A 57,671-nucleotide genomic window follows, 5' to 3' on the forward strand; every position below is an offset into this window, starting at 1 on the left:
GCTTGAGGGTGGAACCCCTCTGGCGAATGAAACCGGACTTGCTGCCGGAAACGCGATTGCGGATAACGATAAATATTATGTTGTTATGCCTGGGCCACCTAAAGAACTGATTCCAATGTTCGAGCAGGAAGTCAAACCTTGGTTGCTTCAGCATGCTCTTACAGAAGAAATGCCGATTTATTCGCGAATGTTGAAATTCGCAGGCATTGGAGAATCTGCTCTGGAGGACCGTTTGCTTGACTTGATTGACGGACAGACAGACCCTACGATTGCTCCTTACGCGAGTGAGGGAGAAGTAACCGTACGTGTGTCTACCAAGGCTCCGAGCGAAGGAGAAGCCAAGCTAAAGCTGGATGCGATGGAAGTGCAGATTCGTGAGCGTTTATCTGAACATCTCTACGCTAACGAGGATGTGCCTATAGAGTACACGATTGTTACAATGATGTCTGATATGGGGCTGACTCTGAGCGCGGCTGAAAGTTGCACAGGAGGGCTTGTGATGCAGAGTTTAACTTCGGTGCCTGGAAGTGCCTCGATGTTAAAAGGTGGCATTGTATGTTACTCTAATGAGATCAAAGAAAAGCTGTTAAATGTGCCTCACAGTTACCTGGAGGGTGAAGATGCACCAGGTGCCGTTAGCCCAGAGGTGGCAAAAGTGCTTGCAGAGCAGATCCGTATGATCGGGGATGCTGATTTTGGATTGTCGATTACCGGAGTAGCCGGTCCGGGATATTCGGAACGTAAACCACCAGGCCTCGTGTTTATCGCTTTGGCTGAGCGTGGGAAGGATACGGAGATTCATGAACTCCGGATTAACGGTAACCGGGAAACGGTTCGGATTCGCTCGGCAAAAGCCATCCTGTATCGGTTATGGCAAAAGTTAGTCGCTATTGATTGATGATTACGCAGGCAGATTGCATTTGCATAATTGAGGAAGTATAATGATTGTAGACGGAAGAACCGTAAAATGTGGCTTTACAGCCTTGTTTACGGTTCTTTTTCTGTTTTTTCATCGATTTCCATGAGGAAGAGGCGCCTCGGCCTGAACAAAAAAAACGAATGTATGTTCGAAAAAAAGCTTGGCAAACGAGTTAAAACAAGGTATCATTATATTATAAACAGTAAAGGGTGTGAGTTTATTGTCAGACCGTCGTGCCGCGCTTGATATGGCGCTCCGTCAAATAGAGAAGCAATTTGGTAAAGGTTCCATCATGAAATTGGGTGAGTCAACTCACATGAATGTGGAAATTATTCCCAGCGGATCTTTGGCTTTGGATATTGCATTAGGAACAGGCGGCTTGCCGAAAGGCCGTATTGTTGAAATATATGGACCTGAATCTTCAGGTAAAACAACTGTGGCATTGCATGCCATTGCTGAAGTCCAACGTGTAGGTGGACAAGCTGCGTTTATCGATGCTGAGCATGCGCTTGATCCGAATTATGCAAGCAAACTGGGCGTTAACATTGATGAATTGCTCTTGTCACAACCGGATACAGGTGAGCAAGGATTGGAAATCGCCGAGGCTCTTGTACGAAGTGGTGCAGTAGACATCATTGTTATTGACTCGGTAGCAGCGCTTGTACCAAAAGCGGAGATTGAAGGAGAGATGGGAGATTCTCACGTTGGTCTGCAGGCTCGTTTGATGTCTCAGGCACTCCGTAAATTGTCCGGTGCAATCAGTAAATCTAAAACGATTGCCATCTTCATCAACCAGCTTCGTGAGAAAGTTGGTGTTATGTTTGGTAACCCGGAAACGACACCAGGTGGCCGTGCATTAAAGTTCTATTCCACGGTTCGTCTAGATGTACGCCGTATTGAGAGTATCAAATCGGGAAATGACATTACAGGTAACCGTACCCGTATTAAAGTTGTTAAAAACAAAGTGGCACCTCCGTTCAAACAAGCGGAAGTTGACATTATGTATGGTGAAGGTATTTCCAAAGAGGGAAGTATCATCGATATCGGTACAGAGCTGGATATCGTCAACAAAAGCGGTGCTTGGTATTCGTATGAAGGTGAACGTTTAGGGCAAGGCCGTGAGAACGCGAAGCAGTTTATGAAAGAACATAAAGAAATTGCGGATGTGATTGAGCAGAAAATTCGTGAAGCCAGCAATTTGACAACGGCTGTTCCCGCTCCAACGAGTGAAGAGCAAGAAAAAGAAGCGGCTGAAGAACAGGAATTATTCGAAATTAATGAGTAATTTCTTCTGTGCGGGAAGACTTTGATCTTCTGTCACAGTATGAACTTTGTATTGAGCGACTGCTAATGCTTAGCTAGCTAAATAGGATTGGTTTTTCGCGTTGCTAACAGCCTCTGTCCATTCCGGACAGAGGCTGTTAGCATCTATGCCATCTGTAACCTAAATAAAGGGGAGTGTGAAGATCATAGTGAAATATCGCCAAAATGAGCAAGAATATAATGTGCATGATGATGACGAAGAATTGCAAGAAGCAGCAGAATTAAATGAGTTCTCCCAATTTCCAGATGATGAAGAACTTATCATTACTCGGGTAGAACGCACCAAGAGCAGAGAGGCGCGCTACCGGATTTCATTTGGTCACTATTCGCTTACGGTTCTGGAAGATGTGATGATTAAGTACAGGATGACACGTGGCAACATTTTTATGAAGAAAGATCTGGAGGAAATTATCGTTGCGGATGAACGCCAGAGGACGTACGTGCAGTCACTGCGTTTTTTGGAGTTTAAGCAGCGGACACGTCATGAATTACGGCAAAAGCTAAAGCAAAAGGAGTTCGCGGCACCGATTATTGAAGAGGTCCTCGATCGGCTTGAGCAAGAAAAGCTTGTCGATGATGACCTGTTTGCCAAGGAATGGACAAGACAGCGTATGGAGGGGCAGCGGAAGGGAAAACTGTGGATAAGGCAAGAATTGCGTCAAAAAGGAATTACAAATGAACTTATTGCGGAGGTACTGGATGATGTTAGTGCGGATGCAGAATTCGACACGGCATTAACAGCTGGCCGTAAGAAGTGGAAACAAGTTCGAGGAGACGTGCAGGAGAAGAAACGTAAAACGTTCCCGTACTTGATGCGACGCGGTTTTAGCATGGATCTGGTGCGCCGAGTCATGAATCGTTTAATGGAAGAGGATGGGGCAGAAGATGCCAAAGAGGATGAAGCATTGTTATGGGACTAGACGAGGAGACTAACAATACTGCATTCTCTTGACAATTTCTTTCGTCAAATACTAAAATGGACATGAGTCTGTAAGAAATGGACAACCCTTTTTCCTTCCAAAAAAGCGGTTTCGGTTTCTTCAGATTTAGTCCATTCCTGATTATGGGTTCACTGGAAACAGTGGATAGTACATGTAATCATGTACATGTGAAATGAAAATCGGCGGGGGATCGCCGTGAGTATTCGTTATTCCCAAACATATGTAAGGCATGAAAACAGAAAAGTTGACCCAAGGAGTGCCTTGGAGGAACCAACGAGGAGGTGAACAGTATGGATATTGCTATCACGATCATTCTCGTTGTGGCCGCGCTCGTTATTGGGTTCGGAGTCGGATATTTTATTCGCAAATCTCTTGCAGAGGCTAAAATCTCTAGTGCGGAACAAGCTGCCGTACAAATCGTGGAGAACGCGAAAAAAGAGGCAGAGGCACTGAAGAAAGAAACGGTGCTGGAAGCGAAGGATGAGATTCATCGCATTCGCGCCGAAGCTGAAAAGGACACTCGTGAACGTCGGAACGAAATTCAACGACAAGAGAGACGATTGTTGCAAAAAGAAGAGTCGCTGGATAAAAAATTGGAATCACTCGAACGTAAAGAAGAGCAAGTGGCTAACAAAGAGAAACGTATCGATGAAACACAGCAACAGATCGAAATGATCTACAAAAACCAGGTGACGGAGCTTGAACGAATCTCCAATCTCACGATGGAAGACGCACGCAGTATCATACTGTCCAACGTAGAACAGGAAGTTCGTCATGAGACGGCTCAAATGATCAAGGACATTGAACAGCAAGCGAAGGAAGAAGCGGACAAAAAGTCCCGCGAGATCATTACACTCGCCATCCAACGTTGTGCGGCTGACCATGTAGCGGAGACAACGGTATCCGTTGTAACGCTGCCTAATGAAGAAATGAAAGGCCGGATTATCGGTCGTGAAGGACGTAACATCCGTGCGCTTGAAACCCTTACCGGGATTGACCTCATTATCGATGATACGCCAGAAGCTGTTATTCTGTCGGGCTTTGACCCGATTCGCCGTGAGATTGCCCGGACGGCACTGGAAAAACTGGTGGCGGATGGACGGATTCACCCGGCACGTATTGAAGAAATGGTGGAGAAATCACGTAAAGAAGTGGATGAGCGTATCCGTGAATACGGTGAACAAGCTACCTTTGAAGTGGGCGTGCATGGTCTTCACCCAGATCTCATCAAAATTCTGGGCCGCCTGAAGTTCCGCACAAGTTACGGTCAGAACGTCCTGAAACATTCGATGGAAGTTGCTTATTTGGCAGGACTAATGGCTGGAGAACTTGGAGAGGACGTAACTTTGGCAAGACGTGCAGGTTTGTTGCATGACATCGGTAAAGCGCTGGATCACGAAGTGGAAGGATCACACGTTGAAATTGGCGTGGAGCTGGCGAAGAAATACAAGGAACACCCAGTGGTTATCAACAGTATCGCTTCCCATCACGGGGACTGCGAAGCAACTTCAGTTATTGCGATGCTGGTGGGTGCAGCTGATGCGCTGTCCGCAGCTCGTCCAGGTGCACGCCGCGAAACATTGGAGACTTACATCAAACGACTGGAGAAGCTGGAAGAAATTTCGGAATCATTCGAAGGTGTCGAGAAATCGTACGCCATCCAGGCTGGACGCGAAGTTCGCGTCATGGTGCAGCCTGAGAAGATCGATGATGCTGAAGCTTTCCGCCTCGCTCGTGACATCACGAAGATGATCGAGAATGAACTTGATTATCCAGGTCATATCAAAGTCACCGTGATCCGGGAAACCCGGGCGGTTGAATACGCAAAATAGAGTATTTTGGAAAAGTGGCCGCTTCAGTGGGCCACTTTTCCTGTTGATAAGCCATGTAGGAATTGAGGAGGCAACAAATCATGAAAGTTTTGTTTATTGGGGACATCGTAGGAAACGTAGGGCGCAAAGCGCTTAAGGAGAACTTACCATACCTGAAATCGAAATATAAACCCCATGTGATCATTGTCAATGGTGAGAATGCTGCAGCAGGACGCGGCATTACAGGTGCAATTGCCAATGAGTTTTTTAACTGGGGTGTGCATGGCATTACGCTTGGCAACCATACTTGGGACAATAAGGATATTTTTGATTTTATAGATGATGAACCACGTATGATCAGACCAGCGAACTTTCCACCAGGTACACCTGGACGTGGGTATACCGTAGTTAAGGGGGAAGGGAAAGAACTTGCGATCGTGAACCTGCAAGGCAGAACCTTCTTGCCTGCGATTGATTGCCCGTTTCGCGCAGCGGATGAGATTGTGGACGAGCTACGGAGAGACTATAAATGTATTCTTGTGGATATGCACGCGGAAGCAACGTCTGAGAAGATTGCGATGGGCTGGCATCTCGATGGACGCGCATCCTTCGTTGTAGGTACGCATACGCATGTACAAAGCAACGATGAACGTATTTTACCTGGAGGTACGGCATATTTGACAGATGCGGGTATGGTAGGACCGCGTGACGGCATCCTGGGCATGGAGCGTGAAGCGGTGCTACGTAAATTTTACACCCAGCTTCCAGTGAGATTTGTCGTGGATGACGGCAAATGGCATTTTCATGGCGTGATCGTGGATATTGACGAAGAAACTGGTGCGGCTACGCGGATTGAGAAAATACGTTTAATGGAAGATGAGTGGCGCATGGAATAGGGGCATTGTCCCATTTTGCCTTGAAACCCTGCTAAAAAGAAGGAATTTTTTTTCCTCCCGCGAATAACATCTAGTAAGTGGAAACAAACTTTCAACATTCCCAGGGAGGTACTTACCATGGATGTATTAAAAGTTTCAGCAAAGTCCAATCCTAACTCTGTAGCCGGCGCTCTTGCAGGAGTTCTTCGTGAACGTGGAAATGCTGAACTGCAGGCAATTGGAGCAGGAGCACTGAACCAAGCCATTAAAGCGGTAGCGATTGCCCGGGGATTTGTAGCACCAAGCGGAGTTGACCTGATTTGTATTCCAGCTTTTACAGACATTGTGATTGACGGTGAGGACCGAACGGCCATTAAGCTGATTGTGGAGCCCAGATAATACATGAGTTGAAGGTACGCATGAGCCTGTTTACGAATAAAGTAGACAGGTTTTTTTGCGTTATTTTACAAAAGAATCGAGGGAAAATGGGTAATTATACGTTATGGGGAGGATAGGCTATGTCGAGAACAGGCCAGCGTATCGCTGATTTTCATTGTGATGCGTTAAGCAAACTGCTGATGAAACCTGAACTTTCTTTTGAGAAGGCTTCCGAACTGGATGTCAACCTGGAACGCATGCAAGAAGGTGGTGTTCAGCTGCAGGCATTTGCGATTTATTTACCCGAAGTGCTGGGCAGAGGCAAGTTTGAACATGTGATGGGACAGCTGGAGTTGTACCGTAAAAAGGTAGAGCATAGCGCACAGCGCTCTGGAGGGGTCAAGACACTGCTTTGGCGTGAACAGGTAGCAAACTTGCGAACAAAAGTGGAAACCGCTCCATGGGGCCTAATCACATTGGAGGGTGTTGATGGGCTAGAAGGAAACTTGTTTTATCTGGAATTGTGTTTTCAGATGGGGGTACGCGTCGTTGGTCTTACATGGAATCATGCGAATTGGGCTGCGGACGGCATTCTGGAAAAGCGGGGGGCGGGTCTGACAGAGAAAGGCAAGGAACTGGTGCGTCTCTGTAATCAGATGGGGATGCTCTTGGATGTGTCTCATTTATCCGAAAAGGGGTTCTGGGAACTGGCCGATCTGAGCGAACGTCCTTTCATAGCCTCGCATTCTAACAGCTATAACGTATGTCCGCATATACGTAACTTGAAGGATGACCAGATTCAGGCCATAGTTGCGAGAGATGGACGTGTTGGCCTGACGTTTGTACCCTGGTTTGTCAAAGAAGCGGATGAAGTGCGAATAGAGGACTTGCTACCACACATCGAACAGATCTGTTCGCTAGGCGGGGCTCATCATCTGATGATGGGATCGGATTTTGACGGGATCTCAACCAAAATTCAGGATTTGGAGCATGCTGGATGTTATCCAAAGCTGACAGAAATACTGTTGAAGCATTATGACGAAGCACTAGTGCATGGTTGGTTATGGGGGAATGCAATACGTTATCTCGGGGAACACTTGCCAGAGGATGGACTGATGGATGCAAGTAAAAGAAAGAGGATGTAATAAATCTCACTTTTTTCAAAATAAGTGTCTCGAAATGGAAATGAATTAGCGAAAATAAGTGTATTTCATGAATTTTCATCAGTTTGTTTTCATTTCACAGTAAAAAGGAGTATAATACCACTTGGATTGTTAAGAGCCTGTCTACAGGCCATAGATAAACAAGGAGTGAATTTACGATGAGTAAAACAGTACCTGTGGGCGTATCCGCCCGTCACATTCATGTATCCCAAGAGCACGTTGACATTTTGTTCGGCAAAGGTTATGAACTGACTGAATTTAAACCTCTGTCCCAGCCCGGACAATACGCTGCCAATGAAACCGTAGCGGTCATTGGTTCCAAAGGACAGTTTGATAAAGTGCGTATCCTCGGACCTGTTCGTCCAGAAACACAATTGGAAATCTCCATGACGGATTCTTTTGCGATCGGTGTAAAAGCACCTGTGCGTGAATCTGGTAGCATCGAAGGTACACCTGGAATCACAATCAAAGGTCCAGCTGGCGAAGTAACGATTGACAAAGGTGTTATCGTTGCGGCTCGTCACATCCACTTCCATACGTCCGATGCAGCAAAATGGGGCATTGAGGACAAACAAATGTTGAAAGTTCGCTTGGGTGGGGATCGTGGTCTGGTACTTGAAAATGTACTGGCTCGTGTATCCGATTCCTTTGCACTGGATATGCACATCGATACAGATGAAGCAAATGCAGCAGGCGCTCGCAATGGCGACACTGCTGAAATCATTGACTAATGACTTTACACGGTCTATAGCGTTGAAGTACAACGTAGAGGCCGGATATAAGTAAAAATGACCTGAGTACACTGGCAGAGGCGGTTCATCTTGAACTGTGCGTCAATGTGCTCAGGTTTTTTTGTGCAAGGCAGATCAGGACGGTAGAATGGAGTGAGCAGGACCGTGTTTGCTTGTGGAACTACAGCCCAATTCATGTTATAATTTGCTGTAATGCTCTTTTGAAGCATGAGGAACCAAATGGTTGAATTTTGTGATGAAAAGAACGCTTTTTATGAATAGAGGCTGTAAGGAGTGACCGAAGGAAATGGCTAAAGACTCAAAAAAGGATTACTCCCAATATTTTGATTTCTCCGATGCCAAAGTAATTTCGCAAGATGAATTCAGCAAAAAGATTAGAATTCGCGGACGCGAGATTAATATCAAAGCGGAACCGAACCATCGCCAGGAGAAACAAAGGGGCAAGGAAGACATTCAGGTACTGTATGAGACGGCTGTTCCCGAAGAGTTGAAAACGATCGGAAAGGGCAAGCATTATATCGTATACACCTATGGATGTCAGATGAATGAACACGACTCCGAGACGATCAAAGGTTTGCTGGAGACGATGGGGTATCAAGCTACGGAAGATCGCAAAGCAGCGGATATTATTTTGCTTAACACGTGTGCGATTCGTGAAAATGCAGAAGACAAAGTATTTGGTGAACTGGGCCATCTGAAAACACTGAAGCTGGAGAACCCAGGTTTATTGCTTGGGGTATGCGGGTGTATGTCTCAAGAAGAAGGTGTCGTTAACCGGATCATGCAGAAGCATGGTTTTGTTGACATGATCTTTGGTACCCACAATGTACACCGTCTGCCGCACCTGATTCAGGAAGCGCTCTTTAGCAAAGAGATGGTTGTGGAAGTGTGGTCCAAGGAAGGCGACATCATTGAGAACCTGCCGAAGAAACGAGAAGGCATGCGCGGCTGGGTAAACATTATGTATGGTTGCGACAAGTTCTGTACATATTGCATCGTGCCGTTTACCAGGGGGAAAGAACGTAGTCGTCGTCCAGAGGACGTTATTGCAGAAGTACGAGAACTGGCTAGACAGGGATTCAAGGAAATTACACTGCTAGGTCAGAATGTGAATGCGTACGGTAAGGATTTTACGGACCTGAAATACACCTTTGGTGACTTAATGGACGATATTCGTAAAATAGATATTCCACGTGTGCGTTTTACAACGAGCCATCCGCGTGACTTTGATGATCACTTGATCGAGGTGCTTGCCAAAGGTGGTAATCTGGTGGAGCACATCCACTTACCGGTGCAATCAGGCAGCACGGAAGTACTCAAACGTATGAGTCGTAAATATACGCGGGAACACTATTTGAATCTGGCGGCGAAGATCAAAACGGCCATTCCAGACGTCGTTCTGACGACGGATTTCATTGTCGGATTCCCTGGTGAAACGGACGAGCAGTTTGAGGATACACTTTCTCTGGTTCGTGAAGTTGGTTATGATTTTGCCTATACGTACATCTACTCTCCACGCGAAGGTACACCTGCAGCAGTGATGGAAGATAATGTGCCGATGGAAGTGAAAAAAGAACGTCTGAAACGCCTGAACGAAACGGTAAATGAGTACAGCCAGCGTAGCAACGAGCAGCAACGTGGCAAGATTGTTGAGGTACTTGTCGAAGGCGAGAGTAAACGTAATTCAACTGTTCTGGCTGGACGAACACGCAGTAACAAGCTAGTGCATTTTGAAGGCTCTAAGGAGCTGATTGGTACCTTTGTACAAGTGGAAATTACCGATCCGATGACGTTTTATATTCGCGGCAACTTGCATACCGAGCCGGTAGCTGCGAATCAATAGCGGAGGGAACGGAATCGATTCTGAAGAAGTGAAGCGTTCGCCTTTATCGCCGGATTTTCCCCTTGGAGAAGGGGGCGAAAAAAATCCGCAGATAACAGCGATCAAAAGAACGATCCGTACCCGTAGCGGCCACCCGAGCCTTACTATTACAAAAACTCACCTAACAAGATGAGATTTTCAGGTTCAATATAAGATTTGGACATTGGCTTGAGGTAGCGGAGGGGTAGGAATCGATTCTGTAGAAGCGAAGCGTTCGCCTTTATCGCCGGATTTTCCCCTTGGAGAAGGGGAGCGAAAAAAATCCGGAGATAACAGCGATCAAAAGAACGATCCGAACCCTAAGCGGCCACCCGAGCCTTACTATTACAAAAACTCACCTAACAAGATGAGATTTTCAGGTTCAATATTAAGATTTGGACATTGGCTTGAGGTAGCGGAGGGGTAGGAATCGATTCTGTAGAAGCGAAGCGTTCGCCTTTATCGCCGAATTTCCCCTTGGAGAAGGGGATCGAAAAAAATCCGGAGATAACAGCGATCAAAAGAACGATCCGAACCCTAAGCGGCCACCCAAGCCTTAGTACAAACACTGATGTTTAACCACAGTCTCATCTTATATCATCTCATACGAATGGAGCGATCACAGTGGCGCAGGAAGAAGAAGTGCAGTACAACCATTACGGAATGCCAACCTACGATACGCGCAATCTGATCATACGCGACGACATTATGGGAAAGGCCAAAGAACTGGCAGATATGCTCGGAACGAGCGAAGAAGTAAGACAGTTTCAACAGGCAGAAGCCAAAATCCGAGATCATGAGCGCATTCAGCAATTGATCGCAACGATTAAGAAAAAACAAAAAGAAATCGTTGCTTTCGAAAGCTTCAACAACAGTGCCATGGTTAGCAAAATTGAACAGGAAATTGATGACTTGCAAAACGAACTGGACAGCATTCCGCTAGTAACCGAATTCCAGCAGAGTCAAAGTGACATCAATTATCTGCTTCAACTAGTCATCTCGGTGATTCGGGATACAGTATCCGAGAAAGTCAATGTCGAAGCTGGAACGGATTCACCTCCGACCAGCTGCGGTTAAATGAACGGAAGGGTGCGGACGCAGTCCGCGCCTTTTTTGACATCATAGAGAGCAATGAACTCAGAATGAAGCAACAAAAAAGACATCTAGAGTGAGTTAAACAACGTATGGAATAGAAGGAGAAATGAAACATGAGTATTTTGGACAAAATGGTGGAAGACGGCGATGGCCGATTCTGGGGATTTCTCGGGTGCCGGTACATCAAGGGCAACAAACAAGAAGTCCAAATTGCGCTGACCGCAGGAGAGAATCATACCAACTCGATGGGCATAATTCATGGTGGTGTGTTGACCTCATTGATGGATCAGGCGATGGGTATGGTCGCGACAGCTGCCATGGAGGTGGATAGTTGTGTCACGACTAACCTTAATGTACATTTTCTGGCGCCGATGAGTCAGGGCGAATTAATTGTAACGTCAACCGTGTTGCATCAAGCTGGGCGTAGCATCACGACCCAATCTGAGGTTCGCGATTCCTCAGGAACGCTGGGATGTATGGCTACAGCAACGTTCCGTGTGGCGAAATCGAGAGCCTGATGACGGAAACTGGAATCCACAGTTGACAAAAATTATTATTATGTCATAATGAGATTATCAAAATGAAAATAGTCGGTGGTGCCCATGAGCGAAAACAACAAACACGTTAACACTGAATCAGCAAACGATGAACTGGAAGCACGTAATTATAGTTCCAAAAAATATCGTACCCCCGACGGGGTTCCTGCAGATATCGTCATGTTCACCTTGACGAAGCGGGAGCGCAAAACGGTAACGAAAACCCTCCCGATTCGGGAGTTGAAGGTTATGTTAATTAAACGCAAGGGTTGGCCATTTGCCGGAAGGTGGGCATTGCCTGGTGGATTTTGCCAAGAGAATGAGTCCATTTACGGTGCGGCGAAGCGCGAACTGATGGAGGAGACCGGTGTAGACGGCGGACATCTCGAATATCTAAACGTTTATAGTCAGCCTGGACGTGATCCCAGAGGTTGGATTATCTCTCATGCCTTCTTTGCACTTGTAGAGGAATGGATGCTTGAACACAGGCAGGCAGCAGATGATGCGGAAGATGTAGGGTTGTTTACGATCCAGGAGGCACTGGAAGAACTGGAACTCGCCTTTGATCACAGAACGATCATCGAAGATGCATACAGACGAATTCAGCAACAGATGCTGGAGACAACGATTGCGAGACAGTTTCTGCCGCGTGATTTTACGTTAAGTGAATTATATCAGGTCATCCAGAGTGTTGTACCGGATTTCGAAGAGCCTAATTTTATTCGTAAAATAACATCTACACGCAGCCGTAAAGGGATTGTCGAGGAAGTGCGTGACGATGAGGGCAATCTGGTCAGCTCCAATCAGTACTCCCAGCGTCCGGCACAGCTGTATCGATTCACTGAACTAGTGCCGCGTTTATCGATCTATACGTAAAAAGCGTGTGATGCATTCAACCATATTCAAACCAAGGGAGTGTGGACGATGAAAGCATTGATTGTTATTGATTTTACACAAGATTTTGTTACGGGAGCATTGCCTGTGGGGCAGCCGGCCGTAGAGATTCAGGAAACGGTAGCGGCGATTACCAAGGCGTATCTCGATAATAAAGATGAAGTGATTATGGCAGTAGATTTACATGAAAAAAATGACCCTTATCATCCGGAAACCGTACTTTTCCCGCCTCATAACATCCGTGATACTGAGGGAAGACAGCTATATGGTCGTCTTGCCGAAGTAATGGAGAAGCATGCGAATGAAATTCGGTGGATGGATAAAACGAGATATAGCGCGTTCTGCGGAACAGACCTGGAACTGAAGCTGCGCGAACGAGGCATAACGGATATTGCGTTAATCGGGGTATGTACAGATATATGTGTATTACATACCGCTGTGGATGCCTATAACAAAGGATTCCATATTACGATCTATGAGGACGCTGTAGCCAGTTTTAACCCTGCAGGGCATGAATGGGCACTTGGGCACTTTCGTTCCAGCATGGGGGCACAGGTGGTTAAGGCAAGTGAAACGATTTTGGACTGATTCGCCACCGAACATTGCGGTGTAATCAGCTTTAAGCTCGTATTTTCAGGAATGATCTGAGAAACGAGCGGAAGTCAGAGAGGATGAGACAAATGCAGACAACAAGCCTGGCTTTACATACGGATAAATATCAGATCAACATGATGTATGCGCACTGGGTGAATGGTACACACAAACGGAAGGCGGTATTTGAAGCCTACTTCCGTAAGCTTCCTTTTGGCAACGGTTATGCCGTATTTGCCGGATTGGAGCGCATTGTGAATTATATTAGCCAGCTACGTTTCACCATGGAAGATATCAAGTTTTTATCCAAACAACCAGAGAATTATGATCCGGTCTTTTTGGAGGAATTGCTTCAGTTCTCTTTCCAGGGAACGATTCATTCCATGAAGGAGGGTGCAATTGTTTTTCCTGACGAACCGCTCATTCGGGTTGAAGGCTGTATTCTGGAAACGCAGTTGGTGGAAACGGCCATACTTAACTTCATGAATTATCAGACACTGATTGCAACGAAAGCATCTCGTATTAAGCAGGTGGCACAGCAAGATACATTGCTTGAGTTCGGAACACGCCGTGCACAAGAAGCAGATGCCGCAATTTGGGGGGCTCGTGCTTCATATGTAGCCGGTTTCCATGCGACATCCAATATGCTGGCTGGTGAACAGTTTGGCATTCCGACAGCAGGCACACACGCACATTCCTGGGTGCAGAGCTTTATGACGGAACAGGAGGCATTTGATGCGTATGCAAGAGTGCTACCGGATCAGGTGACGCTTCTCGTGGATACGTTTGATACGCTGAATAGCGGCGTGCCTCATGCGATCAAAACAGCCAAGTGGCTGGAGAGTCAAGGCAAAAAGATGAATGCTATTCGTCTGGATAGCGGCGACCTTGCCTATCTTTCGATTCAGGCCCGTCAGATGTTGGATGAAGCCGGACTGGACTATGTGAAAATCGTAGCTTCGAATGATCTCGATGAAAATACGATCTTTAACTTGAAAGCTCAAGGTGCACGGATCGACACATGGGGTGTCGGCACACAGTTGATTACAGCATCAGATCAGCCTTCTTTGGGTGGAGTCTACAAGCTGGTAGAGCGTGAGGTTAACGGCGAAATGTTGCCAACGCTTAAAATATCGGCCAATCCCGAGAAGGTGTCTACACCGGGTAAAAAAGAAGTCTTCCGCATCATTGATCCGAAGCATGGCAAAGCTATTGCGGATTATATCTGCTATCCAGATGAGGAGCAGCCGCTTCAGGGAGGACCGCTCAAGCTGTTCAACCCGCTACATCCTTATCTGAAAAAAACGGTGACCCGTTATGAAGCAGTTAACATGCTGGAGCCGATTTTTGTGAATGGACGTAAAGTGTATAACCTGCCTACGCTCGATGAAATACGCGCGTATCATAAGGAGCAGTTGAATCTTTTCTGGCCAGAGTACCAACGGAAGCTGAACCCGGAAATTTACCGCGTGAACATCAGCCCGGCTGCATGGAATATGAAGCAAAAGTTGATTGCTGAGCATGTGAAATCAACGGAAGAGTAATATCATAGCTGTATGTGAGAATCAGGAAGGCATAACCGGTAGGGATTACTGGCTTATGCCTTTTTGATATGATGAAACGATGGTAATTTTAATTAACAGGTGTGAAGTTTCATAGAAGTATGCCGGAGGAAGATGTACACTCTCTGAATAAGCAATAATTGTGAAGCGACTTTGTTATAGCCATCTCATGCATTGCATCACCTATTCCAAGGTTTATCCCAAGTAAGATCATATCATTATTTCTCGGGAAAGCGCAGGAAACGCCAAATGCCGCCACATTTCGAAAGTTACTTCGTCATAAGGGGGGGCCTTAGAAGAACAGTTGAACAGGATTGAAAATCTACACTGTTTCAAACCGATGTCAGCAGGGGATGAAAGGTAGAGGAGGGCTGGCTGATGAGATATATGTTTGGACTACTATGGGTTGCATTTATAGCTTATGCACTGTTTATGGCGCCGGGGAACTCCCCCGCGAATGATCCGATATTCAAAGAATTACTCACATTGCAGAGCAGGGAGCCATGGCTACTGACGGTGTTCTCATGGTTGGGCATTTTTCCGGCTGTGTATGCATGTATTCTACTTCGAAAATCAATGACAGCCTCGAAGAGGCAGCGGATGCCAGCATGGCCGTTTGTCTTGTTTTCTTTTGGGCTTGGAGCATTTGCATTATTGCCCTATTTTGCGTTGATTTCACCTTCCCCAACAGACGTACATGATCCGGAGTCATCTGTTAAACAGTCGAAACGAGGTGTCTCGCGAGTGGCCTCGCATAAGCTGACCCATCTGATCCTGTTGTTGCTTACACTAGGGTCGGCACTTTATGCGTTGATCGAAGGCAATTCCGAACGCTTCGTGGACGCATTTTATCAATCCTCGTTTGTACATATCATGACGATTGATTTCATAGTACTGACGTTACTGTCTACGTATGCTATCTATCGCGATGCCAGAGTGAACGGAAGAACAACAAACTGGGCGTGGGCAGGATTACTGCCGCTTGCAGGACCACTATTATATCTGCTTTTGGAACGAAAATAAGGAGATGAGACCGATGAAAGAACAATTTCAGGCTTATGTGATACGTAAGGATGATCAGAAAGGGGTTACAGCCAAACTTGAGCAGTTGAAAAAAGAAGACCTTCCTAACGGGGATGTGACCGTACAGGTACACTATTCCAGTGTGAATTATAAGGACGGATTAGCATCTCTTGAAAAAGGAGGCGTCATACGGAATTATCCCATGGTACCTGGAATCGATATGGCCGGGACGGTAGATGAATCTGTGAGTGGGCGTTTTGCACCTGGGGATCGGGTCATTAGTACGGGATTTGAACCCGGGGTCTCCCATTACGGGGGATATAGTGAATATGCTCGTCTTCGTAGTGAGTGGTTAGTGCCTCTCCCGCAAGGGCTGAGTGAAAAAGAAGCGATGGCTATTGGAACGGCAGGGTTTACTGCTGGACTCTCGATAGACGCCTTGTTACAAGCGGGGGTAACGCCGGAAATGGGGAAAATACTAGTTACCGGCGCTACGGGGGGCGTTGGCAGTATGGCGATAGCTATCCTTGCGAAGCTTGGTTTTGAAGTGACGGCAAGCACAGGTAAAAAGCAGCAAGAAGAGGAACTGCTTCGCAATTTGGGGGCTTCCGAAGTCATTTCCCGTGAAGAAGCGGATGCCCCAATCAAGGGAGCTATGGGTAAACAGCAATGGGCGGGCATCGTTGATCCAACTGCGGGGCCAGCACTGGCGGAGCGCTTGAAACAGGTACAATATGGTGGAGCTGTTGCTGTATCCGGGTTAACTGGGGGCAACGGATTTGAATCAACTGTTTTTCCATTTATTTTGCGTGGCATCCAGTTGATTGGTATTGATTCAGTGTATTGTCCCATGGAACGTCGAGAGCGCATCTGGAACAAGCTGGGCAGTGAATGGAAGCCAGACCGTGCACTTGCGCTGGGGGTCCAGGAGATTACGCTAGATCAGTTGCCGCATACATTAGAGAACATATTACTGGGCGGTGCAGTTGGGCGTACCGTTGTACGTGTCTCCTCTGAATAATGTGCTTACTTGGAATAAAATGTGTATCTCCTAGACATGCTAATCCTACCTGAGAGAGTCACAGGTACTGTGACTTATGGAAAGGAAGGATAGACATGCTGTTAAAGGAGAAAAATCCGAACCTGATGGGGCGGAATGTAAAACGATTTTTGATGTTAAGTGGCTTGGTAATCCTTAGCCTAATATCTCTCGCAGCTTGCACATCTTCATCTATTGAGCAGGAACGGAAGCTCTATACAGGGGAAGCAACAACGGAAGGGAATTTCAGAGCCAAGCAACAAGGTCACGGCTTAAACGGTACGTTAGCAAGAGAAATAACAACCGCTTTTGCTGCCAAACATATTAAGCTGATGAACAATATGTTCGAGGATGATGCTGATGGTGGCATGTCATATATGTATTTATTGAATGGTAGTGCAAGACATATCGTGAAAGTACACATTTATCGTGATGCGAAAATCCGTGCAGCAAGAATGGAAGAAATGTATGGGGAACCTAAAGAAAATGCCGTTCTGGAGAATGTAATGGGCAGAACGACGATTCGTAGCAAAGGGCATGTATCGTTGGTTTATACGGCTTCCGGCGGAGAGAAAGATCTGTATGCACAGGACGTCCTGCAAGTATTTGGAGATGTGTTGCAACAAATAAAAGAGTAGTGACTTACAAAATGTCCAAGTGGAAAAAACAAACCCGTCTGATGATTCAGACGGGTTTATATATTTCGCGCATGACATGGCGCAGTTCAGGCAAAATAATGCGTTCCATGGCAAGTTTAACGGCCCCGCGAGAGCCTGGCATTGAAAATACAGCTGTACGTCCGATAGTTCCGGCAACTGCCCGGCTGAGAATAGCTGCTGAACCAATATCTTCGGTATAACTTAAGTAACGAAAGATTTCACCAAAACCGGGCAGTTCTTTGTCCAGAAGGGAAGATACAGCCTCGTATGTAGTATCCCTTGGAGCAATACCGGTACCTCCGCTTAACAGTACGGCTTCGATATCATCCCGTACAACAGCGTCTTGCAGAATCGTCTGAATCCGTTCTGTCTCGTCAGGTGTAATGATATACTCCACAACCTGATAGCCAGCTTGGTGCAACAACTCATGCATAAGTTGACCGCTCGTATCGGTTTCTTTGGTACGTGTGTCCGAAACGGTAACAACCATACAGGCCACCGTTTGTGGTGCTTCCTGACGGTGCTGTTCAACTGAATTGGTCATTGAAATCCTCCTCAAATAAACATGTCCTCATAGCATAGACTATTCATGTTAATCAGGCAATGAAGTTTTCTTCAACAGAACAGGCGTATTGCACAACAATTGAAGGATAGTGTACACTCGCTTAATAGAGTCAGACTAAGGATAGAGATGGGCAGAGAGGTGTGTAAATAATGAGTATCATCAATGAACAAAAACCAAGTATTCCTGTATATATTTTGTCCGGTTTTTTGGGCAGCGGTAAAACGACATTGCTTGTAAAGCTCATAGAACACTGGAAACAGCAACAACTGCGCCCAGCCGTGGTGATGAATGAACTGGGTGAAGTGAATCTGGATGGTCAGATCGTAGATGAGGAAGTGCCCATGACAGAAATGTTGGGCGGATGCATCTGTTGTACTGTACGAGGAGATCTCGGGCTGCAACTGGCAGACCTCGTTCAAGAAGAGTCACCTGATGTTATTGTGATTGAGGCAACGGGCGCAGCGAATCCGATGGAAATTTTGGATGCGGTGACGGAAACATCTCTTTATATGCGTTTGGAGCTGAAAAGTTTGATCACCGTAGTGGATGCAGCTCATCTGTCAGGCCTGTATCAGGAGCAAAAAGGGAAAACCTTTAAATTAATGCAAGAACAAATTCGTTGCGCATCGGTGTTGCTTTTGAATAAAACCGACCGGGTTCAAGAGCAGCAACTGCAGGACTTGGAAGAGCTTCTGAATAAATGGAATGGCTTTGCCCCCGTGATTCCAACGGTCAAATGTGAAGTGTCTATGGAGAAATTGCTTCATAGTGGTGCCGACGTTCACATCCATCAATTCAATATAGCAGGCGATGCATCGAAAAATGCAGGAGAGACTCATGTGCATACAGATGCTTGCCGTACTCAGGGATGCAATCATGGACATGATCACACGGATCAACGTGACAGCAACCATTCAAGCGACCATGGCGAGCATTCTGTCAAGCCACATACATCACATGAACATGTTATGGTATACACACATTATTTCAGTCAACCTGTGAATAGCGAAGCATTCGAACAATTTGTGGCTAGCTTGCCGCGTGACGTATATCGGGCAAAGGGAATCCTTTCGTTTAGCGATACCGCAAGCCGCTTCTGGTTCCAGTATGCCTATCGTGAATCAGATTACATGAAGATCACACCTCAAGGAGATGTGCCGAATGTAGCTGTGTTTATCGGTGAGCATTTTGATCAAACTGCCATCCGTGAACAATTACTGGAATTGGAAGCGGTAAAACAACACTAGGATAATGGTTCAAAGTTCCTCCCTGGTGGGTATTAAGAAGCATAGCAAACTTTGCCTGGGAGGTAACTTTAAATGACACAACAACAATACCAACAATGTATCGATGCTTGCCTGGAGTGTATGAATGCTTGCAACGTATGTTACATATCGAGTCTGAAAGAATATGATTTAGCGAAGCTTCGTGACTGTATTCGTATGAACCGGGAATGTGCTGATATCTGTGCATTTGCAGCGCAAGCCATGACACGTGGAAGTGATTTCATCGGTGAAATCTGTGAATTGTGTGTCAAAGCATGTGAAGCCTGTGCAGCGGAATGTGGTAAACATGCACATGATCATTGTCAGGCCTGCGCTGAAGCTTGCCGTAGATGTGCTGAAGCTTGCCGTTTAATGTCTGCGGTTGCTTAAACTATCTAATGTAATCATTTTAAAATAACAGGGTTGCTAATCCATACCAGGATATGTATAATGATCTGAAATGATCGAAACAGCAATATCCGTGATCGGGAGAGTAGCCCAGATTCAGGCCATGACAGCGAGCCGGGACAGGTGTAAGCCGGTATGTGATGAACTGTGTGAAGCGCACCCGTGAGATGGTTATCCGAAGCCATGTATTGGCTCCATTTGGAGTTCGTTGTATATGGATTTGAGGGTAATCCGGCATGCAACCGTTATTTGCACCGAGCGGATCGGTTACACCTTCTTGCAGCATGCTGCAATACAGGTTACCGTTCACTTAGAGTGGTACCGCGGGAACTGTTAACACAGCTCTCGTCTCTTATTTGAAGAGACGAGAGCTTTTTTGCGTTTATTTTAGGCATATATTATACAGAGAAGGAGTGCTCGATGTGTTAATGAAACAGGCTGCAACTCAGATTGCCCCGTTAACCGGGCTTACACCAGAAGAAGTATTGAGATTATTGGAAGTCCCGCCGCAGGAGGAGATGGGAGATGCTGCATTTCCCTGTTTTACGTTAGCCAAGTCGCTAAGAAAGGCACCGGCCGTTATTGCTGGAGAAATTGCCGTTGCATTACAGACGGAGGGTATGGATGCTACAGCAGCAGGTCCTTATGTGAACATTCGTTTTGACCGGAATGTCTTGGCGCCCCAATTGCTCGAGGAAGTGGGTAGCGAGACATTTGGTAAACTGCATCTCGGGCAAGGAGCGCGTGTTGTCATTGATATGTCCTCACCTAACATCGCGAAACCTTTTGGCATTGGGCATTTGCGTTCCACTGTCATTGGTGCAGCATTGTATCGTTTATATAACGAAGCGGGTTATACCTCGATAAGTGTGAATCACCTAGGGGACTGGGGGACGCAGTTTGGCAAGCAAATCACGGCATATAAGCGGTGGGGAAACGAAGAGATGTTACAAGCAGATCCAATTCGTAATTCTCTTGAACTATATGTTCGTTTTCATGATGAAGCAGAGAAAGATCCTTCTCTAGAGACCGAAGCACGGGAATGGTTCCGTAAGCTGGAGCAGGGGGATGAAGAAGCGAAGCATCTATGGACTTTCTTCGTAAACGTGAGTATGCAGGAGTTTAACCGGATGTATGAACGCTTGAATGTGGATTTTGACCGTACGCTCGGTGAGAGCTTTTATAATGACAAGATGGGTGCAGTTGTGGAGGAACTTCGAGGCAAAGGACTGCTGGAGGAAAGTGACGGTGCGCTCGTTGTTCGGCTGGATGAAGAGAATATGCCACCATGTCTGATCATTAAAAAAGATGGAACGACGATCTACCCAACCCGGGATTTAGCAACAGCAATCTATCGTCATGATGTGATGCAGGCAGATAAGTTGTTGTACGTCGTTGGTGGAGAGCAGAGCCTTCACTTCCGTCAAGTATTTACGGTATTGTCCAAGATGGAGTATGACTGGGCAGATCATTGTGAGCATATTCCGTTTGGTCTGATGCGTTTCGAGGGGCGGAAGATGTCCACACGCCGGGGGAAGGTTGTTTTTTTACAGGAAGTACTGGATGAAGCTGTCGCTCGTGCCTTGCAAATTATTCAGGAAAAAAATCCGAATCTGGAGCAGGCTGAACAGGTAGCCGAAGCCGTTGGTGTAGGGGCGATTATCTTTGGTGATCTGCGCAACAATCGCATGAATAACATTGATTTTTCGCTGGAGGATGCGGTAAGTTTTGAAGGAGAGACTGGCCCTTATGTGCAATATACTCATGCCCGAATTCAAAGTGTGCTTGCCAAAGCCGCTAATGTGTCACGTGATGAACAGGAAATGGATTCGGACACGGATCAGATGAATAACCCTCCTGTAGCAATTGTCGGCGATACCTCTTGGGCGTTGCTGAAATTGCTGAGTGACTATCCGGCTTATCTGGAAAAAGCTGTGCTTCGCAACGAACCATCCGTGATTGCTAAATACACGATAGATGTTGCCCAAGCTTTTAATCGGTTTTATCATGGTGAACGGATTGCGGATGCACCGTCAGGTGTCAAGGCTTTTCGGGTGAAACTGGCCGAGCACACCGCGAAACGTCTGGCGTACAACTTGTCTTTATTGGGCGTACGCGCTCCCGAGCAGATGTGATCTAAGTTCAGATTACGAAAACAGGAGGGAATCCGAAGTTATGCGCTGGCTTTTCCGGCAACTTGAATGTTGTTTGCAGTTTCGTTACGATAGAGACATAATAAACAGCCAAGGTGCACGGATAGAAAGGAGCGCTCGCATATGCATAACACGGATTTCCAGAATGATTTCATGCTGGACAGCGAACACTCCAAGGAATTGTTTGCCTATTACGGCTTGGCCGTATATTATGGACAGGCGCTGGAACAGCAACTGGTTAATCTTATTTTGTTAACTAAATTGTCACAAGGCAAGGTGGTAACTGAGGAGGAACTAGAGGAGCTGTACGAGCGGAAGATGAGTAGTTCACTGGGGCAACTTATTCATGAAGCACGGCATCATTTTACGTTTTCCGAAGAAGAAATAAGCAGTCTGAATGAATTATGGCAGCAACGAAATCGGATTGTGCATCATTATTTCAAAGAGCGCATTCATGAAACCTTCAGTCCGGAAGGTCGGACACGTATGATTAAGGAATTGCAAGATTTTAAAGAACGTGCACAGGAACTGGAGCTCGTACTCCAGCAATATATAGGTGCCTGGATGGCAGCATTGGGACTAAAGGATGAGTCTGCGGCAGCATGGGTTGCTCTGGAACGAATGCATGCGGCGAGATTTCAGGAACGTGGGCCAGATGAGGAATCATGAGATCAGAGCAGGAGTACGCAAATCCCGTTCCTTGTCCGAGAAATAATGATGTATATGGGATATACAGTTAGAGGCTGGACTTAGAGGGCGAACTTAAAAGTGAAGAGACGGTCATATATTCTAAGGTGAAGATATTGCCGTAGAGCAATAATAAAACCCGTTCTATATAGTAGCCTTCAGGTTACTGACAGAACGGGTTTTATGTGTTTTTTTAATGCTGGCCGGATGTCCTTGTTGACGAAATATGTTCTGCTAAATGATAGCGAAAGAGAAGAAGGTTACACATTTCCTCCGGCGAGTGATGGCGAAGATGTACTAAAAGCATCAGCTGAACGAGTCGAGCCATCGGCGATGGCTTCGCCTTGAGCCCCTTGTTGCAATTGATACATCTGATAGTATCGGCCTTTCAGCTCCATCAACTCATCATGCGCACCTTGCTCTACAATTTTTCCGCGATGCAGCACGAGAATCTGATCTGCAGAGCGAATGGTTGACAGACGATGGGCGATGATGAAAGTAGTACGTCCTTTTTTGAGGACTTCCAGCGCGTTCTGGATCAAAGCTTCCGTCTCCGTATCAATGTTGGCGGTGGCTTCGTCCAGAATCAGGATCGCGGGATCGAAGGCGAGTGCGCGTGCAAAAGAAATCAACTGCCGCTGTCCGGCAGACAGTGTGCTACCTTTCTCAACTACCGGCTCGTCAAAGCCTTGCGGCAGATGCTCCAGAATACGTTCTGCACCTACATCACGCAGTGCCTGTTCAATGCGTGCCCGGGAGATCCTTTCATCACCCAGACTGACATTGGAAGCAATCGTGCCTGTGAAGAGATAGGGGTCTTGCAGTACGATCCCCATATGTTCCCGAATCCACTGCTTCGGCAATTCCTTAACGTTCTGTCCGTCAATCGTGATTTTGCCTTTTTGCGGATCATAGAACCGGAACAGCAAGTTAATGATCGAACTTTTACCGGAACCGGTGTGACCGACCAAGGCCACCGTCTGGCCTTGTGATGCTTTGAACGAGATATTGTTCAGCACATAATCTTTTTTATAAGCAAATGATACATCGTCAAAAACGACATTTCCTTTGTACCTCGGCATCGAGCCGTCTGTAACGGGTTCTCCATTTTCGTCCATCAGCTCAAATACACGGCCGGCAGAGACAAGAGAGGAGTCAAGGTTCGCAAGCTGGTTAACCATACCGATGATCGGCTGGAACAACCGCCCGAGAACATCAACAAAGGCATACAGTACACCCAGTGAAATAATACTTGTGCCTGTGATTGCACCTGCTCCGAAGTACCACAGAACTACGGCAAAGGCGATATTCCGCAACACATTCACCAGGTTATGAGAGGTAAAGGCATTCAGATTGAGCATTTTGTTCTGATGTTTCATATAGTCTTCATTCAGCTCTTCGAATTCCTGGCGAGTTTGCTTCTGGCGACGGAACACACGAATGATAGACATACCCTGAATGGACTCGTTAATGATTGCATTAATCTCACTCAGTCGCGAGCGAATGATTGTATTGTATCGGGTGGCGAATTTGCGATAGAGCACAATCCATGCAATGAGCATCGGTACAACGAATAGTGAAATCAAACCCAGACGTACATCGAGCAGGAAGAGAGCGATATAAACTCCTGTTATCGTAATAATGCCTGAGAAAAAGTTGGACAGTACCGCCACAAACAGATCTTTTACGGCTTCGGTATCATTAGTGACCCGGGAAACGACCTTACCTGCGGGCAGGTTATCAAAAAAGTTCACGGGCAACCGCTGAATGTGCGCATACACATCGTTCCGCAGCCGTTGAATGACCTTGTTGGCAGAGGATTGCAGCCAGAAGGTTTTACCAAACTCCATAATAACCGAAATGACAAGGAAGATCAGATAATACACAATTAATTGATAGATGCTTGGCATCTCGGGTTTGTAAAAGGCAAATAGTTCACCGGCAGACAGCGGCACAGCCGCGTATTGCCCAGTAACTTCACCTGCGCGAGTTATGGTTAAGGTTCCGTTCGCATAGGAACGATCGCCGTCAGGAGCATTGACCGGCTCGCCGACGAAATAAAAGCTTTTGCCGGCTTGCAGTACGCGTACCTCGGCTCCTTTGGTTTCGTCTGGTGCAAACAAACCTTCACGTTTATAATTTTTCCCTTGATAAACGGCGGCTTCTTCCGAAGCTGCCGTCTCATAAAATGGCTGCTCAATGGCGAGCAGGTGATTATCAATCATGGATTTGGCGATAAAGGGTCCGGCGAGTTCAGCCGCAACTCCAATCGTCAGCATGATTAAGGCAGCGATGAATGTGCCTTTGGCTTTCAAGGCGTAATCCAGCAACCTTTTACCTGTATTGGACTTCAAATGAGTTACCTCCTACGTGGACAGATTGGACTCGACCTGTTGCCGTTCATATTGTTCACGGTACCAGCCATTCTTGGCGAGTAGTTCCTGATGAGTGCCTTCTTCCGTAATTTTACCGTGCTCCAGCACGATGATCCGATCTGCGTGTTCGATAGCTGACAAGCGATGTGTCGAGATCAGTGTTGTTTTGCCAGCGCGTTTGTTGCGAATATTTTCAATGATTTTAGCTTCTGTGCGAGCGTCAACAGCAGACAGGGCATCGTCAAGAATAAGGATATCCGGATCAGCGATAAAAGCCCTAGCCAAAGATACCCGTTGTTTCTGTCCACCAGACAAAGCGATACCTTTTTCACCTACAAGTGTATCGAGACCGTCAGACAACGTTCCGAGATCGCCGTCAAAAGCAGCGGTACGAATCGCTTCCATAATGACATCATCAGACGCGTTTGGCTTACCAAATTGAATGTTCTGACGAACGGATTTGGAGAACAATACTTGTTCCTGTGGTACGTATCCGATCCAGCTGTGCAGATCATCCTTCGCAATATCCTCGATGGAATGTCCTGAAATGCTGAGCGTACCTGATCCAGCAGGGTATTCGTGCAGCAATTGTTTGAGCAGGGTGGATTTACCACTTCCCGTGCGTCCTACCACGCCAAGTGTCTGTCCGCGTTGAATGGTAACATTGATATGACTCAGGTTATCCACGGTAGAGGTTGGATAGCGGAATGTCACATCTTTCATGACGATCTCATCCGGCTGCGTAATATGTACAGGATGTTCTTTGTCCTGAACAGCAGGCTCTACGGATAATGTTTCGTTCACCCGATCCAGAGAAGCACTACCCCGTTGCATGAGGTTAATTAATTCACCGATGGCAAACATCGGCCAGATCATCATCCCCAGGTACATGTTGAACGATACGAGGTCTCCCAGGGTGATTTCATTGTGGAATACAAGATAAATGCCGTAGGCCAGTGCAATGACGTAACTCAGACCTACGAATAGTCGAATGGTTGGTTCAAATAAGGCATCCATCCGGGCAACCGCTAAGTTTTTGCGATATACATCTTCCGTGACATCAGCAAATCGTTTCTCGTCCAGACGTTCCTGAACGTACGCGCGTACAACACGGATGCCTGCAATGGACTCTAACACCTGATCGTTCATATCACCAAAGGCATCCTGTGCCAACGTATAACGTTGATGCACTGCTTTACCATAGATCATCATAGCGATGGCGATAAAAGGCAGGGGCAGAATTGCAGCCAAGGTCAGCTTCCAGCTGACGAGGAACCCCATGGCGAACAGTACAGTTAAGAGAAATGCTGTGGAGTCTGTTAACGTGAGCATACCGAAACCTGCGGTTGTAGCAATAGAACGAAGGTCATTGGTGGCGCGAGCCATGAGATCTCCGGTTCTGTTTTTTTCGAAAAAGGGTGGTGTCATTCGCAGCAAGTGATCCATGAAGCGGGAGCGTAGCAACCGTTCTACGAGATTGGCTCCGCCGAATAATTTGTGCATCCATATGTACGTAATCAGATAGATAATAATGACCGTCCCAAGAATAAGTGCGATGTAAAACGTTAATGAGGTGCTTGTGATAGAGCCGCGTACGATCTCGTCGATGGCGTTCCCCAGAAGGCGCGGAGGCAGCAATTCAGCAATCCCCACAAGAATGAGCAAAATGACACCAACCAGGTATCTTTTGCGTTCCAGCCTGAAGAACCAGGCCAGGTTTTTAAGTACAGAGAACAAGTGTTATCCCTTCCTTTCGATGTGCAAGAAGTGCAAAGTTTCGTTCAAAATGACAGCTAAAGCTTGGTAAGGCTCATTCAAGCGCAGTTCAATCCAATAAAAAGCCCACAAAAAAAGACACACCGCACGCAGGCGGTATGTCCTATATCTTCATACGGCAGCATGACTCCAAGAGCAGAGCCGCCGCCGTACATAAGGTATTGTGAGCGAGCTTGACAGGGGTCTGATAAACAAGAGACACCTGAAGCGCTGTCTTATGAACGGAAAAGTGATTTCGGGGATACTCCGGTATTTAATTGTGTGTGAATGTGAACCAACTTATGTGTGTTAAACACCGTAATCACCCTTTCTTGTTAATGGAAATAAATGCAATGTAGACCTCGTATGTTTGCATCTTACCACCCGTTTTTACAATCTGTCAAACATTTTTCACAAGATCGTATGCCTGTGTATGATTTGCAGGGTTTGTGTTCAAGCCGCTCTAGCGATATGATGTAACATATATATACAAAAGGAGCTGACATCATATGAGTACCATACATGTATCCGACCAAGCTGCCCGCTGGTACAAAGAAGAATTGAATTTGAATGAAGGAGACAGCATTCGCTTTTTTGCTCGTTACAGCTCTGGCGGTGGTCTTCATCCGGGATTTTCTTTGGGAATCGCCGTTGAAAAACCGAGACATCCTGCGGATCAAACGGAAGTTTCCGGCATTCAATTTTTTATGGAAGATCACGATTACTGGTATCTGAAAGGGCATCAGTTGCATGTAGATGTTGTAGAGGATGGTCAGGATATTGAATATCGTTATACCGAAGTGTAATAAAACATTAGTCCATAAATAGAACGCGAGCACCGTCTTTTTTTAAAAAGGAGGGATGAGGAGTGGATCTGCCGACACGGGATATTGGGCAATATATTGCGAAACGTGCAAATATTGTAGTCAAAGCAGCCATAATGGCTGCGAATGATCAAGGTGAGCTACTGCTCATCCAGCATGCCGAACAAGGGCATTGGCGAATACCTGTTGGAGAGATGCGCCCTGGAGAGACGATTGAAGGGGCAGCACTTCGTGAACTTTGGGAAGAAACCGGTTGGACAACGGAGTCGATGAGCTTTGAATCATTGTACTCTGGACCGGAATTGCGGCAAGTGCATGCGAACGGGGATGAGGAGTATTATGTTATCGCCTTGTTTAAGGCTCGAATTATTCTTGATCATCTTGTGGAAGCGCGAGTAAACAGCGATGCGGGATTAAAGTTTTTTGATCCGAATGCACTGCCGCCGATGAACAGTATTAGCCAAACGCTACTGGAACAGTCTGGCTTAAAGTAATACGTGCCACTAAAAGTACATGAACTCGAAAAAGACCTCGACTGCCACTATACAGTGTAAGTTGAGGTCTTTTGCATTTTTTTCGTATATGTGTTCTCGGGATTATACCTGATCCAGCGGCTCATCATCCATTGCAAAATCGAAATCATCGATATCAAACACCTGCACAGGTGATTCGGACTCAATGATACGGGCGATTAACTCCACTTGATCGGTCAGGATTGGAATGCCCAGACGCTGAGAAGTGAGAATCAGTTCTGTCTCTATCGGATCAAAATATTCTCCATATTGTGCGGTATCCATGGCGTTAACAATCGTAATGGAGGCTTGATCACCAAATAGAATGGCGGGGCTTTTTGCCCATGGTACCGCCAGAGCGCGCTCAATCTTTTTCTTATTTAACGGCTCCTCAAAGTAGGAGATTAATTCATTGATCTTGGTTTTAACATGCTGATCATCTGTAGCATTATCCATCATGGGGTCAGCACTGCTCTGAAATTCATATAGTTCAAGGATGGTGGTGTAAGGAACGATATATTCCACAGGCGCCGGCGGCGCAAGCAATTGACCGTAAATAGCCACCATCACGGCTTCGGTAACAAAGGGACGTGACATGGTTCCTGAATCCTCCTGAGGACGATAAACGTCGTGAAGTGCTGAATGAGTTCATCTGACAAGGTGAGAAAGATGCCCATTCCCTGTTGCAAAATTCATGTATCGGTTTGCATGAATAGAAGTATAGCACAGAGCGGTGGGAAATACAGCCAGTTTGCAAAAGCATACACGATTACCGTACCGTACGGTTCAGGATTTACCTAAAAGCAGGGACAGGATGCCCGCTGCAATCAAAGGCCCGACAGGTACACCTTTGAACAAGGCAACGCCAAGAACTGTACCGATCAAGAGGCCTGCCACAACTGTTGGCTGTGTGCTCATCAGCGATGCGCCGCGACCGCCCAGATAAGCCACAAGCAAACCAACGCCAATGGCGAGTAGTGACTTCCAGTGCAGAAACGTTTCACCTATGGTCTGCAAGCTCATTTTACCGCTGGCGAGAGGAGCCATGACACCGATTGTCAGAATAATAATACCCAGTGTGAGCCCGTATTTTTCAAGCCAGGGAAAGGCTTGATTGACATTAAGTACACGAAGCAGTAACAGGAATACCATCGCTACAGTTACAGGTGTGTTACTGCTGATGATGCCAAGCGCTGCGAACACGAGCAACAGGAGGGAGGTCATATCCATGGATTTCATTGCTCCTCAGACTGAGCATGATTTTTGCTGCCACGATGTTCTGAATTGTCAATGGTATGTTCTGTTTTGCTAATGATATGTTCAGCAATGTACCGTCCATGCCAGCGGCCTGACTCAATGAATACTTCATTGGCATTGCGTCCAGAAGCGATAACACCGCCCACATAAACGCCTGGTACACTGCTTTCCATCGTTTGTGGATCGTACAGTGGCTTATCCATATCCTCAGACATCTCTGCTCCAATGGAAGCAAGCAATTGGCGGTCAGGTCTGAAACCGGTCATGGCGAGCACGAAGTCATTCTCAAGCTCGCTTTCCGAACCATCTGTATGCACAATTCGAATGGAATCATCCAGGATTTCATTGACACGGGAACCAAGATGAAGCGTAATGCGGTTTTTCTGTACCATACTTTCAAATAACGGGCGAACCCAAGGTTTAATATGCTCGGACAGACCTGTACCGCGGTATACCATATCAATATGAGCGCCAACCCGGACAAGCTCCATGGCGGCGTCAACCGCTGAGTTACTTCCACCGATGATAGCCACGCGTGTATTGGTATATGGGTGTGCCTCGCGGAAGTAATGCGTGACTTTATCCTTGTCTTCACCTGGAATGCCGAGGTAATTCGGGTGATCGAAATAGCCGGTAGCCACAACGACATGCCGTCCTTGATGTACGATGGTTTCTCCACGCCGATTAACCGTATGTACCTCGAAGGTGTCGTCTTCCTTACGCTGGATCTCACGGGCTTCCTCATAATTATGAATACGCAGGCCGAAATGTTCGGCTACTTTGCGATAATAGGCAAGTGCTTCATAACGAAACGGCTTGTCATTGGCCGAACTGAACGGCACGTTCCCGATCTCCAGTAACTCCGCCGTACTGAAAAATTGCATGTGAGTTGGGTAGAGATAGATGGATTGTACGATATTGTGTTTCTCAATAATGACAGCGGACAATCCTACCCGCTCGCATTCAATGGCAGCGGACAGACCGCATGGGCCTCCGCCAATAATAATGACATCTTCCATGTTCTTAATCCTCCTTCATTACAAGCAATATAATCCTACCGTAAATAACACTTCAATGCCAGTTCTGCGAGGCAACACAATGTGATGAAAAATCAAAAAATAAATTGAATTGACTTCCAGATGAATAAAGACTAGTATCAAATTAGATATTCATCTAATTGAATGTGAGGTGTATGTTGATGCAGCTTGAGAAAATTGTGGCCTATCACAAAGCCTTGGCTGATCCTACCCGCCTTCGGATGCTTTTGCTGCTTTCCGAAGGAGAACTGCATGGTCAAGCGCTGGCGGAGCGCCTTAACTTGTCTCAGCCGACGGTGACTCATCATGCTGCCAAGCTGAGAGAAGCTGCGCTTATTCAAGAGCGACGGGAGAAAAATACGGTTTATTTTACCCTGAACCCTTCGTTCATTCGCGAACATGCCCAGGCTTCAGTTGATTTTATTTTCAAAAGAAAGGAGCAGTCTGATATGACAGATGTGAACGAAACACTGAAAGCGTCTATCATGAGGAACTTTTTTTCCAAGGATGGCCGGCTTCGCCAAATTCCTGCGCAGTACAAGAAAAAGCTGGTTGTGCTTGAATATCTGGTGGAACAATTAGAGTCTGGACGCAAGTACAGCGAGAAAGAAATCAACTCGTTTATTCAGGAATATCATGAGGATTTTGCAACCCTTCGCCGGGAGTTTATCATGCATCAGTTCATGTACCGCGAAGACGGAGTGTATGAACTAAACCCTCGAGAAATGTGGACGAGATGGGATCAAGTGAAATAAAGAGAGAATAGCTACAAAGAACAATGGGCTTGACAAATGCACAACAGACTGTGTAACATGATGGCATATTCTACAAGGGAGGCGATGTTCATGACAAATCTAACGGCAGTATACGTGGAGTTGAATAGGAACAGCGTCTCCGGAACGGATCAAGGTACATCGATTTTGCTATAGCTGGATAGAAGTATCCAACTTTGGCGAGCGATGATAAGACCTTCATACAAAGTCACGGGTGACGTACCCGTGGCTTTTTTGTGTGCTGATATGGGGAGTTCCAGGGCTGGGATAACGGACGGAGTACAGGATGACCGTTATTCAACATGCTGTGGAGGCAACCTCATATTCGTATAACTATGGATTGCCGCGGGTGTGAACAACCTCGTGGTTTTTTTGTTTGGATCTGTAATCGGAGATGCAGGATGGTGTCGTGAAAAAAATGAATTTAAACACACTTCAACTGAATCATAAACAATCTGGGAGGAATTTTTATTTTAAATCAACGTATGGAAAATAAGGGCATCGAGAATTATGGCTGGTCTGCGGTATGGGAGAAACGATGGTCTGAGGAACAGTTGGGCTTGGAATCCAGACGGCCTGCCCGGATTATTGCAGATCATGGACATATGCAGCGTCTGATCACAGCGGATGGAGAATGTTGGGGCAAAGTGTCAGGAAAACTCCGTCATGACAGCTTGGAGACTGGGCTTGCACCTGCTGTTGGCGATTGGGTAGCTGTGGCAGGAGAACAGGGCGAGGAAGTGATTATTCATCATGTATTGTCACGTCAGAGTCGTGTATCCAGGCAAGCCGCTGGCCCGGTAACGAAAGAACAATTGATTGCAGCGAACGTAGACGCCCTTCTGATCGTTGCGGCGCTTAATCATGATTTTAACCTCAGAAGACTTGAAAGATATGTGTTAATGGCTTGGAACGGGGGAGTAAGACCGGTTATTGTCCTGAGTAAAAGTGATCTGTGTGATGATGTGCAGGGACGAATCCGTGAAGTGGAGGGGATTGCACCAGGCGTGGAGGTACTGGCAATTTCGGCAATCGAAGGACAAGGGAAGGAAATGCTGGAAACCTATCTGAAACCAGGTGCAACTGTAGCGCTCACAGGTTCCTCCGGAAGTGGTAAGTCCACACTGGTCAACTGGATGATGGGCAAGGATGTTCAGATTACACAATCCGTGCGTGAAGGGGACAGCCGTGGCAGACATACAACGACACATCGGGAGATGTTTGTATTACCACAGGGAGCTGTCTTGATCGATACGCCGGGCATGCGTGAACTTCATCTCTGGGACGAAGGAGAAGAAGGTCTTTCACAGGCATTTGGAGAGATTGAAGAGCTGTCTGGCGCGTGCAGATTTATGGATTGCAGTCATACGAAGGAAGAGGGCTGTGCAGTTAATGAGGCCATTGCAAACGGTGAGCTGGATGAGAAGAGGCTGAATAACTTCCTCAAGATGCAGAAAGAAATGCAGTATCAGCGGCGTAAGGAGGAGGTGGCTTCGCGCAAAAGGACAGCTTCAAGCAAACCGATAAAAACACGCAAAGCCAAGCATGCCCATCGGGCCAAAGATTGGGAACAGGACTGATATGAGGCGGGGCATCCGTATTTGTCTTGCATAGGATAAGGCAGGAGGGATGTCGTGATGCCGAATTACAGAATCATCGTGGACTTGTCCGACCATATGTTATATCTGCTAGATGGAGATCAAGTTGTGAAAGGTTATCCGGTAGCCACAGGTAAAATGCTGACCAGCACTCCAAGCGGAGAGTTCACCATTGTCAACAAACAAGAGAATCCTGGAGGGCCTTTCGGTGTGCTCTGGATGGGCTTGTCCAAACCCCATTATGGTATTCATGGAACCAACGAACCATCGTCGATTGGCAAGTCCGTATCACATGGCTGCATTCGGATGTACAATTCAGACGTGCTGGATTTGTCCTCAAAGGTATCCGTGGGAACCCGAGTTACGATCCGGCCATAGGCCGGATATTCTTTTTTGAAAAGGGGGCGAAGCTATGCATATAAGGTTAGCATGTGAAGGGGATGCGAGGGGGATCGCATACGTACATACAGAGAGCTGGAAAACGACATACCGCGGAATTGTGCCAGATCACGTTTTGCATCTTTTGACTACAGAATCACGATTAGCTCAGTGGGAGCAGCAGTTACACGCTAGCGAAAATGATCAGATTTTGATCGTCGCCGAGGATGAAGAGGGGGAAATTGTCGGTTTTGCCTGTGGAGGTAAGGAACGCGAAGGTCAACTACCCTATGATGGCGAGTTGTACGCCATTTATCTGCTCCAGTCTCATCAAAATTCTGGAATAGGCAGACAACTTGTGAAGCAGGTGGTTCAGCACCTCCAGACATGCAAGATTGATAATATGGTGATTTGGGCTTTGGAGCAAAACCCGGCGTGTCGTTTTTATGAAAAAATGGGTGGTATACCTGTTCATACACAGTCGATTCGTATCGGGGATGAAGATCTGGAGGAAGTCGCGTATGGCTGGCCTGATCTAACTCCGTTTGCCTAACTTCGAACAAGGTTAATGAATGAGACATCGTTTTTTTAATGTACATTCTAATCTGAAGATCGGAGGCTTGTGTAATGACTTTAGTAGATAACCAACATAAATCGGCGACATGGACTAAACAGTTCATTTCAGGTAAATGGGTGGAAGGCTCAGGCGAGAAAACGATTGAAAACATGAATCCGTATACGGGTGAAGTGATCGCGACCTGGCGTTCTTCCAGTCCAGAGGATATAGATCAGGCTTATACGTCTGCGCAAAAGAGTTCGGTGGAATGGAAAGCAACGTTGCCTTCCGTTAAGGAAGGGGTGCTTCGTAAAGTCTCATCTTTAATGGAAGAACGAAAAGATGAGATTATACAGCTACTCATTACGGAATCCGGTAGCACACGCATCAAAGCTGAAGCAGAATTTGCCGCAGCGAAACGTATTGTGGATGAATCGGCTTCATTTCCTTTTCGAATGAAAGGCGAACTGCTTCCGTCCAATACGCCGGGCAAAGAAAATCGGGTAGTCCGTGAGCCCAAAGGGGTTATCGGCGTTATTGGACCATGGAATTTTCCGCTACATCTATGTTTGCGTTCCGTCGCACCCGCAATCGCACTCGGCAACGGTGTGGTGATTAAACCCGCTTCGGATACACCGATTACAGCAGGATGGCTGATTGCGGATCTGTTTGAACAAGCGGGTCTGCCAGAGGGGGTATTAAATGTAGTCGCCGGAAGTGGCAGCGAGATTGGGGATTATTTTGTCACACATCCCATTCCTAAAGTCATTTCATTTACGGGTTCTACAGAAGTGGGTAAAGGCATTGGTAAACTCGCCGGTGAGCATCTCAAAGAAACTGCACTGGAACTCGGCGGCAACAATGCGATGATCGTTCTGGATGATGCGGATGTTGAGCATGCGGCTCAGGCTGCTGTATTCGGAAAGTTCCTGCATCAGGGTCAGATTTGCATGGCGCTAAACCGTATTATCGTACACGAAGATATTTACGATCGGTTTGTTCAATCCTTTGTTAACAAAACGAAAAACATACATGCCGGTGATCCGGCTGATGAGAAAACACTGGTAGGTCCCCTAATCCGAAAGAAAGAAGTGGAACGGCTTCTAGAGCTCGTACAGCAGGCTAAAGAGGAAGGTGCACAATTAGTGCTTGGCGGAACACATCAGGAAAGTGTGCTTATGCCAACCGTGCTTGCAGATGTCCAACGCGAACAGGAGATTGTACAGCAGGAACTATTCGGACCAGTAGCTATCATTATGAAAGCTAAAGATGAGCAGGATGCTATTGAGCTGGCTAATGATACTCCTTATGGTCTGAGTGGCTCTGTATTTACGGCCAATCTGGAGCGGGGGTACCGGGTGGCAGGGCAGATTGAATCGGGTATGGTACATGTCAACGATCAATCGGTGAATGATGAAGCCCATGTCATGTTTGGCGGAGAGAAATCGTCCGGCATAGGTCGTTTTGGCGGAGACTGGGCGATTGATAAATTCACACGTACACGCTGGATCAGTCTACAGCATCAATTTCGGGAGTATCCGGGCGTGAACTAAGTCGAATATGCATGAATAGAGAAGGGCAGTCCGTGGTTTATCCGAGTCGGTTCGCGATGAAGCGACAGGAGGTGCATGAAGCCCGTCTGAGCGATATTGGGACGGGCTTTTGCATCATTTTACAACGGATGCAAATAACACTCTCAATCGAATGAAAAAGCTGTTTGGGCAACTTCTGATCTGGTTATTTATGGATACACGGGACGAAGTACTCCGTAAAAATCATGGCAAAGGGGCTTGGAACTTATGTCCATTGACCGCTTTATTTTAAGGAAAATAAATACCTGTCAGGAAGAACATACACGAGAAAATTTGGTTAGACTGTTTGTCATTCGAATACGAAAAGCTGAGTTTGCAGAAGAACATGATGCGGCTTACGTGTTGGAAAAGCTGAAATAAGAGGGTGCGGATATGCCCAAAACCACGTCAAAAAGGAAGCTTGTCCTTTATAGGGAAGCTTCCTTTTTCATGGTAACGCATAAACGAAGGTTACTGGACTCTTCTTCAATATAACGATAGAGCAAGAGAGTCATTTTCGCTGCGGCTGTGAAGAATAGCTTCGCCGCCAACAATTTCAATACTAATCAAAGAGTGCAGACATTTTTGCAAAGCGCGTTTACCATTACTGATCTTATGCTCAAGAGCACTGCTAAGCAATCTTAATGTTTTTTGCACAGGTTGTTTGTTTTCTTGATTAAAATATACAGGGATTGATTTGTCTTGAAAAGTTATTAGAGTTCTCACTTGAAATCACCTCACGAGAGTTATTTCATACAGGTAATATTAAATACCAATGCTTAAAATTACCTTAAAATCAGCTTATGAAAACATAAAGGTGGATAAAGTTTGAAAAGTGTTCACAATTCAATTGTGGACGAAGGAATAAAAGTCCCGAATCTCTTCTTTCTTTTTCTATTAAATGGAAATCACAGCGATAGTTTCGCATCGTTGCAATTTTTTTACCAAACAATGACACAAAAGTTCTGAGTCAAATGGACGATATTTTAATATAAACGTGGGTCATATGTAACAAAATTACAGCGAATACGTTGCAAACAAGGGTTTTATATAAGAAAATAGGATGGAATACCGTTTCACTCGCATTTTTTTGATTTAATCTGACATTAGGACAATTTACATATGAGACCTTGGGAGGGCTTCACATGATTCTAACCGTGTATTCCGGCCGGGAGGAAGGCGAATGGTTCGACATTGAGGTTCCGGATGAATGCACCATTGAACACCTGAAGACGTTGCTCGGTGTACGAATATTCGGACAGGCGCCGGGGGATGGCATTCAGTATATTTTGGAAGCTAAATTTCCTGAGGGACTGTGGTTTACCCCCCAGAATGCCCAGCAGCTAATGGAGACGGGGCTACGTCAGGGAAGCTGTGTGCGTGTACAGCGGGCTTTTTCAACGACTTCTGAAGAGGCACCCATCTACGGAAGACGCTCATTATTTCAGCAGGAGAGCAACGAATGACGCTCTGTGGCGTATCATTCATTAATTGAACGACTAAAAGGAGGTCTTTTCTTCGTGAATGTGTTATATCAGCGTTCTCCGAGAATGACACCGGTTTTGAAGGAAGAAAGCCTCGAAATTCTCAGGCCGCCTGCAGAACCGAACAAACCTACATTTTCCATGATTTCAATCGTGGTTCCCGTGATGATGACGATGGTCAGCATCGGTTTCTACGTGTACATTAATATGACTGGCAAAATGAATAACAGCAATTATATGATGTTCCAGATGATGACGGTTATGATGATGCTTACATCGTACACCATTCCGTTCTTTGTATATCTCAGCAATAAAAAATCATATCGCAAAAAGATCGAGGAACGTAAAGCGATGTATCTTGCACAGCTGGATAAACATCGTGAAGAATTGAAGGAAGCACAGGCGGAGCAAGTGAAGAGCCTGCATGAAATCCATGGTGATCCATCCGTCTGCCTGCAAATTGTCAAGAACCGAAACAGCTCGCTTTGGGAGCGTTCCCCGGAAGATGACGATTTTTTACAGGTACGTATCGGTACAGGAGAGATTCCGTTTCGCATCAAACTTCAGGTACCGCGTATCGACGGATATGAAAAGGATGAGTTGATTGAGGCCGCACATGGGCTCGCTGCGGAATTTCAGACCGTGCCCGATGCCACGATAACCCTGCCTCTATTCGAATCCAAGGTCATGGGTCTGGTCGGGGACCGGGAAGAAGTGATGGCTTCGCTACGTGTTATCGTCTCACAGCTTACGGTGAGGCACTCACCGGATGAACTGAAACTTGCTGCATTTTATGAAGAAAAGGATACCAAGGAGTGGGAATGGCTCCGCTGGTTGCCTCATATTTGGGATGAGGATCAAGGACAGCGATATATGGCCGACAGGCACAGCAGTGCGCATCAATTGGCGGACAGCTTGTTTTCCGTGTTGAACCGCCGTCGTAATAACAAGGAAGATCGCTACAAAAAAGCGGTGCAAACTCCTTGTTATGTTATCATTCTGTCGGATACGCAACTGATCGAAGAAGAACCTCTACTTCCACTACTGCTGGAGGCTGCGCAAGAGATTGATGTATGCACGATTGTGCTGGCGAACCGCAAACAATCCCTGCCTATGCACTGTCAGTTAATTATGGAGGCTTCCAAAGGCAAAGGAGTGTACATCAAAAAGACGGAAGATGCGGATGTCGTCTCGCAGATATATAAACCGGATGTGATCTCCAAGGAGATGGCAGAGGCGTTATCCCGTTATATGTCACCGATTCGTCTGAAGCGTTCCTCCGCTTCGGAGATCCCGCAAGTGTTGCCACTATTCGATATGCTCAGCACTTCACGTGTGGAGGATCTGGATGTTGTCTCCCGCTGGGGGCAAACCAGATATCCGGACACACTGCCTGTACCTATGGGGGTAAGAGCTGGTGGTAAAAAAATAGCTATTAATCTGCACGATAAAATCGAGCGGCAAGGGCATGGTCCCCATGGTTTGATTGCGGGTACAACAGGCTCAGGTAAGAGTGAGGTTATTCAGTCTATTGTTGCTTCACTGGCAGCCGAGTTCCATCCACATGATCTTGCTTTCATGCTGATCGACTATAAGGGCGGAGGTATGTCTAATACCTTTGTCGATCTACCGCATGTTGTAGGTACCATTACGAATCTGGATGGTAATCTCATTGAACGTGCCAATGTTTCTCTTCGCGCTGAACTGGTGAGAAGACAGAAGATTTTAAATGATGCGGGCAATCTGCAACATATTGATGAGTACTACAAAATTTTGCGTTCAAGACACGAACAACCACTGCCGCATCTTGTAATTATCATAGATGAGTTTGCTCAACTGAAACGTGACCAGCCGGAATTTATGGATGAGTTGATCAGTATTGCGGCGATCGGCCGGACACTGGGTGTTCACTTAATTCTCGCAACCCAAAAACCTGCGGGAGTCGTTGATGATAAAATTTGGAGTAACTCTCGTTTCCGTATCTGTCTTCGTGTTCAGAGCGAGGGAGACAGCAGAGATATGATAAAAATTCCGAATGCTGCATGGATTACGAAGCCTGGCCGAGGTTATTTTCAGGTCGGCAGTGACGAAGTCTTTGAAGAAATGCAATTTGCCTGGAGCGGCGCACCTTATAATCAGCAGGAGGATTCAACAACGGTACTGCCTGTAATGGAAGTACGTCTGAACGGCAAACGTGAACCACTGCTGACAGGAGAGCGAAGAGCTGTTCTCAAGGGAGAGGATGTGCCGAAACAGCTGCAAGTGTTCATTGATTATGTGGCAAAGGCTGCTACAGAAGCCGGCATAGAACGTTTGCCTGGACCTTGGTTGCCTCCGCTGCCAGAGATACTCGAACTGGACGGTCTTCACGACTGGAAGCAGAAGGAGAAAAGAGAATCTCTGCTTGATGATGGGGCGAGTGGTCTCAAACCTTTGGTGGGTATGCTGGATGATCTTCCGAATCAGCGTCAGTTGCCGCTGGCATTGCCTGTGGATCAAGGACACCTTGTCGTATACGGCATGCCTGGACTTGGCAAAACGACTTTTGTTCAAACGTTATTGATGTCTCTTGCCCGTACGGAGCGCACAGAGCCGTGGAACGGATACATTATTGATATGGGACGTATGATGAAAGACTTCGCTGGGCTTCCGCAGATCGGTGGCGTGATGATGGCCGAGGAAGAAGACCGGATCAAGCGTTTGTTCCGTTACATTCTGAAAATCTCGGCGCAGCGCAAAGATATGATCTCGGAGGCCGGGGTTAAAACGATTTCGGCTTATCGTCGTACGGCTCATGCTACAGTTCCACAGATTATTGTGGTTATTGACGGATATATGTCTTTCCGTAATGCTTACCCGGATGAGAATGAATCGCTCGAGACCATTTTGCGAGAAGGCGGAAGTTTAGGAATTACCTTTGTGCTGACCGCGAATCGGGTCACTGATATTTTCGAAAAATTCAGAAGTAATATTCAAAATGCTGTTTCATTTGAGCTCTCTGATCCAAGTGATTATTATTATGCTGTAGGTCGGCCTTCCAAGGCGCCAAGCCAGCTGCCTCCTGGCCGAGGTCTTGTAAAGGGACAAGTCCCACCACTGATGTTCCAGGCTGCTCTTCCATCTTCAGGAGCGGACGAGGGTGAACGATCTGCCGCTTTACGCAGAGCAATTACGGAGATTCGTCAAGACTGGACGGGTGAGGAAACGCCACAAATTGCGCCATTACCGGAAGAAATCAAGCTTAAAGATTTGCTTGTTCGTACAGGTACCTTCGGCAATGTAGGGGGATCTTCAACGGTAAATGTACCTGTAGGTCTGCTAACGGATGATTTGGAGCCGTTTGAACTTAACCTGCGTGAAGGGCCGCACTTTATGGTGACCAGTCCGATGGAAGGCGGTAAAACGACTTTCTTGCAAACCTGGATGTTATCACTGGCCTACCATGCTTCACCTGAGGATGTGCAAATATACACGGTAGATATGAGGTATGGGTCAGGTGGATTAGGTGAAATCAGCAGTTTGCCCCATGTCCGTGGACACGTATCGAGGGAAGAATTGCTTGCGCCCGTCATTCAGGAGTTGTACGATGAAGTTCTAAAACGTGGTGAGATTAGCGGAGGACCCGAAATCGTACTTGTCGTGGATGATGCGGAGACCTTGTCCAAACAGCTCACCGATTTTAATATCAAAGATCAACTCGGTGTTATTGTTCGTCAGGGCAGAGACAGAGGCATTCATGTGATTCTCTCAGGCGTTCCGGCGGATTTTCCGACGTTCGGTTCGGATTGGGTAAGTGATGTAAAAGCATCCCAAAGCGGATTGCTGTTCGGGACTTTGGACCCTAATGATCTCTCGTTCTTCCGTATACCTTATTCGGAATCCGGGGGTACCGCAGGTGGGCTGAAGGTACTGCCACCGGGTCAAGGTTATTATATAAAACGTAAATATTCCAGGGTTAAAGGTGCAGTTCCATGCGATAGCAGCTGGAAAATGAATAATTGGATTTCAGAAATTCGTGACCGATGGCATGTTGTAGTTTGAGGGGAGGTGGCTCATAATGTTGACGGTTCATGATTCTAAGCAAAAGGTAGTCACGTTACAGATTAAGGAACTATTTTTCCTGGCTGGTATTCTCGGTTCAGATCGATTGCTCGGCGTGGAAGACCCTTTCCGAGGTTATATGGCAGAAGATATTGCCATGGAATGGGAGCGTGTCAAAACCTCTTTGCTAGACAAAGGCTACTTGATTCAGGATCAAGATACCAATGAGCTGATCATGACACCAACCGTTTTTTCCAGAGTAGCCATTGCCGGATTATCCGACAGAGCGTGCTGGCTCCGTTATACGATTGACGGGAAGTCGCAGGAAAGTTATATACACTGCACGGATGAACGGGTCGTTGAAGTAGCCCGCGCTACGGATGTCCCCGATTCGTTCCGTCTAAGTGACTTGGGTAATGTTCGTGAAGCCATTGATGTTCTGATTGAGCGGATGAGGTGGAGCGGCCATTCTCCAGTGGATAAACCGGCACTGATGTGTTCCAAGAAAAAGTTTTATGATGTCATGAACGGATTGAAGGGGTATGAAGTACAAACCGTGGCTGATGAGCTCTCACAGGAAACGAATGATCCTGAAGGTTCACTGGCATTAGCACGTTGTCTGGTAGGCAAGCAATCTGACGGAGAGCTCAGATTGCTTGTATGGGGACAGGAGGGCTGGCAGTCACAATCGGCGGCATTTACCGCGAGTGCAGCCTCCAACTGGTTATTCCGAATGAGCACGGCGGCTTCGGATGACTGGCTCGTTGCAGCGCTCACAACAAAAGAACAGTTTCACGAAATGCTGCTGGACTGGCTTAAACAGCCTGCAGGGGAAGAGGAAAGGTGATGGTAAATGCGCATTCGTGTGGAACCGGATGTGCTTCGGGCACTGAGCAGGCAGATTCAGTATGCAGCGGAGCAAATACAGCAAAAAATGACAGTGTTGGATCAGGCGATACATTCGCTGGATTGGGATATCGAGTCCCGTGCAGCGGTGATGAGCGAATGGAATCGTAGTAAACGGCTGGGTGAGGAAGCCCTTCGTCGTTTGATGGACTTAAGTGTACAGCTCGGGCGCAAGGCATTGTTATTCCAACAAGCAGACATGGAATATCGTTCCGTGCTGAGTCATGTCAATGTGGCCTATGGCAATGCGGTCAATATGCTGAATGTTCTTCAGAGTAGCCGCAGTGGCGATATCCTGCCTGCGCATGCTGCTGATGTAGCTGTTGTATCCGACCCGCTTTCCGCTATGGCGGCTGTGTATCGGATACAGGATAGTGCTCCACCTGATGGTTCTCCGGCAACCCTTGTTCAGGCTACACAGCCTGAGCCTGTTTCATGGAGATTCAGAGACCCTTCTTTTCGAGAAAGAAGAGGAACTGAACCTGTAGTTTCATAGCGGCCTACCAAATGTAGTACAACTGCACGTTAAATAAATTGTAAATAGTCTGTTAGTTGAAGTTTCATATGCTAAAAATGGGGTAAATAGGATTAGGTCCTTCGGCTTTTGTCCGAATGATCCTTGTATAGTACAATTTGAACAAACAAATTTAATTGCACACATCAAGGAGGAATTTAACAATGGCAGGACGTATTTTAGTTACCCCAGAACAACTGGATCAGGTTTCAAACCAATTCAAACAAAGTGGAGAACAAAGTCAACAAATCGTATCTTCATTGACTCAATCCATCACAAGCATGGAAGGACAATGGGAAGGTATGACGAAGCAACGTTTCTTCCAAGAGTTCCAGGAAGCTAGCAAACAAATGCAATCCTTCGTTCAAACGTTGAATAGCATTAGTGTAGAACTTTCAGCAATCGCGACTAAATTCCGCACAGCAGACCAATCCCGTTAATCTGCTCTTACATAGGTCCAGACGATTTGATTATATGCATCGTCCTGGTCATATGCGGGCATCAAGTTAAAGATTGCAAGATTAAGGCAAAAACCGGGTGGATTACACCCGGTTTTTGCCGCAACTATGACACAAAAAACAGAGAGAGGGATGAGTATGTCTTTTCAACCGAATCCCGGCGATGAAGTGGTGATTAATGATATTGCCTATACGATTGGTCAGCATCCGGCTGCACCGGGGCTTGCTTATGCCCAAGCGGGAAGGCAAGGTATAGTTTATCAATTGATTCCCCGGACAGGTACCATTCATGGGGCCAAAGCACTAAAAGTATTTTTTCCAAAATTCCGTATCCCGGCTATGGTCTATCAGTCCGAGCATATGGAGCCATATAGTGAACTGCCAGGCTTGCGGGTATGCAAGCGTGAAGTGCTCACTCCGGAAAGAAACGGAGCGCTTATTGGAGAACATCCCGATCTGTTATATGCAGTACTGATGCCTTGGGTACAGGGTCTGACCTGGTTCGATGTGATCAGTGATCAAAAGCAGCTGACAGCGGAGGAAAGTCTGCAGCTGGCTAGAGCACTTGCAGGTACAGGTTCTGCAATGGAGCAACGTGGACTCGCACATTGTGATATGTCTGCTCCGAATGTAATGATTCCGTTTTTTTCCGAAGTGCAGAACTCGGCCCTGACTTCTGCAGTTGAACTGGTTGATGTGGAGCAGATGTACGGCTCCAAGATGGATCGACCAGATGCATTGCTTGCTGGTTCACCTGGTTACGCAGCCCATCGAACGGTACACAGCGGCTTGTGGAGTTCTTATGCAGATCGATTTGCCGGAGCTGTTATTATCGCCGAGATGTTATGCTGGTCCGACCCCGCCATCGTAGAGAAAGCTTGGGGAGAGAGTTATTTTGATCAACATGAGATGCAGACTTCGAGCGAGCGTTATTTCACGATGCGCGGTTCCCTTGAGAATCGCTGGGGCTCCAAATTATCAGATCTGTTTATCCGGGCATGGGAAAGTCATGATCTGAGCAGTTGTCCAACGTTTGGGGAATGGTACATTGCCCTTGCGTCTGTGGACACCCAGCAGGCTGAAGCCTTTCTGGCTGCTCTGGAAGCGCCGCAAGAGGATGTAACAGAATCTTCAGAAACTGATGTGGTTGCCACGCCAAAAGACTCTGAAACATCAACGAGTGTGAAACAAGATGCTAAAGCTGGAAATACATCGAATTCAAAACAATCTCCGGACCAGGAGGCCGTTGTAAACCGGCTGTTTTTACAAGCTAGAGCGCTGGAGGATGAAGACAAACCAGCAGCGGCCCTTGAGGTTTATCGGTCACTGTATCACTTCATTCCGGATAACAGTGCGATGCAGCTGGAAGTAGAGGCCGCAATCAAGGAACTGGATGCCAAAATCAACTCAAACACGGAGACTACTGAGCCGGCAGTGATTCCATTCTACCGTTCCAGAAAATTCATGATCTCCTCGGCAGTGCTCATTGTACTGCTTGCCGGGGGTGTACCCACAGTTAAAATCCTTGCCGATCAGGCCGAGGTTAAACAGCAGGAGGCTGCTCGTATAGCCGCAGCAAAAGCGGCAGAAGATGCGGAAGCCGCCAAGCTCAAACAGGCAGAAGCCGAAAAGCAAAAGGCTGCAGAAGCGGCAAAGCAGGAAGCTGATGCAAAGAAAAAGCTTGCTGAGGCTAAACAAAAGGAAGCGGAAACGAAGAAACAAGAGGAAGAACGTAAAGCCTTGCAGGCTAAATACGAGAAGCAGGCTAAATATGAAGCTTATCTGGCGAAGCAGGAGCAACAGAAAAAAGAAGCAGCACGTAAAGCACTGCAAGCAAAATACGACCAGCAAGCGAAGTATGAAGCTTATATAGCGTGGAAAAAAGAAAATGACGCCAGAATTGCAAAGGAGAAGGCTGCTGCCGAAGCCAAACGTAAGCAAGAGTTGGCTCAGAAAGAAGCTCTTAAGAAAAGACGGGCTCAAAATGTCGTGACACTGATTGCAAGCTATAACAAGGCGTACAATGCACAAATAGGAAGAAAAACGGACAGCGCTCTTTCGTATGCTCGCGATTTCAAAAACCTATATAATACGGACGCTTCGTATTTTAAAGGTGTAGGTAAAGTGGCGGCACGAATGAGTGCGATCAACAAATTTTTGAGTAATTCCAAGTACTCACTGCCAGACTTATAAATTTATATTAAATAATAGAGGTGACACACTCTAGATGAACTACACAATTCAAGCATCGCAACGTACACCTGCACTTATTATTTATTTAATTGATATTAGCGCCTCCATGAATATGGTTCTGGACAATCGTCGCCGGATTGACATCGTTTATGATGCTTTATCTTTGGCGATCCGGCAGATGGTATTTCGTTCAACCAAAGGAAATCGGCTGACGCCGCGTTACCGAATTGCTATTTTGGCCTACAGTGACGATGTATATGATGTATTAAACGGGATTAAAGGAATCGATGAGGTTGCGGCTGTAGGTTCGTTGCCTGATTTGACACCTCGACGTTTCTCAGACTCCGCAAAAGCATTTTTGCAGGCAGAGAAAATTTTGCAAGCAGAAATACCTAACATGCAGGACTGCCCTGCGCCACTCGTATGTCATATGACCGATGGTGTTGCGACTGGAGAAGACCCGGAGCCGATCGCCAAGCGCATTATGGGCATGAGTGTGCCGGATGGCAATGTTTTGGTTGAAAATATATTTATAAGTGATCATCTGCTGGAAGCTCCGATTGCAGAGCCTAGACGCTGGAAGGGGATCTCACCAGAGACAAACCTGCAAGACGAGCATGGGGAGAAGTTGCGTAATATGTCATCCGTGCTGCCTGAAAGCTATCGCGAAATGTTGGTGGAGGCAGATTATTTGCTAGCACCAGGCGCACTCATGATGTTGCCTGGTACTTGTGCAGAACTGGTATCCATTGGATTCCAGATGTCTGCTGCAACACCTGTAAGATAGGAGGGGAATCATGCGAGCAATGCGTATGGCAACATTGTCTGCCAGTGATCGAGGGGGACATGCGAAGCAGCAACAGGATAATTTTCGCTATGTAAGCATTCAGACTGGGGAACAGCCGTTAACTCGTTACCAAGGCAAGCTGAAATGCAGATACGGATATGGACGTGCAGCCGAAACCGTGAACCAGGGTGACGCAGGGCAAGACTTTGTTGCGATTCGCATGCAAGGTAATGTCTGTCATTTTGTATTGTGTGATGGAGTTGGCATGAGTTATCTGGGTGATTTTGCTGCGCGTTTTCTCGGTAGTGCGCTACTGGAATGGCTGGAAACGACGTCATCATTAACCGCTGAAGGGGTCGAGCAGTTTCTGCAAAGTCTAACGGGTTCCGCATCTGAACAGTTAGAACAACTACAGCCCTTGGATACCTCGCCTCTTCTGCTACGGGAGGTATTGATGGAAAAGCGAAGCCAAGGAAGTCAGGCCATGTATGTATGCGGACGCATTGAACTCACATCTGGAAGACGGAAGAGCCGAGTATGGCTGGCATGGCAAGGAGATTCCAGAATCCGGCTCTGGCGTAATGGACAGGAGCAGTCGGAACAATTCCAAACACATTGCAAGACCAATGAGCGTTGGTCTACACGAGAAGGCTCCATAGGGGGGAGACCCCATGTTTTCGAAATGAAAGGTTCAGGAAGTGAATCATTTCGCCTTCAACTGTATACAGACGGACTGAATGATCTCGATGCCATTGGTACATACATCCCGGATGAACATATTCAAGTGTTGCTGGATGCCGCCCATATCGGCGGACTTGAGGATGATGCCGCTTTCATCGAACTGGAGTGGTGAACATGCCCTGTAACGAGGATCGTTTTCTGAGATAGATCTGCGTGTGGCTGGTGCAGATCGTCAGTGTATGTAACTGCCTGAAAAATGAAAAAAGTTACGAGTGTTGATTTAAAAGCTGCTGGTTTTGGGTAATCTTGTGAAGAATTGATTGAAATAAAATCAGATTAAATCTTTACATAATTTCCAAGACGAAGGAGTGGTTGGGCTATGACACAACACAGCAGCAGATTACCATTTCAAGGTAAGGTGGCTATCATTACAGGAGCTGGCTCGGGAATCGGCAAGGCCACGGCACTCAAGCTGGCGAATGAAGGGGCGCATGTAGCGTTGTTCGATCTGGTGAATGATCGGATTTCAAAGACAGAAGCGGAGATTAATGCGAACCATGAAGGGGCTGCACGAGCATTCGATGTGGACATTTCCGATCCGGCACGGGTTGAAAAGGCTGTACTGGAAACGGTGGAATTGTTTGGAGGACTGGATATCGTTTTTGCTAATGCGGGCATTAACGGGGTGTCTGCTCCAATCGAAGAAATTCAGGTACAGGACTGGCAACAGATTATTACGACGAACCTGAACGGCACATTTTTCACCGTAAAATATGCTCTCCCACATCTGAAAAAACGCGGCGGCGGTAGCATTATTATTACGAGCTCGATCAATGGGAATCAGCGTTTCTCCAGCTTCGGTATGTCGGCGTACAGTACGTCAAAGGCAGGACAGGTTGCTTTTGCCAAGATGGCGGCTTTGGAGCTGGCGAAATTCAAGATCAGAGTCAACGTAATCTGTCCAGGTGCGATTGCTACCAATATTGATCAAAGTACGATCAAAACAGATGACCTTCAGGACATTATCATCCCGATGGAATTCCCGGAAGGACAGCAGCCACTCGCGGATGGACCAGGACAGCCCGAGCACGTTGCGGATCTGGTTAGCTTCCTCGCTTCCGGCGCATCCAAACATATTACTGGAGCCGAGATTGTGATCGATGGTGCGGAGTCTCTGCTGAGCTGATCGGGTAAACGATGGGGACGTAACTGGATAAGACAGTAACCGTTATTCGCAGATGAGTACCCCGCAAGCTGAATGTTAGATAATTGAATGAGTTTGGGTAATATCCATAAGTTATGGATGTCATATAGTCGTTCCTTCGGGACGGCTTTTTTTGTTATAATGCTAACATTCGAATAGTGAGCTTATAGAATGATATCGAAACGGTAAGATATGCATTAGGAGCGATGATATGTACACTGATTTACCAATACAAGCGATTATTCCGGAGGTACAGCAGCTGTTCCGTGACCAGGATACGGGTGTTTTGATTGCTGAACCGGGCGCCGGAAAAACAACGGTTGTGCCGCTGGCGATGCTTGAACAGCCTTGGCTGGATGGCAAAAAAATCATTATGCTGGAGCCGCGGAGACTCGCTGCTCGTTCAGCCGCGTCGAGAATGGCAGCAACGCTGGGTGAAAAGGCAGGACAAACGGTCGGATACCGCGTACGAATGGATACCCGGGTAAGCCCGGCTACACGAATCGAAGTGGTCACTGAGGGTGTATTAACACGTATGCTACAGCAGGATCAGGGACTTGAAGATACGGCAATGATCATTTTTGACGAGTTTCATGAACGACATCTTCACGGGGATCTGGGGCTCGCTTTGGCGCTGGAATCGCGGGCCATGTTGCGTCCGGATCTGAAGCTGCTGGTCATGTCGGCAACGCTTGACCCGGAACCGGTCTGTCGTATGCTGGGCGAAGATACACAAGTTGTGCATTGTAAAGGCCGTACGTTTCCGGTGGAAACGAAATATGCCGGGAAACCTGCCGCAGTTGAAATCGAGAGCTGGACGGCTCGTACCATTATTCGGGCATTGAGTGAAGAACAAGGGGACGTTTTGGTTTTTCTTCCCGGAGCGAGAGAGATTCATCGTACGGAAAGGGAACTGTTGCAAGCATCTCTTCCTCCGCAGGTCCTTGTACATACGCTGTATGGCAGTATGTCTGCCGAGAAGCAGGATGAAGCCATCCGGCCTGCGGCGGGTGGCTGGCGCAAGGTTGTGCTGTCCACTTCCATTGCGGAGTCGAGTCTGACTCTTCCGGGTGTAAAAGTGGTCGTGGATGCAGGACTCAGCCGGGCGTCGGCTTTCTCGCCAAGGACGGGCATGAGCCGGCTTGTCACACAGCCGGTCTCCAAGGCGTCCGCTGACCAGCGACGCGGACGTGCGGGGCGTATTGCCCCGGGGGTGTGTTACCGGCTATGGAGCGAGGAGGCTCATAGCGCGTTGCCTGAAGCAACACGCCCGGAGATCACCTCCGCGGATCTTGCGCCGCTGGCGCTGGAGCTTGCCGCGTGGGGGGTCCAGTCTCCAGCTGAGCTTAGCTGGCTGGACACCCCGCCTGATGCGGCTTACGCTCAGGCACAGGCGCTGCTGCGCCAGCTGGGCGGCCTGGACGACGCAGGCCGCCTCACGCCCTTTGGGCGGCGGATGAACACGCTTGGCGTTCATCCGCGGCTGGCCAGCATGTTGCTCCGCGCGGCGGAGCTTGGGCTGGCCAGCTACGCCAGCACGCTGGCGGCGCTGCTGCAGGAGCCGGCAGGCCTCCGCAGCAGCAGCGCAAGTGCTGGCGGCGCGGGCACGGACTTGCGCCCGCGCGTAGAAGCGCTGCTGGCCGCAGGCAGCAGCGGGGGGCCGCCAGCGGCGGCGGCTGGCGCAGACGGTGCTGCCGTGCGGCGCATGTTGCAGGAGAGCCGCCAGCTATGCTCGGCGCTCGGCAACGCGGCGGCCGATCCGGTGCGGCCGGATGAGGACAGCTGCGGGTTGCTGCTGTCCTTTGCGTATCCGGACCGGATCGGGCAACGCCGCGAGGATGGCCGCTATCTGCTGAGCAGCGGCCGCGGGGTACGGCTCGCGGGGGCAGAGTCGCTGAGCCGTTCCGCCTATCTGGTCGCAGCCGAGGCCGACGACCAGGGGGCAGATGCGCGTATCCTGCTGGCTACGCCAGTGCAGGAGCAGACGATGCTACGTGCCGCGCAGCATCTATTGCACGAGGAGGTGCTGGTGGCTTGGGATCGCACGACTAGAAGTGTGCGGGCACATAAGCGGCAGCTTATCGGAGCAATAATGATCAAGGAAAGCATGATTGCACAGCCACCGGAAGATCAGGTGCTGGAAGCACTATTGTCGGGGATACGACTGGAAGGGTTGGACATCCTGCCGTGGAGTAAAACATCGCGCCAACTTGCGGAGCGCATGCGTTTTCTGCATCTGCACATGCCAGACTGGCCTGATCTGATCGAGAATCATCTGACGGATGAGCTGCAGGAACAGCTTGCACCGTATCTGGCAGGAATGCGCTCGGCCGCTGATCTGAAGAAACTGTCCATGCATGATGTACTTTTAGGCGGACTTAGCTGGGCGCAGCGGCAGCAACTGGATGAAGAGGCGCCTACCCACATTCAGGTTCCAAGTGGTTCTCGGATTCCCGTAGATTACAGCAATCCGGAAGATCCGATTCTGGCTGTTCGATTACAAGAGATGTTTGGACAGCAAGAGACCCCTCACATCGGAGGCGGTCGTGTTCCGGTCACGTTGCATCTGTTATCTCCAGCGCAACGCCCTGTACAGGTTACAAGAGATTTGGCGAACTTCTGGCGTGAGACCTATTTTGAAGTGAAGAAAGATTTAAAAGGGCGATATCCGAAACATTACTGGCCGGATAATCCGCTTGAAGCGATCGCAACGAATCGTGCGAAACCGCGAACAACCTGATAATCAGGTTGTTCATAATCTACAGAAGTCAAACTGAACATGTCTATACCTACAGTCTGATGACAGAATAACCCTAAGGAACGCTGTATTTTCGCTTTGTCGTGTATGCCTCTCTCGTCGCGAAGCATATGCACCAGACGCAAATTTCATTTTGAGCGGGAACATCCCCGCAGTATCGCTGTTTCAGTTTTTTTCTCTGGATGATCTTGTCAACTTTCGTTCCCACTGATTTTCGGTCTTTTGACCTAATTAGTATTTATGCATATGATCATTAGCCCAGAGACGTTTGAAAGAGAGAATGACGGGTAATAACATAGCGAACCACTCAAATCCATGAGGAGGTATTCACTATGAAGAAGAAAATCGTAGGTGTGTTTAATACAGAGCGTGAGGCATCCGATGCTATTGAAAGTTTGAAAGCCGAAGGATTTACATCGGATGAGATATCTGTCGTAACGCAGGACAGAGATGAGCTGAAGGCTATTCGGGAAGAGACAGGCACAAAAGCGCCAGAGGGTGTAGCAGCTGGCGCAGCCACAGGTGGTGTGCTTGGAGGCGTAGCAGGTTTGCTTGCTGGCATAGGTGCACTGGCTATTCCGGGGATCGGCCCGATTCTGGCTGCAGGACCTATTGCCGCAGCATTTACAGGTGCAGCTGTAGGTGCAGGAGCCGGCGGATTGGTTGGTGGACTTGTAGGACTGGGCATTCCAGAAGAGGATGCGAGACAATACGAGGAGTATGTGCAGCATGGTAAAATTCTGTTGCTCGTTGACTCATCGGATCGGGATAACGCGGTATACGATGTGTTTAACCTTAACCGTCAGACTCATTCCAACATCGATCCTGTGCATGGTGAAGATGTGAATACTGTTGATTCACGTCCAGATCTCGATATGGAAGAACGCCGAATGGAAGCACAGACCAAAGCCGCTCGTTTCGGCAACAACACCTTTTTGTAAAGACTGAACACGACAGAACACATGCGGGCTCAATTGAATAAGAGTCTTTGGAATACGAATGATGCATGTGAACGATAACTTGGACTTTAGCCGGTCTCCGCTGAGGAGATCGGTTTTTGTCCTCATACGGGATTCGGCTGTCTCAGGTTTGCAATGGGTTTGTAATGATAAGATCCAAATATTGTTTTTCACATGGTCAGACAGGGAATAACAATACATACAGCAGCACAGCTAGCGCGAGGCCAATCACAAGCAACAGGAGACTGAGAAACGTGATAAGTCCGGTAGTGGCTTGGAAGGTCTGCTCATTAATCTGTGTGCGTTTACGGTGGTAAGCAATGGCTGAACAACCAATGATGGCAATGCCGCCAAACAGAGAAGTGATTCCCGTGATGATGGCAGCAAGATGGGCAATGCGGTCATAGGCGGTGGAATGAAAACCGAAACCAGCGGCAAGGAAACCGATCCCTGCCATGGCAATGCCTGTGCGTACCCAAGCGAGAAATGTACGCTCGTTAGCTAGATGTTGTTGAACCGTTTTGGATTCATGTGAACCGGATGATTTATCTGACATTACTTTTACATACCTCCAATGGATGGTTAAAGGTTTTTTAATTTGATTTCGTATTTGATATTTCAAAAATAAACAAGAAAGGCAGGTTGAGTGATTTGCCTCGCAAAGAACGAATTACTGAAATCGAAACACTACGAGGCTTGGCCTTTGCAGCGGTTGTACTGCAACATTCTATTGCTCATTATTCGCTGGTTCCGCAGGCTGGACTTCAGGATGGCGTCGTGCTGGCCTTGCTACTGATGTTAGCGAAGTTCGCTGTGCCACTTTTTATATTTATAACCGGGATGGTGCTGTTCTACAACACCGGTGATAAGCTCCATTACGGCCAGTTTATGCGGAAAAGAGTCATGGACGTCATCTTGCCCTATGTGGTCTGGTCTCTCATTTATTTTATACTTGCCCCGCGTAACTGGACAACATTCGGCTGGCAGGACATTCCTGACCTCGCTCTGAAGCTGGTGACAGGTAAGACGGCTTCGCATTTCTGGTACATCATTATGCTCATTCAGTTTTACGTGTTTTTTCCGTTATTCTTGCTTGGTATCCGGTATGTAGTCCATCGTTACCAAGCCAAGGGACGAATGCTCGCACTGCTGGGTTCAGGTGTCTTATTTCTGGTTCTATCCGATCAATTAAGGAACATTGCCGGCTGGATGGAGCGGATGCAAATCCCGGTACTGACAGATGCTTTTACAACCTATGCAGACCGTAATTTCATCTATTTCTTTTTTTATTTTGTACTGGGCGCTGCGGCGGGAATTTCGGTACAGCGCTGGAAAGAATGGATTGAGCGTTTGCGCTGGGTCTACTGGCTGGTGTTTATGATCTTGGGTCTGCGGTTTATGTATCTATTAATGCTGGAGTTTCAGAAACCCGAAGGAATTCAAATCCGTTTTTATACCGTCAGCCTGATCAGGCCGGATATGGTTCTGTTCCTGATTGCTTCCATTATGGTGATGTACCAATTAGCCAGTAAGCTTCATCACCATCGCGTTCTTTACTGGCTGGGATGGATTGGCGGCATGTCGTATGGGGGATATCTGATGCACATGCTGGTGCTGCGTTACAGTTACATTCCAGACGAATGGTTTTACGTGGCGTGGGGCTGGAATCCTGCGATACGCACGATTGTCACTTGGATTGTAGCACTGAGCGTATCTTGTGTGCTGACTTGGTTCATCTCGCGTTTTAAATGGGGAAAATGGATCGTAGGCGTTGTACCGAAACACACCCATGTCAATAAAACACCTGTTCCGGTCCAAAAATGATTATTTCATCATATGAAAAATTCACAATAATAAAAACTGTGCTTACTTACATCAGCACTCCTATATCCAAATTCTTTATCCTGCTTACTCTCCATAACAACACGTTACAAGAGTGAGATCAGGATCAAGATGGCAGGATCAGAACATATGTTTTATAATGAGAGATAGACAGGTTCTGACAGGAGGGAAAGCGCATGGCTTTTATGATTGCACAGCGGGCATTTATCAAAGTTTATCTGATCACGATGGTGGAGCAACATAGAGGTTATGGTTACGAGATGCTGGAAGCGATGAAGCAAGAATTCAAAGATTACGGATATGTACCACCCCAAAGTGAGGTATATCGGGCATTACATGAGCTGGTACAACAGGGCATCTTTTATCGAACCAAAAAATTAAAGGGAAACGACCCCAAAGTTGATTTCCAGGAAATTGTTCTTTATCACTTTACTGATGATGGGGCGGCCAAAGCAGAGTTATATAAGAAACAGGTGAAAGCTGATCTGGATCGTTGTCTTGGCATTTTGCACAAGGCAGAAGCGGATAATTACGGTACGAAAGGAAGATGAGCATGAACAGACCTCTGCAGTGGGGTGTACTGGGAACTTCAACGATTGCCAAAAATGCTATTATTCCTGCAATTCAGCAGTCTGAACGGGGTGAAGTACTGGCGATTGCCAGCCGTTCCAAGGAAAAGGCTGAAGCTCTGGCTGAAGAGATGGACATTGTCAGATCCTATGGCAGTTATGAGGAACTTATTGCTGATCCGGATATCCAGGCCGTCTATATCCCGTTGCCAAACCATTTGCATCGAGAGTGGACGATTAAAGCTGCCGAGGCAGGAAAACATGTGCTTTGTGAAAAACCTGCCGCGCTGAATGCAAAGGAATCGATAGAGATGATTGAGGCATGTGAACGTCACGGGGTATTGTTCTCCGAAGCGATTATGTATCGATATCATCCGAAGCACAGACGGGTGCAGGACATTATCGAGAGTGGCGAGATTGGAACGGTCAGAGCGATCCATGGTAATTTTACATGTAATACCGCGGATGACAAAGACAATGTGAGATTCAAAAAAGATATGGGCGGAGGCTCCATTTTTGATCTTGGCGTGTACCCCATTTCGGCTGCCCGGATGTATCTGGGACAAGAGCCGGAGGCCGTTACGGTTCATGCCTTATTTTCAGAGGAGCATGATGGCGTCGACATGATGGCTTCAGGTCTGATTGAGTTTCCGAACTCGGTCGCATTAACCTTTGATTGCGGCATGTGGGCATCAGGACGGGCCGAGATGGAGATTCTCGGAACGGAAGGACGTATTGAGCTGCCTAAAGTGTTCGGCTGGGAGAATAGCGATATTCCGCCTCAGATCATCATTCATACGGATTCCGTCAGCCGGGAGGAACGAGTTTCGGTATCCAACTCCTATGTGCTTCAGGTCGAAACATTTGCAATGGCAGCTCTTGAGGGAGAGGCGTTGCCATTCGGTCCGGACAACACCGTTTTGAACATGCGTGTGATTGATGCCTGTCTGGAATCTGCGCGCAAGCGTCAGCGGGTGCTGGTGGATCGTAGTCCGATTTAAGCAACTGCTACAGCTGTAGTGCAATGACCTCCAGACTTTAACCTTTATTTAGGCTGTACATTTAAAATCAGGCATGATACAGGACTCCATCGATGACGATGAGAGTCTTTTTTGTGTGGTTATGCAAAGGCCATTCAGGATGGAGAGTTAAGCCTGATATTTGTATAGATATTCAATATTAAAAATATCCTTAAGGAACAACGTTAAAAATATTTTCACGTTTGTATTGATTTTTGCATAAACTTCGTTAAAATAATATTAACATGAAAAATATTTTAACGTCGAGGAGTGGAACAATGATGAACGAGGGTGCTGTCGCGGGGAAACAAGGTTTGGGAGAATTAATTCGAATCAGGCCATATATACAATTTATGTTGAGTAAGATGGTGTCCCGCTTTGGGGATTCCATCGATTCGATTGCGTATAGCTGGATGGTGTACATTTTAACCGGATCGAAGGTACTGATGGGCACACTTCTTGCCGTTAACTTTTTACCGAATATTGTGTTTGGGCTGTTCGCCGGGGCATTGGTGGATCGATTATCTCCGAAAAAAGTCATCGTCATGACGAATACCGGACGCGGAGTGATGGTTGGACTCACAGCACTTTTATTCGCCCTGGGGCAACTTGAAGTGTGGCACTTATTTGTATTCACGGTACTGAACTCCTTGCTGGAATGTTTCACGTCACCTGCCGAGGTGTCCAGCGTTCCCAGGTTATTGCCTCAGTCCATGTTGCTTTCAGGTAACGCGATGACCTCTTCAGCCACTCGATTGGCTGAACTGGCGGGGCTAGCCGCGGCAGGCGCTTTAATTGCAACTGTGGGTATCGCGTGGACTATCTGGATTGACGCCGCGTTGTTTGCACTGAGCGCTATCCTGATGAGCCGGGTGGACTATCCAGAATGGATGTCACCACGAGCCGTATCATCTGGCGCCAGGAGTCTGATCTCCGAGATGGCGGAAGCTTTTCATTTTCTACGTAAACATGCCTTGTTATTCGTCTCTTCGGTGTTATTCGCTTGGGTTAACTTCTGCCTGATGCCCTTTAATGTGCTACGTACACCTTACGTGATGGAAACACTGCAAGCAGGTGCTTGGGGATTAAGTCTGCTTAGCGGGCTTTTAGTTGGAGGGATCGTGCTTGGTGGTCTGTGGATGTCACAACAAGGGACACGTTACCGTAAAAGCGTGCTGGTCATCACCGGCATTGTTATGCTTGGTTGCGGATATGCGATGACTGCACTTCCGGCTTATATGACGTCATTCCAGCTTCCGACTGCAGGTGTGTTCTGTTTGCTTATGGGTTTAGGTATACCGCTTGCGACAACGCCGCTCGTTTCATATCTGATGGAAGTAACCCCAGGTCATATGCTCGGAAGAGTGTCTGCGCTGCAAAGTATGCTGGTCCTAAGTGTTTCACCACTCGGTAGTTTGTTGTCCGGTGTTCTGGCCGATTGGTTTTCAATGCCGATCCTGTTCATTGTATTTGGCGTGTTACTGGGGTTGTCTGCGATATTACTGCTTACCAGCAAAAGTTTTCGGCGGGAGATGTAAGTGTACGTCCTTTTGACCGAAGTCCTGTCTGAACGGTATAATATAGGGAACGAAGGGCAGGCAGGTACCCCGGAAATGAGGATTCGGATATGCAGCAACATAAAGTGCTCTCAACAATTGAAGAGATCAAAATCTACTCTGATCCGTACCGGATACAGATTATGAATATGTTTAACCGCCAGGGCAGACCTTCCACCGTGAAGGAAATTGCAGATCTGATGGGAGAAGTGCCTGCGAAGGTGCATTATCATGTGAAAAAACTGGAGAAAATCGGTCTTCTAACCATGGTATCCACTCGGGAAATCAACGGCATTATCGCAAAATATTACGAACCCTTCTCGGGTGAAATCCACCTTCGTCACAAGGATGAAGAGGATGAAAATTCACCGCTGAAGCAGGTTTTTCGCTCCGAAACGCTAAAGTTGCTGAACGAAATGTTCGAACAGAGCCGCCAGCGCTTTATGAATCATGCAGAGCATGATCGTCAGGAGAAACGTTTTATCTCGGATATGACGCTCTACGCTACGGCGGATGAAGTAGAGGAGCTATATCAGAACATTGTGGAGCTGTGCAAACCGTATTTAACCAAGGATGAACAGAAATCAGACCATCAGGTTTTTCAGCTGTTCACGGCGCTGTCCAAAGAGGCACAGGTTGCGTCGCATTCTGATTCTGGAATTAAGAAGAAAAAGGCAGTTTCGGCTGGGCAGAAAAAAGAAAAAGAAAAAGAAAAAGAGTCTGATTCCAATGCATCTACAAAGGCATCGAAAACATCCGAAATATCAAGTACGGCGAAAAAATCGAAACCTGCTGCCAAACGGAAAACCTCAGAACCTAAGGCCTTTGATTCTACAGATGAATAGCTGATCAAGATCGAAATGAAACATGATAGTTCTTTCTAGTGTAAGGCGCAGGACGGACCAAATGTAGACGTATGATAGTCGATTCATTCATTTTAGGAAGATAGAACAATCGGGTAGCATGGAGTTACAGCAAAAAAGCCGCCAATGGCGGCTTTTTATTATCATAATGCGATAGGGCTGATTCCATCCGAGTCGATGTTACTTTACATGTTCTCGTCGTAATCCTTCACCTCTCGTTTGGCGGCCATCGCGGGGGAATTGGATGTACCATAGTCCTCTACGGCTTCCCATGCTTCTGCATGGTCAAACTTGCCCGCGTTACGCTGTCTCACTTCCCCGGCACCACTCGGTGGCATCGTCATGACCTCTTCCTCAACAGGACGATCATTACTTACGTCCCGGTTTGGAGTATCATCGATGCAATAGGCGGTATAAGGTATAGCTTGCAAACGTTCAAAAGGGATCTCTTTGCCACATGTAACACAGGTTCCATATGTACCCTCATTCATACGTTCGAGGGCTTCATTGACCTGATTAAACTCTTCGGTTAGTGTATCGTCGATTGCGAGGTCACGGCTGCGTTCAAACGTTTCTGTTCCCGCGTCTGCCGGGTGATTATCGTAAGAGGAGAGTTCGCCTGTAGAATCTTTTAACGACTCTGCTGGTGCGCCATCCTCCATACTGGATTCAAAATGACGTTGCAGATCTTCACGCTGCTC

The 57,671-nt window shown here is 47.2% G+C and carries 53 protein-coding genes and 1 other annotated feature (2 of these 54 only partly in view); of the genes, 44 read left to right on the plus strand and 9 right to left on the minus strand.

Going from position 1 to position 57,671, the window contains the following annotated elements; translation table 11 throughout:
- From ACT89M_RS11570 to ACT89M_RS11650, 17 genes are all read left to right on the plus strand, one after another.
- A protein-coding gene (locus ACT89M_RS11570; RefSeq protein ID WP_154886336.1) for a competence/damage-inducible protein A crosses the window boundary here: on the plus strand, nt 1-898 show its 3' portion. It extends 359 nt beyond the left edge of the window; the window shows 898 of its 1,257 coding nt (coding positions 360-1,257); its start codon lies off the left edge, out of view; its stop codon occupies nt 896-898.
- Nucleotides 899-1,139: 241 nt separating this feature from the next.
- The gene (recA, locus tag ACT89M_RS11575; RefSeq protein ID WP_090923809.1) at nt 1,140-2,204 is read left to right on the plus strand and encodes a recombinase RecA; all 1,065 of its coding nucleotides are present in this window, start codon (nt 1,140-1,142) and stop codon (nt 2,202-2,204) included.
- 187 nt (nt 2,205-2,391) lie between these two features.
- Entirely contained in the window at nt 2,392-3,162 is a 771-nt protein-coding gene (locus ACT89M_RS11580) for a regulatory protein RecX (RefSeq protein WP_373323189.1), read from the plus strand.
- 311 nt (nt 3,163-3,473) lie between these two features.
- On the plus strand, nt 3,474-5,015 hold the full coding sequence (gene rny, locus ACT89M_RS11585; RefSeq protein ID WP_090923808.1) for a ribonuclease Y: 1,542 nt from the start codon (nt 3,474-3,476) through the stop codon (nt 5,013-5,015).
- An 80-nt stretch (nt 5,016-5,095) separates the two neighbouring features.
- A complete protein-coding gene (locus tag ACT89M_RS11590; RefSeq protein WP_154886335.1) occupies nt 5,096-5,890 on the plus strand; it encodes a TIGR00282 family metallophosphoesterase in 795 nt (264 codons plus the stop codon).
- A 117-nt stretch (nt 5,891-6,007) separates the two neighbouring features.
- Nucleotides 6,008-6,268: a stage V sporulation protein S gene (locus tag ACT89M_RS11595; protein ID WP_007430104.1), complete on the plus strand. Its 261-nt coding sequence runs from the start codon at nt 6,008-6,010 to the stop codon at nt 6,266-6,268.
- A 119-nt stretch (nt 6,269-6,387) separates the two neighbouring features.
- On the plus strand, nt 6,388-7,392 hold the full coding sequence (locus tag ACT89M_RS11600) for a dipeptidase (protein WP_308722029.1): 1,005 nt from the start codon (nt 6,388-6,390) through the stop codon (nt 7,390-7,392).
- Between the two features lie 176 nt (nt 7,393-7,568).
- A complete protein-coding gene (gene pduL, locus ACT89M_RS11605) occupies nt 7,569-8,141 on the plus strand; it encodes a phosphate propanoyltransferase (protein WP_090923805.1) in 573 nt (190 codons plus the stop codon).
- 307 nt (nt 8,142-8,448) lie between these two features.
- Nucleotides 8,449-10,005: a tRNA (N6-isopentenyl adenosine(37)-C2)-methylthiotransferase MiaB gene (gene miaB / locus ACT89M_RS11610; RefSeq protein ID WP_154886333.1), complete on the plus strand. Its 1,557-nt coding sequence runs from the start codon at nt 8,449-8,451 to the stop codon at nt 10,003-10,005.
- A gap of 681 nt (nt 10,006-10,686) precedes the next feature.
- The gene (locus ACT89M_RS11615) at nt 10,687-11,100 is read left to right on the plus strand and encodes a YlbF/YmcA family competence regulator (RefSeq protein WP_090921137.1); all 414 of its coding nucleotides are present in this window, start codon (nt 10,687-10,689) and stop codon (nt 11,098-11,100) included.
- A gap of 131 nt (nt 11,101-11,231) precedes the next feature.
- Nucleotides 11,232-11,636, plus strand: a complete 405-nt coding sequence (locus tag ACT89M_RS11620; protein WP_090921104.1) for a PaaI family thioesterase — start codon at nt 11,232-11,234, stop codon at nt 11,634-11,636.
- 84 nt (nt 11,637-11,720) lie between these two features.
- On the plus strand, nt 11,721-12,530 hold the full coding sequence (locus tag ACT89M_RS11625; protein WP_090921102.1) for an NUDIX hydrolase: 810 nt from the start codon (nt 11,721-11,723) through the stop codon (nt 12,528-12,530).
- Nucleotides 12,531-12,578: 48 nt separating this feature from the next.
- On the plus strand, nt 12,579-13,136 hold the full coding sequence (locus ACT89M_RS11630; RefSeq protein ID WP_090921100.1) for a cysteine hydrolase family protein: 558 nt from the start codon (nt 12,579-12,581) through the stop codon (nt 13,134-13,136).
- A gap of 92 nt (nt 13,137-13,228) precedes the next feature.
- Nucleotides 13,229-14,683, plus strand: coding sequence for a nicotinate phosphoribosyltransferase (locus ACT89M_RS11635; protein WP_154983870.1), 1,455 nt, complete (start codon nt 13,229-13,231; stop codon nt 14,681-14,683).
- A gap of 396 nt (nt 14,684-15,079) precedes the next feature.
- The gene (locus ACT89M_RS11640) at nt 15,080-15,724 is read left to right on the plus strand and encodes a hypothetical protein (RefSeq protein WP_154886330.1); all 645 of its coding nucleotides are present in this window, start codon (nt 15,080-15,082) and stop codon (nt 15,722-15,724) included.
- 13 nt (nt 15,725-15,737) lie between these two features.
- Nucleotides 15,738-16,745, plus strand: a complete 1,008-nt coding sequence (locus tag ACT89M_RS11645; protein WP_308721998.1) for an oxidoreductase — start codon at nt 15,738-15,740, stop codon at nt 16,743-16,745.
- 95 nt (nt 16,746-16,840) lie between these two features.
- Entirely contained in the window at nt 16,841-17,401 is a 561-nt protein-coding gene (locus tag ACT89M_RS11650; RefSeq protein ID WP_308721997.1) for a hypothetical protein, read from the plus strand.
- A gap of 46 nt (nt 17,402-17,447) precedes the next feature.
- Here ACT89M_RS11650 and ACT89M_RS11655 read toward each other — a convergent pair whose 3' ends face one another.
- On the minus strand, nt 17,448-17,966 hold the full coding sequence (locus tag ACT89M_RS11655) for a MogA/MoaB family molybdenum cofactor biosynthesis protein (protein WP_260511140.1): 519 nt from the start codon (nt 17,964-17,966) through the stop codon (nt 17,448-17,450).
- A 170-nt stretch (nt 17,967-18,136) separates the two neighbouring features.
- Between ACT89M_RS11655 and ACT89M_RS11660 the strand changes: the two genes are divergently transcribed.
- The 4 genes from ACT89M_RS11660 (at nt 18,137) to ACT89M_RS11675 (ending at nt 22,482) form a co-directional block, all read left to right on the plus strand.
- A complete protein-coding gene (locus ACT89M_RS11660; RefSeq protein WP_487345226.1) occupies nt 18,137-19,234 on the plus strand; it encodes a CobW family GTP-binding protein in 1,098 nt (365 codons plus the stop codon).
- 72 nt (nt 19,235-19,306) lie between these two features.
- A complete protein-coding gene (locus ACT89M_RS11665; protein WP_308721995.1) occupies nt 19,307-19,642 on the plus strand; it encodes a four-helix bundle copper-binding protein in 336 nt (111 codons plus the stop codon).
- Between the two features lie 82 nt (nt 19,643-19,724).
- Nucleotides 19,725-20,016 (plus strand) — a binding site (T-box leader).
- Nucleotides 20,017-20,082: 66 nt separating this feature from the next.
- The gene (gene argS, locus ACT89M_RS11670; protein WP_487345227.1) at nt 20,083-21,795 is read left to right on the plus strand and encodes an arginine--tRNA ligase; all 1,713 of its coding nucleotides are present in this window, start codon (nt 20,083-20,085) and stop codon (nt 21,793-21,795) included.
- A 141-nt stretch (nt 21,796-21,936) separates the two neighbouring features.
- Entirely contained in the window at nt 21,937-22,482 is a 546-nt protein-coding gene (locus tag ACT89M_RS11675) for a hypothetical protein (RefSeq protein ID WP_487345228.1), read from the plus strand.
- A 278-nt stretch (nt 22,483-22,760) separates the two neighbouring features.
- Here the strand turns inward: ACT89M_RS11675 and ACT89M_RS11680 are convergent, their stop codons facing one another.
- On the minus strand, nt 22,761-24,854 hold the full coding sequence (locus ACT89M_RS11680) for an ABC transporter ATP-binding protein (RefSeq protein WP_487345229.1): 2,094 nt from the start codon (nt 24,852-24,854) through the stop codon (nt 22,761-22,763).
- Nucleotides 24,855-24,866: 12 nt separating this feature from the next.
- A complete protein-coding gene (locus ACT89M_RS11685) occupies nt 24,867-26,612 on the minus strand; it encodes an ABC transporter ATP-binding protein (protein WP_221791106.1) in 1,746 nt (581 codons plus the stop codon).
- Between the two features lie 527 nt (nt 26,613-27,139).
- Here ACT89M_RS11685 and ACT89M_RS11690 point away from each other — a divergent pair.
- Nucleotides 27,140-27,436 (plus strand): HesB/YadR/YfhF family protein, encoded by a 297-nt coding sequence (locus tag ACT89M_RS11690; protein ID WP_154886324.1) that lies wholly within the window; start codon nt 27,140-27,142, stop codon nt 27,434-27,436.
- A 62-nt stretch (nt 27,437-27,498) separates the two neighbouring features.
- Entirely contained in the window at nt 27,499-27,948 is a 450-nt protein-coding gene (locus ACT89M_RS11695; protein WP_090921078.1) for an NUDIX domain-containing protein, read from the plus strand.
- Between the two features lie 102 nt (nt 27,949-28,050).
- Here the strand turns inward: ACT89M_RS11695 and ACT89M_RS11700 are convergent, their stop codons facing one another.
- The 3 genes from ACT89M_RS11700 to ACT89M_RS11710 all read right to left on the minus strand — a co-directional run bounded on the left by ACT89M_RS11700 (nt 28,051) and on the right by ACT89M_RS11710 (nt 30,242).
- Nucleotides 28,051-28,563, minus strand: a complete 513-nt coding sequence (locus ACT89M_RS11700) for an ADP-heptose synthase (protein WP_090921076.1) — start codon at nt 28,561-28,563, stop codon at nt 28,051-28,053.
- Nucleotides 28,564-28,752: 189 nt separating this feature from the next.
- Nucleotides 28,753-29,196: a DUF441 domain-containing protein gene (locus tag ACT89M_RS11705; RefSeq protein ID WP_487345230.1), complete on the minus strand. Its 444-nt coding sequence runs from the start codon at nt 29,194-29,196 to the stop codon at nt 28,753-28,755.
- A 5-nt stretch (nt 29,197-29,201) separates the two neighbouring features.
- Complete coding sequence (locus ACT89M_RS11710; protein WP_487345231.1) at nt 29,202-30,242, minus strand: YpdA family putative bacillithiol disulfide reductase; 1,041 nt, start codon at nt 30,240-30,242, stop codon at nt 29,202-29,204.
- A gap of 179 nt (nt 30,243-30,421) precedes the next feature.
- Between ACT89M_RS11710 and ACT89M_RS11715 the strand changes: the two genes are divergently transcribed.
- From ACT89M_RS11715 to ACT89M_RS11735, 5 genes are all read left to right on the plus strand, one after another.
- A complete protein-coding gene (locus ACT89M_RS11715) occupies nt 30,422-31,015 on the plus strand; it encodes a DUF2087 domain-containing protein (protein WP_154958921.1) in 594 nt (197 codons plus the stop codon).
- A gap of 503 nt (nt 31,016-31,518) precedes the next feature.
- Entirely contained in the window at nt 31,519-32,613 is a 1,095-nt protein-coding gene (rsgA, locus tag ACT89M_RS11720) for a ribosome small subunit-dependent GTPase A (protein WP_487345232.1), read from the plus strand.
- Nucleotides 32,614-32,670: 57 nt separating this feature from the next.
- Nucleotides 32,671-33,009, plus strand: a complete 339-nt coding sequence (locus ACT89M_RS11725) for a L,D-transpeptidase (RefSeq protein WP_090921069.1) — start codon at nt 32,671-32,673, stop codon at nt 33,007-33,009.
- A 34-nt stretch (nt 33,010-33,043) separates the two neighbouring features.
- Nucleotides 33,044-33,562: an N-acetyltransferase family protein gene (locus tag ACT89M_RS11730; RefSeq protein WP_487345233.1), complete on the plus strand. Its 519-nt coding sequence runs from the start codon at nt 33,044-33,046 to the stop codon at nt 33,560-33,562.
- A 74-nt stretch (nt 33,563-33,636) separates the two neighbouring features.
- Nucleotides 33,637-35,118, plus strand: a complete 1,482-nt coding sequence (locus ACT89M_RS11735) for an aldehyde dehydrogenase family protein (RefSeq protein WP_487345234.1) — start codon at nt 33,637-33,639, stop codon at nt 35,116-35,118.
- A gap of 504 nt (nt 35,119-35,622) precedes the next feature.
- On the opposite strand, the gene ACT89M_RS11740 is transcribed toward ACT89M_RS11735, so the two are convergent.
- Complete coding sequence (locus tag ACT89M_RS11740) at nt 35,623-35,862, minus strand: hypothetical protein (RefSeq protein ID WP_090921063.1); 240 nt, start codon at nt 35,860-35,862, stop codon at nt 35,623-35,625.
- Between the two features lie 419 nt (nt 35,863-36,281).
- On the opposite strand from ACT89M_RS11740, the gene ACT89M_RS11745 reads away from it, so the two are divergent.
- The 11 genes from ACT89M_RS11745 (at nt 36,282) to ACT89M_RS11795 (ending at nt 51,103) form a co-directional block, all read left to right on the plus strand.
- Entirely contained in the window at nt 36,282-36,602 is a 321-nt protein-coding gene (locus tag ACT89M_RS11745; protein ID WP_090921061.1) for a hypothetical protein, read from the plus strand.
- Between the two features lie 54 nt (nt 36,603-36,656).
- Complete coding sequence (essC, locus tag ACT89M_RS11750) at nt 36,657-40,661, plus strand: type VII secretion protein EssC (RefSeq protein ID WP_308721988.1); 4,005 nt, start codon at nt 36,657-36,659, stop codon at nt 40,659-40,661.
- Between the two features lie 16 nt (nt 40,662-40,677).
- Nucleotides 40,678-41,508, plus strand: a complete 831-nt coding sequence (locus ACT89M_RS11755) for a hypothetical protein (protein ID WP_090921057.1) — start codon at nt 40,678-40,680, stop codon at nt 41,506-41,508.
- Nucleotides 41,509-41,514: 6 nt separating this feature from the next.
- Complete coding sequence (locus ACT89M_RS11760) at nt 41,515-42,063, plus strand: WXG100 family type VII secretion target (RefSeq protein WP_221791096.1); 549 nt, start codon at nt 41,515-41,517, stop codon at nt 42,061-42,063.
- Between the two features lie 182 nt (nt 42,064-42,245).
- The gene (locus ACT89M_RS11765) at nt 42,246-42,521 is read left to right on the plus strand and encodes a WXG100 family type VII secretion target (protein WP_090921054.1); all 276 of its coding nucleotides are present in this window, start codon (nt 42,246-42,248) and stop codon (nt 42,519-42,521) included.
- Nucleotides 42,522-42,677: 156 nt separating this feature from the next.
- Complete coding sequence (locus tag ACT89M_RS11770) at nt 42,678-44,732, plus strand: protein kinase family protein (protein ID WP_308721987.1); 2,055 nt, start codon at nt 42,678-42,680, stop codon at nt 44,730-44,732.
- A gap of 34 nt (nt 44,733-44,766) precedes the next feature.
- Nucleotides 44,767-45,519, plus strand: a complete 753-nt coding sequence (locus ACT89M_RS11775) for a vWA domain-containing protein (RefSeq protein WP_090921050.1) — start codon at nt 44,767-44,769, stop codon at nt 45,517-45,519.
- Nucleotides 45,520-45,529: 10 nt separating this feature from the next.
- A complete protein-coding gene (locus ACT89M_RS11780) occupies nt 45,530-46,372 on the plus strand; it encodes a protein phosphatase 2C domain-containing protein (protein ID WP_308721986.1) in 843 nt (280 codons plus the stop codon).
- 207 nt (nt 46,373-46,579) lie between these two features.
- Nucleotides 46,580-47,386, plus strand: coding sequence for an SDR family oxidoreductase (locus ACT89M_RS11785; protein ID WP_308721985.1), 807 nt, complete (start codon nt 46,580-46,582; stop codon nt 47,384-47,386).
- 229 nt (nt 47,387-47,615) lie between these two features.
- Nucleotides 47,616-50,144: an ATP-dependent helicase HrpB gene (gene hrpB, locus ACT89M_RS11790; RefSeq protein ID WP_308721984.1), complete on the plus strand. Its 2,529-nt coding sequence runs from the start codon at nt 47,616-47,618 to the stop codon at nt 50,142-50,144.
- A 350-nt stretch (nt 50,145-50,494) separates the two neighbouring features.
- The gene (locus ACT89M_RS11795) at nt 50,495-51,103 is read left to right on the plus strand and encodes a general stress protein (RefSeq protein WP_145329913.1); all 609 of its coding nucleotides are present in this window, start codon (nt 50,495-50,497) and stop codon (nt 51,101-51,103) included.
- A gap of 196 nt (nt 51,104-51,299) precedes the next feature.
- On the opposite strand, the gene ACT89M_RS11800 is transcribed toward ACT89M_RS11795, so the two are convergent.
- Complete coding sequence (locus ACT89M_RS11800; RefSeq protein ID WP_145412709.1) at nt 51,300-51,677, minus strand: YidH family protein; 378 nt, start codon at nt 51,675-51,677, stop codon at nt 51,300-51,302.
- 95 nt (nt 51,678-51,772) lie between these two features.
- Here ACT89M_RS11800 and ACT89M_RS11805 point away from each other — a divergent pair, with 95 nt between their 5' ends.
- The 5 genes from ACT89M_RS11805 (at nt 51,773) to ACT89M_RS11825 (ending at nt 56,952) form a co-directional block, all read left to right on the plus strand.
- Entirely contained in the window at nt 51,773-52,945 is a 1,173-nt protein-coding gene (locus tag ACT89M_RS11805) for an acyltransferase (protein ID WP_487345235.1), read from the plus strand.
- A gap of 194 nt (nt 52,946-53,139) precedes the next feature.
- Nucleotides 53,140-53,514, plus strand: coding sequence for a replication termination protein (locus tag ACT89M_RS11810; RefSeq protein WP_090921036.1), 375 nt, complete (start codon nt 53,140-53,142; stop codon nt 53,512-53,514).
- A gap of 2 nt (nt 53,515-53,516) precedes the next feature.
- Nucleotides 53,517-54,533: a Gfo/Idh/MocA family protein gene (locus ACT89M_RS11815; protein WP_154886312.1), complete on the plus strand. Its 1,017-nt coding sequence runs from the start codon at nt 53,517-53,519 to the stop codon at nt 54,531-54,533.
- Nucleotides 54,534-54,829: 296 nt separating this feature from the next.
- Nucleotides 54,830-56,089: an MFS transporter gene (locus ACT89M_RS11820; RefSeq protein WP_308721982.1), complete on the plus strand. Its 1,260-nt coding sequence runs from the start codon at nt 54,830-54,832 to the stop codon at nt 56,087-56,089.
- An 89-nt stretch (nt 56,090-56,178) separates the two neighbouring features.
- Nucleotides 56,179-56,952: an ArsR/SmtB family transcription factor gene (locus ACT89M_RS11825; RefSeq protein ID WP_308721981.1), complete on the plus strand. Its 774-nt coding sequence runs from the start codon at nt 56,179-56,181 to the stop codon at nt 56,950-56,952.
- Between the two features lie 203 nt (nt 56,953-57,155).
- Here the strand turns inward: ACT89M_RS11825 and ACT89M_RS11830 are convergent, their stop codons facing one another.
- Nucleotides 57,156-57,671, minus strand: partial view of a TraR/DksA C4-type zinc finger protein gene (locus ACT89M_RS11830; RefSeq protein ID WP_308721980.1) — the 3' portion only. 51 nt of this gene lie beyond the right edge of the window; only the last 516 of its 567 coding nucleotides appear in the window; the start codon falls outside the window, past its right edge; its stop codon occupies nt 57,156-57,158.

Source organism: Paenibacillus sp. NN59, assembly GCF_057597225.1.

Coding starts and splice junctions, on each gene's coding strand:
- ACT89M_RS11600 (WP_308722029.1), top strand. CDS start 6,388: ATGTCGAGAACAGGCCAGCGTATCGCTGATTTTCATTGTGATGCGTTA.
- ACT89M_RS11690 (WP_154886324.1), top strand. CDS start 27,140: ATGAGTACCATACATGTATCCGACCAAGCTGCCCGCTGGTACAAAGAA.
- ACT89M_RS11785 (WP_308721985.1), top strand. CDS start 46,580: ATGACACAACACAGCAGCAGATTACCATTTCAAGGTAAGGTGGCTATC.
- ACT89M_RS11635 (WP_154983870.1), top strand. CDS start 13,229: ATGCAGACAACAAGCCTGGCTTTACATACGGATAAATATCAGATCAAC.
- ACT89M_RS11700 (WP_090921076.1), bottom strand. CDS start 28,563: ATGTCACGTCCCTTTGTTACCGAAGCCGTGATGGTGGCTATTTACGGT.
- ACT89M_RS11710 (WP_487345231.1), bottom strand. CDS start 30,242: ATGGAAGATGTCATTATTATTGGCGGAGGCCCATGCGGTCTGTCCGCT.
- rsgA (WP_487345232.1), top strand. CDS start 31,519: ATGGAAAATAAGGGCATCGAGAATTATGGCTGGTCTGCGGTATGGGAG.
- ACT89M_RS11760 (WP_221791096.1), top strand. CDS start 41,515: ATGCGCATTCGTGTGGAACCGGATGTGCTTCGGGCACTGAGCAGGCAG.
- ACT89M_RS11705 (WP_487345230.1), bottom strand. CDS start 29,196: ATGGATATGACCTCCCTCCTGTTGCTCGTGTTCGCAGCGCTTGGCATC.
- ACT89M_RS11665 (WP_308721995.1), top strand. CDS start 19,307: ATGACACAACAACAATACCAACAATGTATCGATGCTTGCCTGGAGTGT.
- ACT89M_RS11810 (WP_090921036.1), top strand. CDS start 53,140: ATGGCTTTTATGATTGCACAGCGGGCATTTATCAAAGTTTATCTGATC.
- ACT89M_RS11660 (WP_487345226.1), top strand. CDS start 18,137: ATGAGTATCATCAATGAACAAAAACCAAGTATTCCTGTATATATTTTG.
- ACT89M_RS11590 (WP_154886335.1), top strand. CDS start 5,096: ATGAAAGTTTTGTTTATTGGGGACATCGTAGGAAACGTAGGGCGCAAA.
- ACT89M_RS11650 (WP_308721997.1), top strand. CDS start 16,841: ATGCTGTTAAAGGAGAAAAATCCGAACCTGATGGGGCGGAATGTAAAA.
- ACT89M_RS11815 (WP_154886312.1), top strand. CDS start 53,517: ATGAACAGACCTCTGCAGTGGGGTGTACTGGGAACTTCAACGATTGCC.
- pduL (WP_090923805.1), top strand. CDS start 7,569: ATGAGTAAAACAGTACCTGTGGGCGTATCCGCCCGTCACATTCATGTA.
- ACT89M_RS11780 (WP_308721986.1), top strand. CDS start 45,530: ATGCGAGCAATGCGTATGGCAACATTGTCTGCCAGTGATCGAGGGGGA.
- ACT89M_RS11595 (WP_007430104.1), top strand. CDS start 6,008: ATGGATGTATTAAAAGTTTCAGCAAAGTCCAATCCTAACTCTGTAGCC.
- ACT89M_RS11620 (WP_090921104.1), top strand. CDS start 11,232: ATGAGTATTTTGGACAAAATGGTGGAAGACGGCGATGGCCGATTCTGG.
- ACT89M_RS11625 (WP_090921102.1), top strand. CDS start 11,721: ATGAGCGAAAACAACAAACACGTTAACACTGAATCAGCAAACGATGAA.
- ACT89M_RS11770 (WP_308721987.1), top strand. CDS start 42,678: ATGTCTTTTCAACCGAATCCCGGCGATGAAGTGGTGATTAATGATATT.
- ACT89M_RS11765 (WP_090921054.1), top strand. CDS start 42,246: ATGGCAGGACGTATTTTAGTTACCCCAGAACAACTGGATCAGGTTTCA.
- ACT89M_RS11730 (WP_487345233.1), top strand. CDS start 33,044: ATGCATATAAGGTTAGCATGTGAAGGGGATGCGAGGGGGATCGCATAC.
- ACT89M_RS11755 (WP_090921057.1), top strand. CDS start 40,678: ATGTTGACGGTTCATGATTCTAAGCAAAAGGTAGTCACGTTACAGATT.
- ACT89M_RS11820 (WP_308721982.1), top strand. CDS start 54,830: ATGATGAACGAGGGTGCTGTCGCGGGGAAACAAGGTTTGGGAGAATTA.
- ACT89M_RS11795 (WP_145329913.1), top strand. CDS start 50,495: ATGAAGAAGAAAATCGTAGGTGTGTTTAATACAGAGCGTGAGGCATCC.
- ACT89M_RS11675 (WP_487345228.1), top strand. CDS start 21,937: ATGCATAACACGGATTTCCAGAATGATTTCATGCTGGACAGCGAACAC.
- ACT89M_RS11745 (WP_090921061.1), top strand. CDS start 36,282: ATGATTCTAACCGTGTATTCCGGCCGGGAGGAAGGCGAATGGTTCGAC.
- rny (WP_090923808.1), top strand. CDS start 3,474: ATGGATATTGCTATCACGATCATTCTCGTTGTGGCCGCGCTCGTTATT.
- ACT89M_RS11775 (WP_090921050.1), top strand. CDS start 44,767: ATGAACTACACAATTCAAGCATCGCAACGTACACCTGCACTTATTATT.
- ACT89M_RS11715 (WP_154958921.1), top strand. CDS start 30,422: ATGCAGCTTGAGAAAATTGTGGCCTATCACAAAGCCTTGGCTGATCCT.
- miaB (WP_154886333.1), top strand. CDS start 8,449: ATGGCTAAAGACTCAAAAAAGGATTACTCCCAATATTTTGATTTCTCC.
- ACT89M_RS11645 (WP_308721998.1), top strand. CDS start 15,738: ATGAAAGAACAATTTCAGGCTTATGTGATACGTAAGGATGATCAGAAA.
- ACT89M_RS11825 (WP_308721981.1), top strand. CDS start 56,179: ATGCAGCAACATAAAGTGCTCTCAACAATTGAAGAGATCAAAATCTAC.
- ACT89M_RS11735 (WP_487345234.1), top strand. CDS start 33,637: ATGACTTTAGTAGATAACCAACATAAATCGGCGACATGGACTAAACAG.
- ACT89M_RS11630 (WP_090921100.1), top strand. CDS start 12,579: ATGAAAGCATTGATTGTTATTGATTTTACACAAGATTTTGTTACGGGA.
- hrpB (WP_308721984.1), top strand. CDS start 47,616: ATGTACACTGATTTACCAATACAAGCGATTATTCCGGAGGTACAGCAG.
- ACT89M_RS11640 (WP_154886330.1), top strand. CDS start 15,080: ATGAGATATATGTTTGGACTACTATGGGTTGCATTTATAGCTTATGCA.
- ACT89M_RS11800 (WP_145412709.1), bottom strand. CDS start 51,677: ATGTCAGATAAATCATCCGGTTCACATGAATCCAAAACGGTTCAACAA.
- ACT89M_RS11725 (WP_090921069.1), top strand. CDS start 32,671: ATGCCGAATTACAGAATCATCGTGGACTTGTCCGACCATATGTTATAT.
- ACT89M_RS11655 (WP_260511140.1), bottom strand. CDS start 17,966: ATGACCAATTCAGTTGAACAGCACCGTCAGGAAGCACCACAAACGGTG.
- ACT89M_RS11615 (WP_090921137.1), top strand. CDS start 10,687: ATGCCAACCTACGATACGCGCAATCTGATCATACGCGACGACATTATG.